The following is a 56762-nucleotide window of genomic DNA, read 5'->3' as shown; positions in this document are numbered from 1 at the left end:
CACCAGCGCCAGATTGTGATGCGCATCGACGAAGTCCGGCTGCAACGCGAGCACCCGCCGGTAGCACGCTTCCGCATCCTGCGGTCGATTCCCGTGCTGCAACAGCCGCCCGAGGTTGTAGCAGGCCAGCACATCGTCCGGCTGACATTGCAGGACGCGCCGATAACAGGCTTCGGCGCCAGCGGCGTCGCCAAGTTCTTCGAGCACGGTACCCAGGTTGTAATGCGCCGGCGCGAAATCCGCGTGGAGCAACACCGCCTGCCGGTAAGCCGCCGCCGACTCAGCCCAGCGCGCCTGAGCCTGCAACACCGCGCCCAGGTTGTAGTGCGTCACCGGATCGCCGGCCTTCAGCGCCAGCGCCTGCCGGTAACTGGTTTCGGCTTCGTCCAGCCGCCCGGCATCCTTCAACGCATTGCCCAGGTTGTTACGCGCTTCGGCGTCATACGGCAGCAAGGCGACGGCCTTCTGCAGCGCGTCCAGCCCGTCTTTTTTCTGCGCATTGAGCGCGACGCCGAGCACCTGCCACAGGAAACCGACCTCCGGGTAGCGCGCCAGCAACCCTCTCGACTCGGCTTCGAGACCGATAAAATCCCCGCTCGAGTACAAACCCGCCAAACTTCCCAATTCTTCCGCTGTCGGTTGCGTCATCTTCACTGGCCGTTCCTCTCTGTATTCTTGTATTTCTGCCACATAGCCCAGCAGGCGGCCTCGAGATTCCGGGCGAAGCGGGGGGCATCGATCAGCGGCGAGCCGCCGACCCGCCCCCGCAGTTCGGCCCGCAAGGCCGCCAGGCCGGCCAGATCGTCGGCCTGGGCGATAGCCTTGGCGACATACGCGTCGGCCGTGGCCGCCACCCAGCCCGGCAGCCCGGCAGCCGTCAGCAGACTGGCCCCTTGCCGGGCCAATAGCCCGTCACCGGCCAGCGTCAGCGTCGGCACCCCCATCCACAAGGCTTCGCAGGTCGTCGTCCCACCCGGGTAGGGGAAGGTGTCGAGCAGGCAATCGACGTCGCCGTGCGCCGCCAGGTATTCGGCCCGCGATACCGGCTCGAGCAGTGCCACCCGGCTTGGCTCGATGCCTTGCTGGCGCAGCCGTTGCTGCAGTTGCTCGCGTACCACGGCATCGCCGAGTTGCCGGTTCTGCAGGCGCAGTCGCGCCGTCGGCAGGGCCGACAGGATGCGGCTCCAGACGGCGAGTACCGGATCGGTGATCTTGGTCAGGTTCTGGAAACAGCCGAAGGTGACGTAGCCATTGGCCAGACCGGGCGATGGGGCGACGGCCGGGGCCCGGTCGGGCGGCGTGAAGCACAGCCGGGTGTCGGGCAGATAGACGATTTCTTCGGTGAATTGGCCACGTTGGTCGGCCGGCACCCCGACCGCATCGGCCAGCAGATAGTCGATGGCGGCAACGCCGGTCGTGGCGAAGTAGCCGAGCCAACTGGCCTGGACCGGCGCCGGCTTCCAGGCGAAGACCGGCAGCCGGTTGTGTGCCGTGTGGCCGGCCAGATCGATCAGGAGATGGAGTCCGTCGTCATGGATCAGCCGGGCGGCGGCTTCGTCGCTCAGGCCGTGCAGCGGTTTCCAGGCGGCAAAGCAGGGCTGGATGCGGCGGGTCAGAGGGCTGACTTCGTGATGCGTCGGGTAGGCGATCAACTCGATACGCTCGCTATCCAGGGCCTTGACCACGCTTTCGAGAAAATGCCCGACCGGGTGGTCGCGCAGATCTCCGGAGACCAGGCCGACCCGCAAACGGGTCGGCGTCGACGGGCACGACCAGGCGACATACGGCCGGGCCTTGCCGGCGACCAGCGCGCCGTAACGCTGCGCTTCTGCCAGGCACCGCTCCGGACCGTACAGATGACTGTAGTTGTAGGCAAACAGCAGATTGCTGAACGCGTCCGAGAACCCCGGGTCAAGTTCCAGGGCATGCTGAAAGGCCGCCACGGCCTCGGCAACGCGACCACTGACGATGCAGACAAGGCCCAGATTATTGTGCGCTTCGACCAGTCGCGGATTGATGGCCAGCGCCTTCCGGCAAGCCGCTTCCGCCTCTTCCAGGCGGCCTTTTCCCTGAAGTATCACGGCCAGACAGCTATAGGCTTCGCCATGCCCGGGGTCGAGCCGAATCGCCTGGCGCAGGTTGACTTCAGCTGTATCCAGACGATTTTGTTCATGCAGGACCAAGCCAAGGGCATAGTGCGCCTCGGCGTAATCCGGCCGGGCTTGCAGGGCTTGTCGAAAACAGGTTTCCGCCTCGGCAAAGTGCCCCCGGCCACGGAGCAGGGACCCAAGATTGAGATGGCCCATCGCGTAATCGGAAGAGATGGCGATGGCCGCTCGATACATGCTCTCGGCCTGATCAAGGCAACCGATCTTGTTGAGGGCCAGGCCGAGGTTGTTATGCGCTTCCGCGTCATCGGGCAGTAGCTCCACCGCCCGGCGCATCGCACTCAGGCTATCCTGGCCTTGCGCATCGAGCGCCAGACCGAGTGCTTTCCAGACCGGGCCGGCCGTCGGGTTCTGCCGCAGCAACAGCCGCGCCCGGTTTTCCAGCGGGCGATAGCGGCCGGCAGCGAACAGGCTGGACAGGGCACTGAGTTCGGCCGGATAGAGCGGCGATGCGTCGGCCAGTGGCAGCGCGTCGGGGCGACCGACCGGGGTTGCGTCCTGGCGTTTCTGCCACATGCCCCACAGGGCGTTCTCGAAATCCCGGGCGAAGCCTTGGGTGTCGAGCAGCGGCGAGGCCAGCAGCCGCTCGCGCAGGCCGGTGCGCAGCACTGCCAGGGCCGGCAGATTGCGGCTTTGCGCCCGCGCCTTGGCGACCAGTTCGGCGCCGTCGGCGGCAATCCACTCGGGCAGGCCGGCATGCGTCAGGATACCGACGCCCTGCCGGGCGAGAAAGCGTTCGCCGCTCAGCGTCAGGACCGGCACGCCCATCCACAGCGCTTCCATCGTCGTCGTGACGCCGTTGTACGGGAAGGGGTCGAGTCCGATGTCTACCTGCTGGTAGGCGGCGAGATGCCCGCTGCGCCCTTGAATCGGGCCTTCCAGCAGCAGTCGTTCGGGGCCGATGTCATGCGCCGCGTACTGGGCGAGCACTTGGTCGCGCGTCGAGGCTTCGCCGAGTTGCTTGGCTTTGAGCAGCAGCCGGCTGTCCGGCAGGGCGTGCAGGAGCTGCGCCCAGAGCGCGACGACTTCGCTCGTCATCTTGCTCAGGTTGTTGAACGAGCCGAAGGTGAGGTGGCCGTTGGCCAGCGCCGGCAGGGTATTGACTTCGACCGGCTCGGCCGGCTGCGAGAAGCACAGGTAGCTGGCCGGTAGCCGCCAGATTTGTTCGGTGAAGGCGGCTTCTTGCGCAACCGGCAGGGTTTCGCCGTCGGCGATGTAATAGTCGATTTCGGCGACGCCGGTGCTGGCGCAGTAGCCGAGCCAGCTGGCCTGGACCGGTGCCGGTTTCCAGGCGAAGACCGGCAGCCGGTTGTGCCCGGTGTGGCCGGACAGGTCGACCAGGACGTGCACGCCGTCGGCGTGGATGCGCCGGGCGGCGGCTTCGTCGGAGAGCCCGACCAGCGAATACCAGCCGGCGAAATAGGGTTTGATGCGCACGCTCAGGTCGCTGAATTCCCGGTGCGTCGGGTAGGCCAGCAGTTCGATCCGGGCTGGATCGATTTGCTGCAGGAAGCCTTCGAGGAAATGCCCAACCGAGTGGTCGCGCAGATCCCCCGACACCAGCCCGACCCGCAGCCGCTGCGGCGCCGCCGCGCACTGCCATGCCGTGTAACCACCCTGCGCTTTCGCCGATACCAGCGCACCATAGCGGCGCACATCCTGGCACTGCCCAGTTGCAACCGAGCCCGGACGATAGTTCTCGATGAACAGCAGGCTACCCAGTGCATCAAGGTAGTCGGGCTGTTGCTGCAGCACATGCCGGAATGCCGCCCCTGCAGCGTCGAGATTGCCCATTTCGCGCAACGTCGTGCCCAAGTTGTAATGGGCGTCGATCATCTCGGGCGCCAGGTTGATCGCCTGCCGGTAGCATCGCTCGGCGGCAGCAAGCCGGCCCTGATCTTCGAGCACGGTTCCCAAGTTGTAATACGCTTGGGCGAAGTCAGGCCGCAGCAACACGGCCTGCCGGTAAGCGGCCTCAGCCTCGGCCCAGCGCCCCTGTTCCTGCAACACCACCCCCAAATTGTAGTGGGTCACCGGATCGCCCGCCTTCAGCACCAACGCCTGCCGATAGCTCGCTTCCGCCTCGCCCAGCCGCCCGGCATCCTTCAGCGCATTGCCCAGGTTGTTGTGCGCCTCGGCATCGTACGGCAGCAAGCCTACGGCCTTTTGCAGTGCGGCCAGCCCGTCCTTCTTCTGCGCATTGAGCGCAACGCCCAGCACCTGCCACAAGAAGCCGACGTCTGGGTAGCGCGTCAGCAGCTGCCTGGATTCGGCTTCGAGGCCAATAAAATCGGCGCGCGAATAGAAACCCGCCAAACATCCCAATTCATCCGCTGTCGGTTGCATTCGTTCACTCAGCCGTTGCCGGTTGCCCGCTCACCGGCGCGGCCGGAAGAAGACCTGGACCGACAAGAAAGCACAGCAATCATTGATTGGTCAGGCGGCCAAGATATAAATCCGCCAGTTCCGAACCCGCTTTGCAATCGAGCGCCGACAGCACCAGATGTGCCAGATCGTAGGAATGCAGCAAGTCATGCGCCAGAACGGCATATTTGAGGAGCTTGTCGGCGCTCAGTTCATCGAGGCGCATCCAGTCCCGGACATAAATGGCGTCCGACCACAAGATCTGCCCACCGCCGGCATTGATATCGTTGTTATAGATGAGCGGCTTGAAAGCGCGCGAGGCAAATCCGTCGAAGCGATGGAACTGGAAACCGGACTGACGAAGAAATGCGTCGACATCGGCAAACAAGGGCTGCCCCTTGTACAACTCGACAAACTCGACTTCCGTGCAGATAACCAGTGTTTCAGCCAGCAAGCGCGGCGCGCCGCGAAAAACGGCAAGTTCGGCGCCCTGCACATCGATCTTCAAATAATCGACATCGGCGATTTCTTGCAGATCATCCAGACGAGAGGTCTCAACCGGATGCTCGGCCACCGGCGTAACCACTTCCGCCAGATTCTGGAACTTCTCGAGCAAGGCGGTGTTGGCGGGAAACAAGGACCCCGTAAGCACCCAGTTGGTTTCGTAAAACGTCGCCGGGCCACCGTCGCCGACAAAATGCGGCAGGAAGCGATGCGGCGATCCAAAAGTCTGATTCAGTCGCTCGCACTCAGCCAGATCGGGCTCGAAGCCGATGACTCTGGCCTTCCCGGCATCCACGAACCCTTGGTAGGGGGCTGGCTCACCGGGATTGAACGAAGCGCCAACATCAATGATGTTGAACAGAGTGGACTCGGGCAGAAGTTCAAGCAAAGAAAACATCGCGACTCACTGAATCAATGAAAGACATTTGTGAAGAGCTTGTCGGCAGCCCGCCACAAAGGCGGGCCGAACGACAAAACCCGGATCACGCGGAGAATACTGCACCGAGCACGATAAGCAACGGCCTCAGCAAGCACTTCGAGCGCCGGCCCCGCCAATGATCGGTTTCCGGACGCTCGGCAAAGGAAGGAAAACGAAGTAGTAAAGAGTCGAAATCCGAATCCAGGAGCTGCATTACAACAAGCGAAAATAATTGCTAAAGATTCCTCCCGGCGCGCCGTAATATAACTTGACGGCGACCCAATCGCATCGTGGATGGGCCAGCGGAAAGCCGGAGACGGCAAGTAAGCGCCCCTTTATTCAAGAGGATAGGAGAAACAAAATGGCACAACAAATTAACACCAACCTGTATTCGCTGAACGCCCAACGCAACCTGAACAAGAATGCCCTGGGTTTGTCATCGGCCATTGAACGCTTGTCGTCTGGCCTGCGAATCAACTCGGCAAAAGACGATGCAGCCGGTCTTGCCGTTTCGCTGAACATGGATGCTGAAGCACGTGGCATTTCAGCCAAAATCCGCAACAATTCCGATTTGATTTCCCAGGCGCAAGTCGCCGACGGTGCTCTGCAAGTGGTTGGCGACATTCTGCTGCGCATGTCCGAACTGGAATCCCAAGCAGGCAGCACGACGCTGACCTCAACCGACAAGGGTTACATCAACTCTGAATTTACCGCCCTGTCGGCCTCGATGGCCACCATCCAGACTGCCGCCACGCTGAACGGTCAAACGTCCTTCGCCCAAGGCATCACCAGCGTAGCTTCGGTCTCCACTACGGTGGGCGCTTCGGCGGCGAACATTACCGCCGCACTCGGTTCGGTTGCTGCATCGCGAGCCACTGCCGGTGCCGTGATGAACAATCTGCAGTTCCAGATTCAATCGCAAGAAGCCAACTACGAAAACCAGATGGCTGCGAAGACCCGGATCGTGGCTGCCGACTTTGCTCAGGAAACGGCTAACCTGGCCCGCTCGCAGATCCTCCAGCAAGCAGGTACCGCAATGGTGGCTCAAGCGAATCAGATTCCGCAGAACGTTCTCTCGCTCCTGCGATAAGCAAGCAGACTGGACACCGCGCTTGAATGAGGTGCGAAGGTTTGTATAAGCCTTCGCACCTTTTGTCCTTAGGAGCAAAAAAATGAACGTGCAACCTTTGGTTTCCAGTGACGTATCTCCTGCGAATACCGCGGCACAAAAACAAGTCCGAGCAGCACCACGAGCGGAAAATCAATCAAGTGCTTCCGTCGCAGAAAACAAGGATGTCGGGGTAAACTCTCAAAGCACATCCGACGCCAGCAGCGTTAAGGAAGCAGTAGCCCGTATCGCCGACTTTGTTGCCCAGACTTCAAGTGAAATAAGCTTCAGCATTGATGAGAAGACTGGACTCAATGTCGTCAAAGTAATTGATAGCTCGACCAATGACGTCATCCGGCAATTTCCTTCCGAGGAAGTAATTGCTATTGCCCAGGCGTTGGATAAACTGCAAGGGCTGTTTCTTCGCGACAAAGTTTGATTTAGATTTAAGAGGTAATCGATATGGCAACAACAACCAGCTTGGGGATTGGCACTGGCGTCGACTTGAATTCGATGCTCACCAAACTCATGGCTGCCGAAAGACAGCCGATTGATGCCCTGAACACGAAAGTCGCCGGCACCACGACCAAGTTAACAACATTTGGCGTGCTTAAATCCGCGTTGTCGACACTACAGACGGCCGTGGAAACGCTAAGCAATCCCAGCAAACTGGCAGCCTTGGCCGCCACCTCAAGCGATGCCACGAAAGTGACCGCCTCGACCTCGGTCAGTGCGTCCGCGGGCAGCTACGCAATCAACGTTACTGACCTTGCCGCGGCGCAAAAAAGTTTCTCCGGCGCATTCGCGACCGGCACGACCTTTGGCCAAGGGTCACTTGAATTCAGCATAAACGGAACAACTCAGTCGATTGCGCTCAACGACCAGGCGAGTTATTCGCTGCAGGATATCCGGTCAAAAATCAATGCCGCCAACATCGGCGTCACAGCCTCTGTCATCTCCGGCAGCGACGGCGACCGGCTTGTTTTTGCCGGAACCACCACCGGTGCGGCAGGCGCCTTCTCTCTCGCCGTAACGACAGGGAGCACAACGGCACCGGCCACCAGCCTTTCTGGCCTTGCCGGATTCGACGAGACCACCTCCGGCTTGGCCAGGAGTACGGCAAAGGATGCGAGCCTGACCATTGACGGCGTAACGGTGACATCTGCCAGCAACACCATCACCGACGCCATCAACGGGGTAACCCTCAAGCTGCAGAGCACCGGATCGTCAACCATCTCGATCAAGGGCGACACTGCAGCGATAAATGAGGCAGTAAGCGCTTTTGTCGGTGCATACAACGCCCTGAACACGGTCATCAAGCAAAACAACACTTATGATGCGACCACGAAGACAGCCAAACCGCTGAACGGCGAGTCGTCGGTACGAAGCGTCCAGAGTGCGCTGCACAGTAGCCGGACAACGGTCCCCGCCGAGTTGGCCGGTGCCGCTTATCAGACACTCTCGTCACTGGGCATATCGTTCAAGCAGGACGGCACCTTATCGGTTGATTCGACAAAGCTCTCAAACGCGATTTCCAATTCGTCGGGCGAAGTGCAAAAGACCCTGACCGCCTATGGCTCGGCCATGAAAACCACGATTAGCGGCTTGCTTGATGCGCAAGGCGTAATCGCGGGACGAATGAACGGTTTGAGTTCGTCCGTGAAAAACGACAAGGACAATATAGCGGCGCTCGAAATCCGGGTCGCTGCCGTCCAAAAACGCTACACCGCTCAGTTTACCGCCCTCGATAAGCTGATGAGCCAAATGAACACGACGAGCAGTTACCTTACACAACAGTTGAGCAAAACCAGTTCATAAGCTACGAAACCATGTTTTCAAACCCGATCGCGTCATACAAGCAAATGGACAGTGAAGCAGACATTCGCGGCTCCGATCCCCATCGACTGATCCTTCTACTGTTTGAGGGCGCCAATGTTGCCTTGGATCAGGCCAAGGCGAAGATGGGGATAAATGACTACCCGGGCAAATCGGACGCCATCGTCAAGGCCATCGCCATCATCGCCGATGGATTGTCCGCCAGTCTGAACGTCGAAGCCGGCGGCGAACTGGCGATCAACCTGAAGGCGATTTACGACTACATGATCCAGCGCCTCATCCATGCCAATGTGCACATGGATGTGCCCGCCGTCGATGAAGTGCAAGCCCTGCTCGAAGAAATTGGTGGCGCCTGGCGCGAGATGGGCCAGAACATCAAAAATGGGGGTGGCCAAAATCTCTAGCCTCTCGGCAAGCAAGACTTCCGCACTTGATCAACTTGCTAGCGTACTGAAAAATTTGCAGGATGCTGCAGAGAACGGAAAATGGGAGCAGATCGAAGGGCTGGAGGCGGCATTTCGCACGGCCTCCGAGGCCGTTCAGGAAATGCCCCCGGCTCTCCGATATACCGCGACCTACCGCAATCGAGTCACGGAACTCCTGACGGTACACAAGGTTGTGATGAGTCTATGCAAAGATCGCATGGATCAAATTACCCCGTTGATCAACGCATTCTCGGGCGCCAAACTCCCCTCCGTTAAATCATGATCCCGCCGGATGTCGCCAGTAGTCTGCGACAGATCCTGCCCGACCAGCATTTGGCGACGGGCGGCCAGACGCAGCCCGTCCCGGCGGCCCAACGGATTGCCGATGCGCTCAGCGATCTCGTTCCCGGGCAACGCATCTTTGCCGAAATACTCGCGGTATTGCCGAATGGCACCTATCGGGCCACGGTGGCGCAACGCGACGTTACGCTGGCCCTGCCGTTCGCCGCCAAGCCGGGGGACAGCCTTGAGCTTGAGGTGGCGGAAAGCGATGGCAAAGTCACCCTGGCAGTTGTCGCCAACCGCTCCGACGCGGCTGTCGCCAAAAATACACAGGAATCGGTTACTACCTCCCTGAGTTCAGCCGGCAAAATGATTGGCAATCTGCTGAACGGCCTGGACGGCGAGGGCAAACGAGCCCCCCCGGCGCCCTTGAATGGCAATCAGGCATTGGTCGAAACCATGCCAAAAATGGCGGCAGACCTTGCTCCGGTTCTCAAGCAGGCACTAGCGCAAAGCGGGATGTTCTATGAAGCTCACCAGGCGCGCTGGGTTTCCGGAGATCTCCCCACCGATGCCCTGCGCCAGGAGCCGCAAGGCAAACATTCGACGCCACAGCTTGCAGCAGCCCCAGGGGCTATTATTGGTGAAGCGACAAAAGCGCCATTGAGCGCCGAGTTAGGGTCAGCCGCCCCGCGTTCCGAGCAAGCCACCTTGGCCAATCAGAATATTCAGACCTCCAGTCCGGTCCCCAACGATTTGCGAGCACTCGTACAGCAGCAACTCGACGGCCTGGCGACGCAAAGCTTTGCTTGGCAGGGCCAGGTATGGCCAGGACAGAAAATGTGGTGGGAGATTGCTCAAGCCCCTGAAGATGGCAGATCAAGCGAGGTCAATGCCACCACTCAGTGGCAGACGAGACTAAAACTCTCACTACCGGCCTTGGGCGGTATCGATATCACGCTCGCCTTGCGCCCTGGCGGCAACATCAGCGTTTCGGCGAATACCGAATCGGAAACCAGCGAGTCGCGACTGCGCGACAGCGCCGAACAATTGCGCCAACAGTTTGAAGCTGCCGGACTGAATCTTTCGCAACTACTCGTCCTGCATGGCCAACCAGCAGAATAAGCAAGCTCGCGAAGCGATCGCTCTCGCCTATAGCCAAACCGATGCAGCCCCCCGGGTGGTTGCCAAAGGAAAGGGGTTAATTGCCGAGCAGATCATCGCCCGGGCAAAAGAGCATGGCATCTACGTGCACGAATCACCCGATCTCGTCGCCTTGCTTACCCAAGTTAATATTGACGAACATATTCCGGCAGAACTCTACATGGCGGTTGCTGAGCTGCTCGCCTGGCTGTACCGCATCGAGCATGGTGAAAGTCCGCTGAACGGACCACCGGATAGCAATATTTTGAAACAGCCGCCGAGCAAGGAATGATGGTTTAAGATTGGCGGCTCCACGTCGACGTGAACACGCATGCCGCCAATTTCCGAAGAACTCGCCACACCCGATTTCGAAATCGACCACCGGGAAGTATTTGCCCAGTTTCTTCTCGACAGCCAACAAGAGGTTCTCTTTTACCTCAACCTACTGGCCAAACGGCACAGCATCTTCACGGCCTACATCAACGAGGGCCAGCAATTTTTCCCGACGTCGATAGTGGCGATCGACGAGTCGACCGGCAATATCTTTCTCGACCCGGCCAATGACGACAAAGGTAACGACAGCGCCCAAAGCGCCCGGCAAATCACATTGGTAACCAAGCTGGATCGCGTCAAGATACAAATACGCTTACCCGCTTTAAAGTACACCAAGCATCAAGACCAGAGCGTACTGGCGGCGCCCATTCCCGATGCAATCCTGCGCCTGCAACGGCGGGAGTTCTTTCGCCTCGAACCACCGTTGGCCAACCCGATACATTGCAAACTGGCCGCCCACGGCACGGATGGAATACTGAAGACCTTCGAACTGACCCTATCCGACATCAGCGGTGGCGGCATTTGCCTGGTTGGAGCGACAGCACTTGCCGAGCACTTTCGTCGCGATGCGCTATTTCAGCAATGCCGCCTGGAAATTCCGGAAGAAGGGGTCATTCAGGTAAATTTGCGTGTCCGCAAAACAGTCGAAATGTCTGACCGCAACGGCGAGCACAATTTGCGCATCGGCTGCGAATTTGTCAATTTGCCAGGCATCCGCCTGGCGTTCATCGAACGCTACATTGCGCGCATCGAGCGCGAGCGCAAGGCCAAGGACTCCGGGCTGGCCGACTAGACCTGCATGTTCATCACGTCTTGATAGGCCGTGACGAGTTTGTTACGCACTTGGACCATTTCCTGGAAAGAGATACTGGCCGTCTGCAAGGCAATCATCACTTCATGCAAATTCTGACTGGTATCGCCGGCGGCAAGTTTTTCCGCCATCTGATCAGCCTGTTGCTGGGTCTGGTTAACCTTGTTAATGGAGCTTTGCAGAACCTGGGCAAAGTCGGCAGCGCTAGCCGCTGGCGCGCTTTCCGCAGCCTTGCCGGAGGCCTGTGCGGCGGTCGTCCGCAACACGCTCAACATTTGTTCAATCCCTTGGGTATCCATTTTCAGCTCCTAAAACCTTGGCCAACTACCAGCAATTTTCAGGCCAGAATCAGTCCTTGAAAAATCCTTCATCACGGTACTGCTGCAACTTGTAGCGCAAAGTCCGTTCGGAAATCCCCAATCGTTCAATCGCCATCTTGCGCGAACCACCGACCTCCGTGAGGGTACGCAGGATATGGTCGCGCTCCAAGTCTTTCATATTATCGGCCCTTTTCTCGACTTCCGTTAGCCCGGCTGCAGACCCCACATCGCCAAGCGGCACCTGAATCATCGCAGCCCCCGGCGACGTTTTCGCCACGAGATTCAGATGTTCGGTGCCAATCGTCGGACCAGTCGAGAGAATCAATGCCCGCTGGATGACATTTTCCAGTTCGCGTACATTGCCGGGCCAGTCATGGGCCGTCAGAGCAAGCTCGGCGGCTGGCGAAAGCGAAACCCCGGAACGCCCGAAGCGGCCACCATGTTCGACAACGAAATGTCGGGCGATGGCAACGATATCCCCGCGCCGCTGCCGCAACCCAGGAATCGCCACCGGAAAAACATTGAGGCGGTAGTAGAGATCCTCACGAAAGACGCCTTTGGCAACGGCCTCAGCCATTTCGCGGTTGGAGGTGGCAATGATGCGGATATTCAGCGGCACCGGCTTCTTGCCACCGACCCGCTCCACCTCGCGCTCCTGCAGGACACGCAACAGTTTGGCCTGCAGACTCATCGGCATTTCAGTGACTTCATCGAGCAACAGCGTGCCATCCTGCGCCTGCTCGAATTTGCCCGCCTGAGCTTGCTGCGCACCGGTAAATGCGCCCTTTTCATAACCGAACAGTGTCGCTTCGAGCAGGCTATCGGGAATCGCCGCGCAGTTGATGGCAACGAACGGGCCGTCCTTGCGCGCCGAATTGCGGTGGATAAAACGCGCCACCACCTCCTTGCCAACCCCCGATTCACCGGTCAGCAATACCGTTGCATCAGTTTGCGCGACGCGTTGGGCAATGGCGAACAACTCGCGACTAACCGGATCGATGGCGACGACACCCGCCGACTCGCCAGTTTCCGGCAACTCGTATTTGTTGATGTGCGCCAGCAGGGCTTGTGGCTCAAAGGGCTTGAGCAGGAAGTCGCAGGCGCCGGAACGCATCGCATCGACCGCCTTGTCGACTTCGGCATACGCCGTCATCAGCACCACCGGCAGATGCGGCAAGCGCAAACGAATTTCCTTGAGTAGCGCGATTCCGTCCATCGGCATCATGCGGACGTCGCTGACAACGATGGAAAAAGCCTGCTCTCCCAACACCTTCAACGCGGCAGCCCCGCCGTCAACCGCCACGTATGGGCGCCCGGCCAGTTCCAGGGTATCGCCAATTGCTTCGCGCAGGCTGGGATCGTCTTCGACCACCAGAATCGGCAAGCTATGTTCCGCCATTTTCCTCAATCCCGATCTCTGCCGAACCGAGCGGCAGCGTAACTATGAACTCGGCCCCTTCGCCGGGTTCGGAAAACACCTCAATCGCTCCGCCATGAGCACGTGCCACACCAAGAGCGATGGCCAGACCAAGGCCGGTCCCCTGCCCCTTGGTGGTGAAGAATGGCTCAAAAATACGCGCCTGCGTTTCCCGGGAAATCCCCGGGCCGCTATCGCGCACCCCCAGAGCCAGCAGATCGCCGCGTCGATTGCCGGTGAGGCAAATTTTGCCGCCGGCAGGCGTCGCCTGCATGGCGTTCTCCAGCAGGTTGACCAAGGCGCCGAACAGCGCCTTGCGACTGCCGACCATTTGCGCCCCATCGCAACTGTCGACTAGAGCAAACACCAGGCCATGCTCGCGCATCAAGGGCTCGACGGTTTGAGCGGCCTCGGCAAGCAAGTCGCTGACCGGAATCACGTCGCGACCGATGCTTTCGCCGCGCGCGAACAACAGCACATCCTGAATCAGCCGTTCGAGGCGCCGCAGTTGCCCGCTCGCTTTTTCGGAAAAGCGGACCCGCGCCTCATCGGGCACCCCGGCCTGCCCGAGATTGGCGGTATAAAGCAGGGCCGCCGCCAACGGCGTGCGCAGTTGGTGCGCCAGCGACGCAGCCATTTCGCCCATCGCCGCCAGCCGTTGATTGCGCTCAAGCTCGGTTTTCATCCGGTGCGCAGCGGTTACATCATGAATCAGCAGAATCTTTCCGCCTGCCGACGCGAGCATGCTTTCGGCAATCGAGACACGCCGCTCACCCAGCTGCCATTCACCGACCGTCAATGTCGGCTCGAGACAGGCGCGAACCACGTCACCCCAATGGCGGCCGACCATATCCGTTCCAAAAAGAGACATCGCCGCCGGATTGACAGCAACCACACCGGCCGACGGATCAAGCAACACCACCCCCGCCGGCAACGCATCGAGCAGCGATGAAAGCCGCTCGGACAACGCTTCCTTTTCCTGATACTGCCGCCGTAACTCACCATTAGCGATGGCCAACTCCTCGGTCAGCGAGGTAACGCGGGCCTGCAAAGCTTCATATGCCTGCGTCAACTCGACCGAGACTTGGTTGAACATGGCAAAGGCCCGCTGCAACTCGGCGGTCTTGGCTTCGGAATCTAGAGTGGCGGCAGCAGCCTGCGGGGTGGGCATTGAAAAAGATAGGGGGAATTCAGCGCTGGTAATAGTAGAATATTTCTAGGGTAATTTGGCTTCTCAATTGATTCTTCTTCTGTTTCACCGCAATTTGACCGGGCTTTGATGGCAGCAACAACTGAAACGACGGCAGGAACCGCACCGGGCGCAAACCCGGCCGAGCGTCTGCGCGAGGCGTTTAACCGGCTAGGCGATCAGCAAAAGATCATATTCATGGTGGCGGTGGCTGCCATTGTTGCCGTTATTGTCGGTTCCATACTCTGGAGTCGGCAGCCGGACTGGAAAGTCCTGTTTTCCAACCTGACGGAAAAAGACGGTGGCGCCATCGTCGCCATTCTTGAAACACAGAATGTTCCGCACCGTTACAGCGACAACGGCTCCTTGCTGGTGCCCGCCGAACGCGTTCATGAAGTACGTCTGAAACTGGCCACCCAGGGCTTGCCGCGCGGCGGACTGGTCGGCTTCGAATTGATGGAAAACCAGAAATTCGGCACAAGCCAGTTTGCCGAGCAGGTCAACTACCAGCGCGGCCTTGAAGGCGAACTGGCCCGAACCATTCAATCGATCGGCTCGGTCCAGACGGCACGGGTGCATCTGGCGATTCCCAAGCCCTCGGTTTTTGTTCGCGAAGAACAAAAACCGACTGCCTCGGTCATGCTCAACCTCTACCCCGGCCGGACCTTGGACAATGGGCAGATCGCCGGCATCGCTCACCTGATTTCGTCGAGCGTGCCGCAACTCCCGATGGCCAACGTGACGGTCATCGACCAGAACGGCGCGCTGCTCTCGCAGCTCAAGAGCAAGCTGACCGAAGCCGGACTTGACCCGGTACAAGTCAAATATGTGCGGGAAGTCGAAGACGGCATCATCAAACGCATTGAGGAAATCCTGAAACCCCTGCTGGGCAACGAGAATTTCAAGGTCCAGGTAGCCGCCGACCTCGATTTTTCGCAGAGCGAGCAAACCGCCGAAAGCTTCCGCCCCAACAGCACGCCGGATAGCAGCAGTATCCGTAGCCAGCAAAACAATGAGACCGCCAGCGTCAATCAGGCAGCCGGCGGCGTTCCCGGCGCCTTGACCAACCAGCCCCCGGTACCGGCGACCGCGCCGCTGACGCAGCCGGCCACCGGAACCACGCCCACCCCGCCGACCAAACCGGGCGACGCCCAAGGCAAGATCGATGTCAGCGGCATCACTGCGCCGCTCAATGCCGCCGGCCAGCCAATCAGCACCAGCAAGAACGCGACGATCAACTACGAAGTCGACAAGACCATCCGCTACACCAAGCAGGCGATCGGCAGCATCCGTCGCCTCTCGGCCGCCGTAGTGGTCAATCATCGCAAGGATATCGGCAAAGACGGCAAACCCACGACCAAGGCGTTGGCCGACTCTGAAATGAAACAGATCAACGATCTGGTTCGCGAAGCGATGGGTTTCAGCAAGGAGCGTGGCGACACCATTTCGGTGGCCAACGCGCCATTCACCGCGGACGACAAGAGCGAAACCGGTCTGCCGATCTGGAAAGACCCGGAAAATATCGGCTACGCCAAGGATATTTTCAAATATCTGATTATTGCCGCGATCATTACCTTCCTCTACCTGAAGATCATCCAGCCCACACTGAAAACGATGTTCCCGCCGCCACCGAAGGCGGAAGAAGAAGGCGGTACCGGCATGTTCACCGGGATCGGCGACGTGCTCGGCGAAGAGGGCGAGGAAGGGGCGACCGACGTGCGGATCGACTCCTACGCCGCCAAGGTCCAGAAAGCGCGCGACTTTGCACAGACCGACTCGAAGGCTGTTGCCAACATTATCAAGGACTGGATAGGCGCAAATGGCGGGTAGCCCAGAGGAAGGCCTGGAAAAGAGCGCAACCCTGCTCATCACGCTGGGCGAGGACCATGCGGCCGAAGTACTCAAACACCTCGGCCCGCGGGAGGTGCAAAAGCTCGGTCATGCCATGGCGATGCTCAAATCCGTGCCAAGAACCAAGGTCGAGGCGGTACTCGACGAGTTCCACACGATTGCCGAGGAACATGCGGCGGTACACGTCGATACCGACAACTACATCCGCTCGGTATTGACCAAGGCACTGGGTGACGACAAGGCAGCGAACCTGATTTCACGCATTCTGCAGGGCGGCGAGACCTCAGGTATCGAAGGCCTGAAGTGGATGGATGCGCCAACCGTTGCCGACCTGATCAAAAACGAACACCCGCAGATCATTGCGACGATCCTGGTGCACCTCGAACATGACCAGGCCAGTGAGATCCTCAACCATTTCACCGAACGCCTGCGCAACGATGTCGTGTTGCGTATTGCCACGCTTGAAGGCATCCAGCCGTCCGCCCTGCGCGAACTCAATGAAACGATGATGCGCATCCTCTCCGGTTCGGCCAGCGTCAAACATACGGCCATGGGTGGCGTGCGAACGGTTGCCGAGATTCTCAATTTCATTGGCGCCACCAACGAAACCTCGGTCGTCGATGCGATCCGCGAATACGACCCCGACCTGGCGCAGAAGATTCTCGACGAAATGTTCGTCTTCGAGAACCTGATGGATATTGATGACCGCTCGATCCAGCTTATTCTGCGCGAGATCCAGTCGGACTCGCTGATCCTGGCACTCAAGGGAGCCTCCCCCGATCTTCGGGAAAAAATCTTCAAGAACATGTCGCAGCGCGCTGCCGAAATGCTGCGCGAAGATCTCGAATCCAAGGGCCCGGTACGCCTTTCCGAAGTCGAGGCCGAGCAGAAGGAAATCCTCAAGGTCGTTCGTCGCCTGGCCGACGAAGGTCAAATCGTCCTCGGCGGTGCCGGTGGCGAGCAAATGATCTAAGCCAGGCTGGGCACATCCGTGATCATCCCCAAGGAAGACCTCGTCAGTTTTCAACGCTGGCAAGCCGGTTCGTTCGATAAACGGCCGGCCCCAGCACCGACACCGACGCCTGTCGCAGCAATTGAAGAGCCGATCGTCACGGCCATGGAGCCGCCCGAAGTCGTTCCACCAATCGCCTTGCCAACCGCCGAAGATATCGAACGGGTTTACGAAGAGGCTCGGACCAGCGGCTACCAGGCTGGTCTGGCGGAAGGCAAGGCGGCTGGCGAGCAGGCAACAAATGAAGCACTGGCTTTGCAGGCCGACCGATTCAACACACTGATCGGCAGTCTGCAGACCGCGTTAAATGAATTCGATCAATCGGTTGCCGAGCAAATGCTGGCGCTGGCCATCGAAATCGCAGCGCAACTAGCTCGTGGCGTCTTTGCGGCGCAGAACGACGCATTACTGCCGATCATTCGCGAAGCCCTCGCCGCGCTGCCCCTGCATCGCGCCCATATCGTAATTCGTCTGAATCCGGCTGACGGCGACATAGTTCGCACCCTTCTCGGTGAGGAGTTCGCGCAGACGGGCACACAAATCCTTGACGATAGCGAAATCAGCCCCGGCGGTTGCCTGCTACAGGCCGGCTCCAGCGAGATCGATGCGACCATCGAAACGCGATGGAAAAGAGTACTGGAAGCGATCGGCACCGAGCCCCAGGCATGGCTGAATCCATAACCCCCGAACGACCGGACCACGCCGCGCGCTGGAATAACTTTCTGCATAACTGCGGCATAGCGGCCAGCAATGCCCAGCCGTTGTGGCCGACCGGCAGGCTGACCCGAATCAATGGCCTGGTCATGGAAGCCGCCGGCTTGAAATTGCCGCTTGGTAGTTCCTGCCGAATATTTCCGCCGACCGGAGCCCCGGTCGATGCTGAAGTCGTCGGCTTTTCCGGCGAAAAGCTCTACCTGATGCCATCCGACGACATGTATGGCCTGGCGCCCGGCTCCAAGGTAGTCGCCTTTGAAACCGCCAGCCCCCCGCCGCACATCGACGACCCAACGCCGTTCCGCCGCCGCGCCATCGACCGGGTCAAACAGGCGCCGGTTGGCGACGGCCTGCTCGGCCGCATTCTGGACGGCGTAGGGCGCCCGCTCGACAACAAAGGTCCACTTCAAGTCAGCACTTCGCGCCCTTTGCAGAGCCGGCCGGTGAACCCGATGGCGCGAGCAGCCATCGACCAGCCGCTGGACGTTGGCATCCGCGCCATCAATGCCTTGCTGACTGTCGGGCGGGGCCAGCGCATGGGGCTTTTCGCCGGCTCCGGGGTAGGCAAATCGGTGCTCCTTGGCATGATGGCACGCTACACGGAAGCCGAAGTGATCGTGGTCGGGCTGATTGGCGAGCGCGGTCGAGAGGTCAAGGAGTTCATCGAGCAAATACTCGGCGAAGAAGGCATGCGCCGGGCAGTCGTGGTCGCCGCACCGGCCGATACCGGACCGTTGTTGCGCCTGCAGGGTGCCGCCTACGCGACGACCATCGCCGAATACTTCCGCGACCAGGGCAAGCAGGTCTTGCTGATCATGGATTCGCTGACCCGCTACGCAATGGCCCAGCGGGAAATCGCGCTGGCCATCGGCGAACCACCGGCAACCCGGGGCTACCCGCCTTCAGTCTTTGCCCGCCTGCCACAGTTGGTCGAGCGCGCCGGCAATGGTCAGGAGGGAGGCGGCTCGATCACCGCCTTCTATACCGTTCTGGCTGAAGGCGACGATCAGCAGGACCCGATTGCCGACTCTGCTCGCGCCATCCTTGACGGCCATATCGTGCTGTCGCGAACCCTGGCTGATGCCGGGCACTACCCAGCCATCGACATCGAACAGTCAATCAGCCGCGCCATGGTCAATTTGATTGACATGCCGCATCTTGAGCAGATCCGCAAATTCAAGGTATTGTTTGCCCGTTATCAGCGCTCGCGCGATTTGATATCCGTAGGTGCCTATGTCCCCGGTTCGGACCCAGTGCTTGATCAGGCAATCGGGCTCTACCCGCGGATGGAGAGTTTTCTGCAGCAACAATTTTCGGAACAAGCCGACTTCGCCTCCAGCCTGACAGCCCTCAAACAACTGTTCGTATAACCCATGACCCAAGCCTTTTCCCTGCAGCCATTACTTGAAGTCATGCAGACCCGCGCCGACGAAGCGACGCGCAAATTGGGCCAGTTGATCGCCGCCGAACAAAGCCAGCGCAGCCGCCTGCAGATGCTGGAACAATACCGAGACGAATACGCCCAGCGCATGCTTGAGGCGACGGCCGATGGCATAACCCGGCTGATCCTGCTGAACTACCAGGCCTTCCTCGCCCGGATCGACGAGGCCGTCGCGCAGCAGCGCAATGCCGTCGAAAGCTCGGAACGGAACACCAAGGCCGGCCAGGATCAATGGCAGGACCAAAACAAGAAACTCAAGGCCATCGACACCCTCTCCCTGCGCCACGACGCACGCGAACGTTATCGTGAAAACAAGCAAGAGCAAAAACTGCAGGATGAGTTTTCGAGCCGCAAATACAGTGTGGATATCGCTTCCGAGGAATAAACAATAGCCGGCATGGCCATTGCTTATATCAGGGCAAAACAATGCCCTGCATTCCCGAAGGAGTCACAATGTCAGTAACCGTCATCTCTTCAATGCCCAGTGGAACCAACGCTGCCGTTGCCGCCACCGGCGCAAGCAACGCAACCGGTGGCGACGGTTTGCCGGGAGAATTTGCCGCGCTGCTCTCCGGTGAGCTGAAAAATCTCTTGAGTCAACTTCCCGGCACCTCGGAAAAGAGTTTGGCTGATCTTGAGGCAGGCCAGAGCAAAACCGCATCGGATAGCGCCGACACCATCCCGGACTTGGTAGACCCGGCCCTGATTGCCTCGCTGACCGGCAATGCCCAGTTCCAGCCCGATACTTCAGCCCGTGGGAACACCGTTTTCCAGCCGACCGCTGACCAAACCGAAAAATCGATCGCGGGGGCTGCGCTGGCCACGCTCAATGGCCAAGCCGGCAGCGCATCCTCGGAGCAGGCAACCTCGCGCGCTGCAGAAAAAGCCGCCGCTGGCCTATTTGAGAAGCTGAACCCGACCGGCAACAATGCGGCCAACGCCAACCCCCTACTGCAGAGCGGGCCGGCAAATATTGCCGTCGAAACCCCCGGTTTGGAAACGAGTGCCACAACACTGACCAATAACCTCGCCCCCCTTGCCGCGGGACGACAGGCGCAGGGCACTGAAGCCGCTCCGCCGCAGAACGTCAGCACGCATCTACGTGACGCCTCGTGGCCTCAGCAATTTGGCGACAAGATCGTATGGCTGGCCAAGAACGATCAGCAAACGGCCCAAATCAACATCAATCCTCCGCAACTCGGTCCGGTACAAATCACCATCAATTTGAGCGGAGACCAGGCCACGCTGGCTTTTGCCTCGCCTCACGCAGAAGTTCGTCAAGCAATCGAAAGCGCAATGCCCCAACTGAAGGATCTGCTAGCGTCAGCCGGCATCAATCTGGGACAAGCCAACGTTGGTGCGAACCTGGCGCAACAGAACCCCAACAATCCCTCCCAGTCAGCGAACGAGAACCGCTCAGCAGGCGAAAACGCTATACTCCCGGCCAATGACAATGCGCCCAGCACGGGCGCCAGCACCGTATTGAACAGGGGACGAGGTCTGGTAGACCTGTTTGCCTGACCAGACACGAGATCATCTAGAGAGGAAACGACATGGCAAAGGATGCCAAGCCAGCCGAAGAAGGGACTGAAGTCCCCAAGAAGAAGAGCAAGAAACTGTTGATCATCATCCTGGCTGCCGTACTCGTTTTGGTGTTTGGTGGCGGTGGCGCGGTCTACATGCTGATGAAGAATGCCGACCATGCCAGCGACGATGAAGATGTCGCCGAGGAAGCAGTCAAGCCGAAGAAAAAGGACAAGAAAAAAGAGGCTGAAATCCCGCCCGTTTTTGTCAATCTGGATCCCTTTACGGTAAACCTGGTGCCGGAAACCGGCGACCAGTACCTCCAGGTCGCGCTATCGCTGGAACTTGTCGATCCTCACTCGGAACCGACCCTCAAAGCGCTGATGCCGAAGATCCGCAACAACATCACGCTGCTTCTCTCCTCCAAGAAGGCATCTGAGCTGTTACCCAAGGAAGGCAAGGAGCACCTTGCAGAGGTATTGAAGGAGGAAATCAATAATGCGATTGAACCGCCCGTGAAAAACAAGAAGGGCGAGATCATCCCGTCCGAGGGGCCGGTAAAATCCGTGTTGTTTACTTCCTTCATTATCCAGTAAGGAGCCATGGCAGGCGACTTTCTTTCCCAGGACGAGGTTGACGCCCTACTCAAGGGCGTCACCGGCGAGGCCGACGAGTCCGAGGAAAGCCAGGGCGAAGGCGGCGACATACGTGCGTACAACATCGGTACGCAAGAGCGTATCGTGCGCGGCCGCATGCCGACGCTCGAACTGGTTAACGAACGCTTCGCCCGTTACCTGCGGATCGGCCTGTTCAATTACATGCGCCGGAACGCCGAAATTTCGGTCGGACCGATCCGCGTGCAGAAGTACAGCGAATTCATCCGTAATCTCGTCGTACCAACCAATCTGAATCTGGTTGTCGCAAAACCCTTGCGTGGCACGGCGCTGTTCGTCTTCGACCCCAACCTCGTCTTTCTCGTGGTCGACAACATGTTTGGTGGCGATGGGCGCTTCCATACCCGGGTCGAAGGCCGCGATTTTACGGCGACCGAGCAGCGCATCATTCAGGGCTTGCTCAATGTCGTCTTCACCGAATACAGCAAGTCGTGGAAACCGGTGCATGAAATCAACTTCGAATACGTACGCTCGGAGATGAATTCGCAGTTTGCCAATATCGCAACGCCGTCTGAAATCGTTGTTTCAACAACGTTCACCCTTGAATTTGGCGGGGCAACCGCCGACATGCACATCTGCTTCCCGTATTCGATGCTGGAGCCGATTCGAGACCTTTTGTACAGTACGATGCAGAGCGATCAACTCTCCTCGGACAAGCGCTGGATCGGTACATTGCGGAAACAGCTGCAGGGCGCCGAGGTCGAAATTGTCGCCCATCTGGGAACCGGCAAAATCACGCTCGGCCAGATACTCAAGCTGAAGGCTGGCGACATCATTCCATTCCATATCGCTGAGCATATTGAGGCCTTGGTTGATAATGTGCCCTTGATGGAATGTTCCTATGGTCAGCAAAATGGCCAATACGCATTGAAAGTCGAGCGATTCATCGCATCATCGCCCGACACGCCGGCCGCCGAGCCGGCGATGGGAGAAAAAAATGGCTGACGAAATGGACAATTTGGAAAATCAGGTAACCGAGGACGACGGCCAGATCAACGATGACGACTGGGCGGCCGCGATGGCCGAACAGACGGTCACTGATTCGGCGCTGGCCCATGAAGCGGCGCAACCTGCCGACATCTTCCCGTCATTCGGCGGCAATGCCGGCAACAGCGGGATGATGAACGAACTCGACATGATTCTGGACATTCCGGTCCAGCTTGCCGTAGAACTCGGGCGAACCAAGATCACCATCAAGAATCTTCTCCAGTTGGCGCATGGCTCGGTCGTCGAACTTGACGCAATGGCAGGGGAACCGATGGATGTATTGGTCAATGGCACACTGATCGCCCAAGGCGAAGTCGTCGTGGTCAATGACAAGTTCGGCATCCGACTGACCGACATCATCACGCCGTCCGAGCGGATGCGGAAACTCAATCGCTAAACGCCCCGTCTGGTTTGCTTTAAGATAGCGACCTGTCTATTTGATGCTGCGGGTCGCCTTTCTTGTTACGTTTTATCTTACTGCTCATCCCGTTTGCCGCCAACGCTGCTGAAACAGCCAGTCCAGCGGTTTCGGCAGGAACTTATTTGCAGACAGCGCTGGCCCTGTCACTCATCGTCGCCATTCTGGTCGGCGCGGCATGGCTGGCCCGAAAAGTCTCCGGCGGCAAGAAGTTTGGTCAAGGCGACATGAAAGTTATTGGTGGCGTCGCCTTGGGACCACGCGAACGCATCGTGTTGCTCGAAGTCGGCGATCAATGGCTGGTCATCGGCATTGTTCCGGGGCAAATCCGCACACTGCATCGCATGGCAAAGGGTACGACCATTCCTGCTGACGATTCGCCATCTTCTGCGGAAAAGCCTTTTCGGCAATGGCTGCAGGCCATAAGCGAGCGACGCAATCATGACTAGGCGCCTGTTGATCGCCCTCAGCCTGCTCTTGCCGGCGGGACTCGCCATCGCCCAAGCCAGCGGCGGGTTGCCGGCGGTTACCAGCACACCGGCGGCCGGCGGCGGAACGACTTACTCGTTGACCATTCAGACGCTGTTGCTGATGACGGCCCTGACCTTCATCCCGGCAGCGGTGCTGATGATGACCGGTTTCACCCGCATCATCATCGTGCTCTCCCTGTTGCGGCATGCCCTGGGCACGCAGACCTCGCCGCCCAATCAGGTGATGGTCGGCCTGGCGCTTTTCCTGACTTTTTTCGTAATGAGTCCGGTCCTCGACCAAGTTTACTCGGAAGCCTACCTGCCGCTTTCCGAGAACAAGATCAACATCATGCAGGCGGCCGAACGGGCGGCCATACCGATGCGCGGCTTCATGCTCAGGCAGACCAGGGAGTCCGACCTTGCCCTGTTCGCTGGCATTGCCAAAGTCGACAAGATCGAAAAACCGGAAGACGTACCGCTCCGCATTCTGGTCCCGGCTTTTGTCATCAGCGAGTTGAAAACCGCATTCCAGATCGGCTTTATCCTGTTCATACCTTTTCTGGTCATCGACATGGTCGTTGCCAGCCTGCTGATGTCGATGGGCATGATGATGATGTCGCCGGTCATGGTGGCGCTGCCATTCAAGCTGATGCTATTTGTGCTGGTTGATGGCTGGCACCTGGTTATCGGTTCCCTGATGCAGAGTTTCACGCGATGACGCCGGGAACCGTCATGGAAATCGGCCGGCAGGCGATCGAAGTCACCTTGCTGATGTCGGCACCGGCCCTCATTGCGGCACTGGTTGTCGGCCTGATCATCAGTATTTTCCAGGCGGCAACGCAAATCAATGAATCGACGCTGCAATTTGTCCCGAAGCTGGTGGTCATGTTCGTCGTCCTCCTGCTCGCCGGCCCGTGGATGCTGCAGTACCTGATCGACTACATTCAGCGTCTGTTCGGAAGCATTCCGCAGCTGATCGGCTAGGCATCGTGATCAGCATAGAATCGGCCCAGATCGATGCCTGGATCGTTGCCTATGTCTTTCCGCTCGCCCGCATCCTGGCGTTCATCGCAACGGCACCACTGTGGAGTTCGGTCGGCATTCCGCGGCAGACCCGCTTGATTTTGGGCATTGCCATCACCATCGCCATCGCCCCTGTCCTGCCTGCCATGCCGCAGGTTCAACCTGGCTCACTCGGCGGTTTGTGGATCATGGCCCAGCAAATGCTGATCGGCATCGGCATGGGCTTCTCGGCCCGTATCGTATTTTCCGCCTTCGATCTGGCCGGCGAGTTCATGGGGTTCCAGATGGGCCTCAGTTTCGCCACCTTCTACGATCCGCTGAGCGCGTCACAAACCCCCGTTATTACCGAATTCTTCAGCCTGATCGCATTGCTGCTTTTCCTGTCGATGAATGGCCACCTGCTCTACTTCGCCACCTTGGCTCAGAGCTTTTCGGCCATTCCGGTCAGCGCCACCCCACTTGCCGCAGGCTCCTGGTTGAACGTGGTCGAACTGGCCAGCAAGGTGTTTTCGGCCGGCCTGCTGCTGGCCCTTCCGGTCGTGGTGGCCCTGATGATCACCAACATTGCGCTGGCCGTATTGACCCGCGCCGCACCGCAACTGAATATTTTCGCGCTGGGTTTTCCCATCACGCTGATCGGGGGATTCGTCACCCTGGCGGTTAGCCTCAACTATCTTGCCGGGCCGATTCAGGCGGTCTTTGAATTCGCCATGAGCGCCATGCTCGGCTTCGCCGTACCGGGACGCTAGGGCGGATTCTGCAGGAACGAATCGGCCTGTTGACGCTGTACCAGCTTGATGACGCCCTCGGCCATGCGGCGCGCGCCGATGGTTTGCGAATCGATGCCCTCGGTGTACTCGAGAATCTGGTATCCGGCAAAGCCTTGCTCGTACTGTATCTGGCTGGCCCGACGCTTGAGCGCCTGCATCGATTCGCCAGCCCCCCCGGTATGGTAACGCTTCATCTTCAGCGAAAAACGGTAGGTGTCTTCGTTGAGGCGCGACTCTTCAATTTCCCAGTTGGGTGCCAACGGGTCATACACCAGGTAAATCGCCGCCCCGACGACAGCCGCAGTGGCCAGCGTAGACAGCGACACGGACGTTTTTGCTGTGAGCTGGATCACCTTGTCCGAAACCAGGGGCGTTGCCGAACCGGCACCACCTACCGAGCCACACCCGGCCAAAACTACGCAGGCGGAGATCAATAGCGCACCGCTCTTCATAGAATATTGAACAGGCTCATTTGGCTGGTCTGCTTGAAAGTCAGTTGTGCCGCTTCAAGCTGCATCTGAACGCGCGAGAAATCCGAGATGGCCTTGGTGTAATCGAGATCCTGCAGTTCACTGAGCCGCGTATCGTAGAGAAGACCAACGTCCTCGCCGGACGAGGTAAGGCTATCGAGCGCATTGAGTCGGGCACCCACCGATGCGCGTACCGTGGCAACATGATTCAGCGAGGTGTTGATGTCCTTGAGCGCCTGCGTGTAGTCGGCGGTCGTATAAGGACGCGTACCATCGAGGATTTCCACCATGTTCTGCACGCCATCGAATATGCTTTTCGTGGTCACCACACCTTGCGCGTCCTTTACCTGGACAAACGCATCCAGCCCACTCTCGGACGTTGCCATCGTCTTCGATGCACTAACCTGCAGCTCTGTCTTGCCGGCATCGCCGCTGTAATTGACGTAAGTATTGGCCCCCAGCGAGTGTGCCACCCCTGCGGCTGCCGCAGTGTTGATCTGGAAGGGTTCTGTTGTCGACTGATATCCGGAAAAAATGTAGAGGCCGGTACCATCGCGTGTATTGGCCAGGCCAACCAGGCTCGACATGCGCTGCTTGAGCTCTTCGGCGACCATGCTGCGCTGCGCCGCGCTGTAAGTCGTATTGCCGGCATCGCTTGCCAGTTCAACGATACTCAGCATGTTGTCGGTAACGCTGCCCAGCGTCGTCTCAACGTAATTAAGCTGTGACCTTGCTGTTGCCTGATTATCGAGGAATTGCTGGTTAACTCCTTGCGACTGACTGACCAGAAGCGCTTCCGATGCGCCGATCGGATCGTCCGCCGGCGAAAGAATCCGCCGCCCGGTAGACATCTGGTTCTGCAACTTGTACCAATCGGACTGCAGGTTTTGGATCCCGTTCGTCCCATTGTTGAAAATCATTGATGTCGAAATACGCATGATCCGGACTCCCTACTAGCCCAAAGCCAAGATAGTGTCAAAAAGCTTGTTGCCGATTTCCAATATTTTGGAAGAGGCCATGTAGGCTTGCTGAAACTTGAGCATATTGGCTGCCTCTTCATCAAGATTGACGCCGGAAAGGCCATCTCGCGTCGACTGGGCCTGATCGAGAACCGCCCCTTGGGCATCAAGCTGGATTTTCGCTTCGCGGGTACGAATACCATTGTCCGCCACCAAGCGGGCGTAAGTCGATTGGAAAGTTGCCGTGCCGCCGGCGACGGTGTTTTGCGTTTGCAACTTGGCGAACAACACGGCATTTCTGCCATCCTGGACGCCAACCACCCCGGTAACGGGATTTTTGTTTGTCTGCACGGAAAACTGATCGCCAACCGCCGGACTGCCATTGATGTCGAAGGACATGCCGGAGAATGACAGTTTGCTAAGCGTCGCGGTGCCATTGGCCAGATTGATCTCGCCTCCTGTACCGCTGGCGGTAGTGCCATTCGAATACACCGCCGTCCAGGCGCCGGCGACACCGACCAGAGCCTTTCCGGTAGCCGGCGCGGTGGCCGTTGCGGCGGTCAAGGTCACGGGAAGACCGGAAACGTCATAGCCGACGCCAACCACGCCCTGGGAGACAGTCATTGCTCCGGTATTGGTCGTAACCTGGGTCACCGTCACCGGTGCGGCAGCAGCAACCAGCCTTGGATCAGCGACAACCCGGCTGTCAATCTCGATATTCCGGCCGACTTCGGCTGTTGGCTTGATGACAAAACTATCACCGCTAGTTCCGACGGCCGAGATATTCAGGCTGACCCCATCAAAGCTGACCGTTCCCGGACCCACACCGGGAGTCGCCGGCGGAGTCGCCGTGAGAACAACAGGCTGATTGTCGGTCATCCGGGTAATCGTATAGGTACCCGCTGCACCAAACTTGACCTGGTAATTGCTGTTCGTCAGGTTGGTCGAGAAATTACCGCTGTAATTCGGAGGGGTAGGTGCTGTAGGTGCTTCAAGGGTGGCCGAAAGCACACCTGAGCCAATATTCTTTGAACTGGGTAAAACAGTCGGATCGGGGATCGTAAACAAGTTACCGACAAAACCAGTGTCGCCAGAAATCTTGCCCAGCAGATCCTGCCCAAGCGAATTCTGGGCGTTGAACGTTAGCGCAAGCGAGGCGGCAACACGACCGAGTTCGTTGGCCACCGGCTCAAGCGACTCACTGCGAAAAGTGATCAGGCCGCCAAGCTCGCCGCCATTGATCAGGAACTCGGGGAGCTCTTGTGCCCCCCCCGCGGTTTTCAGACCGACCACAATTTTCGAAGAGTCTGCAGATGAAGTCATCGCCGCCATCTCCGTGACCTGCGTCCCGACGACAAGTTGCTGCCCCGTACCAATAAAGACGTTGTAACTGCCATTCGAATTGGTACTGGTCGTCACTTTGACCAGCTTGTTCAGTTCGGCCACCAGTTGGTCGCGATGATCGAGCAAATCATTGGCCGGCTGGCCGTAAGCGGATTCGGAGATGATGATGCGCTGATTGACATCGGCAATTTGTGCCGCGTATACATTGACCTCAGCCACTGCGCCAACGATGCGATCGTTAACCTGCTGGGACAGGTCGACCAGACGCGTGTCGAGGCTGTGAAAGCGTTCGGCCAGGGTCTGGGCCGACGAAATCATCGACTGACGAGCCGATATCAAGGACGGATTCGAGGCGACTGACTGAACCCCCGAAAAAAAGCTCTGCAGCGCCGGCGACAGGCCGGCATTCGGGTCAGCCAACATATCGTCGATTTGCTTGATCTGGCTGTAGTAAGTATCGAGCTCGCTAACCTGCGTCTGGGCGCTATTGACCTGCTGGGTCAGATAGCTGTCGTACATCCGCTTGACGGTCTGGACGTGCACGCCCTGACCAATTGCACCAGCGCCGGTATTAACCGAGACATTCGTGGCCTGGACCGTGGTTTGGCGGGAGTAGCCCGGCGTACTTGCATTGACGACGTTGTGCTCGGTCGCCAGCAAGGCCATCTGGGCTGCTGCGATACCACTGACACCGATACTGAAAATTCCTGAACTCATCATTCACCTCAGTGAGGTTAACGACCGCTCGACCGTAAAGTTTAGTTCCGATCAACCGATCAGTGCTTGTCGCAGGGTTGGACCATTGATGATGCGCGAGAGTTTGTCGGCGTACATCGGATCGGTGGCATAACCCGCCTGTTGCAAACGTCTCGCAAACTCCGTGCCATCTTGTGAGCCGATGACTGCGCCGTAGCGGGAATTACCGCGTAACAGGTTGGCGTAATCGCGGAAACCTTCCTCGTAGGAAGCATAGGCCCGGAATTTCTCAACCACTTGCTTCGGCTGACCGTCGATGTATTCGGTCGTCGTCGCTTCGACGGTAGCGCCAGTCCAGTTCTTACCGGCCTTGATGCCGAACAGGTTGTAACTGGACGACCCGTCGGCCTTGCGGATTTCATTTTTACCCCAACCGCTTTCCAGCGCGGAATGCGCGATCAGAAATTGAGGCGGCACCCCGGTCGACTTCGAGGCTTCGACCGCATGCGGCCACACCCGATTGACGAAGTCCTTGGCGCTGGCCGGCACTTCCGAACTGCCCGCCGCTGTCGCCGAGGCTGATTGCGCGGCATAGGCGGCCGAGGTCGGCAATGAACTCAGCACCGTCTTGGAGGAAAGGTGGCGACCATCCGAGGCGGCAAGCGGCAAGGCATTGCCGGCAGGGTTTGCCGTTTCGCCCGACACGGTCGCCCCATTCGCTCCCGCCATGGTTCGCCCTAGCTGCTGCTCGATCAGTCGGGCGAATCCCACCCCCTGGCCGGTCGTCGTCAGATTCTGGGCCAATTGCTGATCAAGCATGCCGGTATAGAAGCGGGATTGCTCACTGTCCAGCAAGCCATCCTGCGGCACCGAATCCCGCATGCTTTTCATGACCATTTGCAGGAACAGCGTCTCGAACTGCTGCGCTGCGGCCTTGAGCCCTTCTTGCGGATTTTTGGCTAAATCCGAGCGCAAGTCCTGAGTTGACTTGACGTCGTAGGCCGCCCGATTCGGATGGTTCTGAACCTTGACCGACATGGCGGCGTTAGATAATTTCGAGCTCGGCGCGCAATGCGCCGGATGCTTTCATCGCCTGCAGGATGGCGAGCAGGTCGAGCGGATTCGCCCCCAGGGCATTCAGTGCCTTGACGACATCGGACAGGTTGGCCCCGGCCTTCACATTCATCAGGCTGCCGCTCTCCTGCTTGACCTGGATATCGGCGCCCTGCCCCAACTGCGGCTGCCCCCCATCGACTACTACCGAGAGGCTGCCGTGCGCGACGGCACAGGCTTCGAGAGTCACTTTCTGGTTCATGACCACCGACCCGGTACGCGGATTGACGATCACCTTGGCGATACCGGCCACCGGCTTGACGTCGAGATTCTCGATCCGTCCGAGAAAGGCAACTCGCGCATCCATATTCTCCGGCGCCCGCACGGCGACGCGTCGGCCGTCAATCGCCGACGCCGTTCCCGGCCCCATGCCGCGGTTGATCGCATCGACCACATTCTGGGTCGTACCAAAATCTGTGCTGGCCAATTCGAAATAGACGAACCCGCCCTGTCCCAGCGCCGTCGGCACGGCGCGCTCGACCGTCGCACCGCCGGCAATCCGGCCAGCCGACAGATGGTTCACCGTCACTTTGGAAGCCCCGGAGGAAGCGCCAACCCCGCCGACCAATATGTTGCCCTGAGCCATCGCATAAACTTGCCCGTCAGCCCCCTTGAGCGGGGTCAGCAGCAGGGTTCCGCCGCGCAGACTCTTGGCATTACCCAGCGAAGAAACCGTTACATCGATCTGTTGCCCGGGCCGGGCAAAGGCCGGCAGGGTCGAGGTAATCATCACCGCCGCAACGTTCTTGAGTTGCAGCTTGGTGGCCTGCTCGGCGGTCAGATTGACCCCCATCTGCGACAGCATGTTGCCAATCGCCTGGGTGGTAAACGGCGTCTGTGTCGTTTGATCGCCAGTGTTATCGAGACCGGCGACGATACCGTAGCCGATCAACTGGTTATTGCGCACACCCTGGACCGAGGCAAGATCCTTGATGCGCTCGGCCCATACCGGCTGCGCGCAGAGCGGCAACACGCACGCGGCGACAATTGCCGCTTGCCGGAACCATTTGCCACTATTTGTCTTCATGATGCGCCTCTGGGGAATACGACTAGAATGGCATCACATTAAGAAAGAAACGTGCCAGCCATCCCATGATCTGGCCATCGCTGATCTGACCGGCCGATTTGTATTCGATACGGGCGTCCGCCACCTTCGAGGAATCGATGGTATTGGAGAAGTCCACGAAGCTCGGATTGACCACGCCTGAAATTCTGACGAATTCCTGTTCCTGGCCGATCGCCAACTGCTTCTCGCCGGAGACCAGCAGGTTGCCGTTGGGCAGCACGTCGATGACCGTCACCGTGATGTTCCCGGTGAAGATGTTGTTATTGGCCGCCTCGCCCTTGCCGCTGAAGGCATTCGCGCTGCCGGCGTCGAGATTCAGGCCGAGCAGGCCCTTGCCGGGCAAACCGCTGAGTCCGGTAACCGATGCCGAAGCGGTATTGGTTTTATCCAGCTTGTTATTGGACTTGGTGGACGCCGTGGTGCTTTCGGTAATCTTGATCGTGATCGTGTCACCAACGAAGCGCGCCCGGCGATCTTCAAACAACGGCCGCATCTGCCCCGTCTGAAAAATCGAGCCATTGCCGCCGGCCATCTCGAAACGCTGCATCGGCCGCGCACTCATCGGTTGATGCACATTGGTCGGCGGCACAGTCGAACAACCAGCCGTCACCACCAAGGCAAACAAGACAATACGTTTCACGATGTCACCTCACAATTGCGTCAAGCGGCCAAGCATGGCGTCCGAGGTTGAAACCACCTTGGAGTTCAGCTCGTAGGCACGCTGGGTCTGGATCATCGTCACCAGTTCCTCGGCCACATTGACGTTGGAGGTTTCGACGTAACCCTGATTGACGTTGCCGGCGCCGTTCGTTCCCGGCGTGTTCGGGGTCGGCGTGCCGCTGGCCGCCGTCTCAAGGAACAGATTCTGGCCGATGCTCTGCAGGCCGGCCGGGTTGATGAAGGTCGCCAGTTGGATGCTGCCGATCTGTGTCGCGGCGGCGGTGCCCGGTTGCGTAACGGAAACCGTGCCATCGGTACCGACCGAGACGCTCAGGGCGTCGGCCGGGATGGTAATGGCGGGCTGCAGGGGATAGCCGTCGGAGGTGACGATCTGTCCCTGATTGTCCTTCTGGAACGAACCGTCGCGGGTATAGCCGGTGGTGCCGTCCGGCAACAGTATCTGCAGGAAACCATTGCCTTGCACGGCGATATCGAGCGCGTTGTCGGTCTTCTGGATGTTGCCCTGGGTAAAGATGTGAGCGGTCGACACCGGACGCACACCGGTACCGAGCTGTAACCCGGCGGGGATCTGCGTCTGTTGCGAGGACTGGGCACCAGCCTGGCGCAGGTTCTGATACAGCAGGTCCTCGAAGACCGCCCGCGAACGCTTGAAGCCGTTGGTGCTGACGTTGGCCAGATTGTTGGCGATGACATCGAGTTGGGTCTGCTGGGCATCGAGGCCGGTACGGGCAATCCACAGGGAACGGATCATGATCTAGGTCCTATCAGGCATTGAGCGACAGCAGTTGGTCCGCGCGCTGGGCATTGGTATCAGCGGTCTGCATCATCTTGATTTGCATTTCAAACTGGCGGGACAGACTGATCAGGTTGACCATCGCGTCCGTCACGTTAACGTTGCTGCCTTCAAGCGTTCCCGAGGCAAGCTTGACCGTCTCGTCGGCTGGAGCGACCCCGCCAGCGCGCAACCGGAACAAGCCGTCAGCACCGCGCACCAGGTCGCTATCGGGCGGATTGACCAGCTTGACCCGACCAATCGCATTCGAATTATTTGGCGTGCCAAAGCTGGGAACGATCGACACCGTACCGTCCGGCGCGATCTCGATGTTGTTGTCCGGCGGAATATTGATCGGCCCGCCGTCGCCGGCCACCGTATAACCGCTCTTCGTCTGCAACAGCCCGGTGACATCGACATCCAGACTACCGCCCCGGGTATAGGCTTCGCTGCCATCCGGCAGTTGAACCGCGATCCACCCCTTGCCGCCGACCGCCACGTCGAGATTGCGGCCGGTAAACATCAGCGGCCCTTGATCCATCACGTCACTGACTGAAGCATCGACGACGAAGGCACGCGTCGGCATCCCCTCGCCCAGCACGGGCACGGCACGAAACCGGTGTTCCTGCGCCTTGAAGCCGATGGTGCTGGCGTTAGCCAGATTGTTCGCCGTGCCGGCCTGCTGCATGAAAACATGCTTGGCGCCGGTCATTGCGGTGTAGATCAGGCGATCCATGTCAGTGACTCAGTTCGTCGCTTAGCGCAGGTTGACCAGGGTCTGCATGATCTGATCCTGGGTCTTGATCGATTGGGAGTTGGCTTGGTAATTGCGCTGCTGGGTGATCAGGTTAACCAATTCGGCGGTCAAATCGACATTGGATTCCTCCACGTTCGATGCCGACAACGACCCCAGATTCGAGGTATTCGGCGCACCAACCAGTGGCGGTCCGGATACCGAGGTTTCGCTCCACTGGTTATTACCCAGCGATTGCAAACCGTTCGGATTGGTAAAGTTGGCAAGAACTATCTGACCTTGGGCGAAAGTCTGGCCATTGCTGTAACGCCCCTGGATGATGCCGTCGCTGCCGACCGAGAGGCCGACCAGATGACCCGCCGTGTAGCCATCCTGTTCCAGGCGATTGTTCCCGAAGGCACTGCCAAACTGTGATGAACCGGTGTAATCGACATTGAATGTCATCGTCGGATTCGCATTATTGGTCGAACCCAATGCGGTGGCCACGCTATTCAGATTGATCGTTAGACTGATCGGATTGGATGCGGGGTCAAGCTTGCCATTAGTGTCAAACTTCAATGGACCACCGGTGACGCTAACATACGCATCGCTCGTGCCATCGACGGTGTAGTGCGGTTTCCATTCACCGGCAGTAGCCGTCTTCTCAAGATACATCGTCAACGTGTGGGCATTCCCCAGGCTGTCATAAACTGAGAGCGCAGTGGAGTAGTTGTAGCTCAGCGGATCGGGGGTATAGACCGAGCCTGCAGCGGCAGCAGCTTGCGCCGCTGCCGCTTGAGTTGCAGTACCGCCGGCGCCGGTAACGGCGAGCGCTATAGCACTCGGGGTTCCGCCAAAGGCTCCGGTAATTGCAGCGGAGATCGCCGGAGTAATGCCGGGGACGGCGGCGATGATGCTGGCGGCGGTTGGGACGGTGGCACCCGTCCACGCCAATTTAGGTTCTGTCTGCCGCGAATCGAAATTGAGATTGGCCTTGACGCCCTGATAACCCGCCGTCGTGCTTGTCCCCGTTTCAATCGGCGGCAAGTCGGAAGCCGATATTTGCAGAGGTTTGGGCGTAGACGGAACGATAACCCCTGCCTGCGCAGCAAAACCCGTCAACTTGAGCGACTGATCGTTGATGATGTAACCGTTCTTGTCGAGATGGAACTGGCCATTGCGGGCAAAAGTCGTGGCGCCGTTCTGATCCATCCGGAAGAAACCATTGCCGTTGATCGATATATCCAGCGGATTGTTCGTCGACGTCAGGTTGCCCTGAGTGAATTGCTGCTGAATGCCGGAAAGCGTAACGCCGATACCGATCTGGCTGGCGCCTGCCCCATTCAGCGATGCAGCGTAAACATCCGAAAAATGCGCGGACGAAGACTTGTAACCGACCGTGCTGGAGTTGGCAATATTGTGACTGGTCGCGTCGATAGCCTTGGAGGCGGCGTTAAGACCGCTAAGTGCTTGCTGGAATGCCATTTTTCAACCCCTCTTAAATAACTTCCTGGACGTCCGAGAAAGCAAATTGCCCCATCGAGCCAAGGTCCAGCTTGAAACCAGTTCCTGACCGAACAACAGCAGAAACCGTGCCTACCTGCATGGCAGTCGCTTTCACCGCTTTACCATCAGACGTCTTGGCATCAACCGAAAATGTGTAATCGCCATCGGCCAGAACCTTGCCGGACGAATCCTTGCCGTCCCAGGCAAAATAGGAATTCCCGGCCGCCTGCTCGCCCAACTCGGTGGTCTGAACAATTTTTCCGGTGGAATCTTTGATCGTCAGCGTAACTTTGTCTGCCTTCGATTCAAGCTGGATAGCGCCCACCGCCTGGCTGGAAGCGAGCGGCAATTTATTGCCGGCAACCATGACATTTTTGCCGATCATCCCGGCAGTCTGCATCGCCTGTGTTTCGCTATAGCCGCCAAGCAGCGTCGTCAGCGTGGTATTGAGCTTCTCGATTCCACTTACCGTATTCAATTGTGCCAATTGCGTAGTGACCGCAGCGTTATCCATCGGATTCAGCGGATCCTGATTCTTGATCTGCGTCATCAGCAGGGTCAGAAATTGTTTCTCCTGATCGGCTGCAGCACTGGTCGTCTTGGTTGAACTGGCAGAGCCATTGATCGCGGCATAGACATCGGCTGCAGTATTGCTTTTCGGTACATCATTTACGGTAGCCATGCTCTTCTCCTGAAAAATTAGGACTGACCGATCTGCAGGGTACGCAGCATCATGGTCTTGGCGGTATTCATAACCTCGACGTTCGTTTGATACGAACGCGAGGCCGAAATCATGTTGGTCATTTCTTCAACCACATTGACGTTGGGAAAGGCGACATAGCCCTTTTCATCCGCCGCGGGATTCTTCGGGTCATAGACCAGGCGCGCCGGCGACGCATCCTCGACGATCTGCCGGACGCGAACGCCCTTCGACATTTCGCCGGCATTGCCCATTGGCGTCGCCTCGAATACGACCTGCTTGGCGCGATACGGCTTGCCGTCCGCCGAAACGATGCTGTCGGCGTTGGCCAGGTTGGAGGCCGTGGTATTGAGGCGCATCGACTGCGCCGTCATGGCGCTTGATGAAACCTGGAAGACATTGAAGAGGCTCATTGATCTTTCCCTTAACCGCCGGTGCTGCTCAGTGCGCTACGAATGCCCTTGAACTTGTCACCGATCAACTGACTGACAATCTGGTACTGCAGGGCGTTTTCGGTGATCTGGGTGCGCTCGACATCCATATCGACCGTGTTGCCGTCGACGGCCGATTGGGTATCTGTCCGGAACTTCAGCATTGCCGGGCCGCTCGACGCGTTGCCGCTCATGTGACCCGCCGAGGTCCGCGCCATGTCTACCCCACCGGCCGAGTTCCGCCCGGCCAGCGCATTCTGCATGGCTGACTCAAAGCTGAAATCGCGCGCTTTGTAATTCGGCGTATCGGCATTGGCAATATTCGATGCCAACACCTGATGCCGCTGCGTGCGCAGATTCATCGCCTGACTTAGTACCGATACATGTTGTTCAAGACTGGCCATCATTCGCTCCAAAGATTCGAAGTTTTAAAAGCACAGTCCATGCCATCGACAATAACGGGGCTTTTCGCCCCTTCCGGCAACTCAGGCGCCTCCACCTCGGCAAAAGTTGCCGCAACAACGGCCCCGGATAGCCGTCGATCAGGCAGAATAGTCGGATGTTGCCGCGTCGCTTTCTCCTGATCCTCATCCTGACCTTGTCGAACCAGGCCTTGCCGGCTGAAACCGACATCGTTCTGGATACCGCCGAACGTTATGTTCGCCTGCAAACGCAAGGCCTGCCTGGCAAGGTCACCATCACCATGGGCAAGCTTGACGTCAGTCGGCTCCCCCCCTGCTCGGCTCACGAAGCCTACTCGCCCCCCGGTACGCGCCTGAGCGGGAAGACCCACATCGGCGTGCGCTGCCTCGGCCCGAATATCTGGAGCGCCTTGGTGCCGGTCCAAATTGCCGTCAGCGGCAGCTACGTAACGACCACACGCCCTCTGGCCGCCGGCCAAACCCTGCAGGCAAGCGATCTGACCACCTTATCGGGCGACGTTTCGAGCCTGCCGACCGGTGTGGTGACCGACCCCGAGATGGCGATCGGGAAGACTTTGCGGAATTCTCTGGGCGCCGGCCAAGCACTGCGCAGCGACCAACTGCAGGCGCCGCTGGTCGTTCGCCAGGGCATGTCGGTCCGCCTCATCTCCCGCGGCTCGGGCTTCGCCGTCAGCGCCGAGGGCAAAGCTGTAAATAATGCCGCGGAAGGCCAGATGGTTCAGGTTCGCATGAATTCCGGCCAGACCCTGAGTGGCATTGCACAAGCCGACGGTAGCGTTGAAGTTTCGTATTAAGCTAAAGTTTGCTCCGCGTTAGCCGATAATCAGGACAACTCCTAAAGTTTTGAGAAGATCATCATGAAGATCGACAGTTCATACAAGGCAACGACAGCCACCATAGCCGCCAAGGCACAAACGCCAAAAGCCGCGCCAGCAGCCGAACCAACGGAATCGGTAAGCCTGAGTCAGCTGGGGAGCACCCTTGCGGGAAGCGAAAAGCCCCCGGTGAACTCCGCTCGCATTCAGGAAATCAAGCAAGCCATCTCGGAAGGGCGCTTCAAGATCAATCCGGAGGCAATCGCCGACCGTTTGATCGAATCGGCCCGCGACCTGGTCAGTAGCGGCAGCAAACAGGAAGCCTGATGGCCGAAGTTGCCGCGATTACCGAGCGCGAGATCGAACTGATCTCCCGCTTCGTCGTCCTGCTGAAAGACGAGCAGGATGCGCTCAAGCGGGCTGATCCCTCAGTCCTGCAAGAGATCGGGGCAGAAAAAACAGGGTTGGCCGAGCAACTCAACACCCTCGAGGCCGACCGGCGCTTGGCATTGGGCATTACCGACGACCAGAACACCCGTGAAGCAATGGCAGGATGGCTCGCGCAGCACCCGGAAGAAAGCAACGCTGCGGTCAACTGGGAAAAATTGCTCGAGTTGTCCCGCGAAGCCAAACAGCTGCACGAACTCAACGCCGGTCTTGTCAACATGCATCTGCAACTGGCGTCAGATGCACTGACGATTCTTACCCGGCAAAGCGAACAACACCACGCGCTCTACGGCAGTGACGGCCAAGCCGCCCCGGTCAGCGGCAGCCGGATCGTAGACTCGGCCTGAATCTGTAGGTAGCCCAGCGGGCCGATCAGGCGGTATTAATTGCCAACCCGTCGCTCTTGAATCTCGGTCGGCTCTTCTGGACGGTTGGAGTCGATCAGGATACTGACCCGCCGATTGCGCGCCCGGCCTTCCACCGTCGTATTCGTTTCGAGCGGCCTGGTCTCGCCGTAACCAATTGCAGTCAGACGCTCCGCCCCAACTCCGCCATCGTTGAACAGACGCAGTACAGTGGTCGCCCGCATGGCCGAGAGCTCCCAGTTGGAGGGAAACTGCGGCGTCGCGATCGGCACGTTGTCGGTATGGCCTTCGATGGTGATTGGAAAATCCGAGGCCGCCAACACTTGGGCGATCGCCAGCATGGCACTGATCGATGCCGGCTGGAGCTTCGACTGGCCGGCCGGAAACAAAATGCTGTCATTGATTTCAATGGTCACGCCCCGGCTGGTTTCAAGCAGCCGCACCTTGCCTTGAGCGACCAGCGGCTGCAGAGCCTGCATGATGTCGCCGGCGATATTCTTCATTTTGTTGCGCTGCTCGACTTTTTTCAGTTCGGGCACTTTGTCCGGCTTGGCGATCGGCCGCGGGGGAATCGGCGGCGCGCCCTGCAGCACCGCTATCGGCTGCCCGCCGGCTGCAGCCGTAGTATTCGTGAAGGCATTCGACAGCGAGTTTGAAAGGACCTTGTATTTCCCTTCGTTAACCGAGGAAATCGCATACATCACGACAAAGAACGCGAACAGCAGCGTCAGAAAGTCGGCGTAGGAAACCATCCAACGCTCATGGTTCTCCGGCTCCTCCGGGCGACGCTTGCGAGCCATTAGAGCAGATAGCCCTTCAGACGACCTTCGATAATGCGCGGATTGTCGCCAAGGGCGATGCCAACCAGGCCATCGATCAGCATTTCGCGAGTGGCGACCATTCTGGTGATGTAGTACTTGAGCTTGCCGGCAATCGGCAAGTAAACCAGATTGGCCAGACCAACCCCGTAAATTGTCGCCACAAACGCCACCGCAATGCCCGAACCCAGCTTGGTCGGGTCAGACAGGTTTTCCATCACGTGGATCAGGCCCATCACCGCACCAATGATCCCGATGGTTGGCGAGTAACCGCCGGCTGACTCCCAGACTTTTGCCGACTGCCGCCATTCTTCCTCGAATGTGTCGATCTCGACTTCAAGGAGTTCACGGATACGCTCCGGATCGGCACCATCGACCAGCAACTGCAGTCCCTTTTTGGCGAAGTCATCTTTCAGGGCAGGAATATAGTTTTCCAGTGCCAAGAGGCCCTCGCGGCGAGAAAGCTGACTCCAGGTCAAGACCTGTTCGATCAGACGCTTCTGCTCGATGATCGGCGGCACCCACACCCACTTGGCCATTTTCATGCCGCGCTTGAAGACATGGGCCGGACTTTGCAGAAGAACGGCTCCCAAAGTCCCCCCCAGGACAATAAGCAAAGCCGTTGGCTGAACGAGCGAGCCAACGTGCCCCCCTTCTAGAATCTGGCCACCAATGATGGCGATCAAGCCGATCGCCAGGCCGGCCAGGCTGATTTTATCCAAGCGTTTTCTCCTTGCGCCGCTTTTTTATTGCCGGTATCTGACCGAGGAACTGGCTGCGCAGACGCGCCACCGCCTGGGTATGCAACTGGCAGACGCGGGACTCCGTCACTCCCATGACTTCCCCGATTTCCCGCAAATTCAGTTCCTGTTCGTAATACAACGCCATCATCAGCTTTTCCCGTTCAGGCAGAAGGCCGATGGCCTGAACCAGCATTTCCCTGGTATTCCGGTCTTCGAGGATGTTCGCTGGGTCAGCGTCGTTGTCGGTGAAATGGCGTTCGAGAAAATCCTCATCGCCTTCCCCGGCGAAGTCGTCGAAATACACCAGTTGATGACCCCGTGCATCCTGGAGGGTCTTCTGATAATCCAGCAACGTCATCTCCAGCGCGTCGGCCAGTTCGCTTTCTGATGGTGCGCGACCATGGGCGTGCTCGAGCTGGCTGATTGCCGCTTCGATGCGCCGCAACTCGCGACGCAGACTGCGCGGCAGCCAGTCATTCTCCCGCAGGCCATCCAGCATGGCACCGCGCACCCGCTGCGTCGCATAGGTTTCGAACTGGGCGCCGAAACCTTCCTGATATCGCTCCATCGCGTCGAGCAGGCCGATCATCCCGTTCTGCACCAGATCGTCGAACTGGACGCTGGCCGGCAGACGCGCCAACAAATGATAGGCGACGCGCTTCACCAGCGGCATGAACCGCTGAACCAACAGGTCTCTATCTGGCTGCCCGGCAGCGGTATACATCAGGCTCGTAAAACATTCGGGGTTATGCGTTGGCTCAAGTGTAGCAGTTGCTGCATGAAATGCTCGACCCCGCCTGATTCTCCATCGCCGCGCTGCCAGTACAGCAGATCAGAGGCAATGTCGCGGAAAGCTGCCGCTGACGGGGAATCCGGCGCCTGCAGCAAAACCGGCCGACCGAGCAGGAATGACTGACGCAGAGACTCATCGAGCGGAATGGCGCCGGCATATTCGAGACGAGCGATTCCACGTTGCGCGGCGACCTGCGCGATGTTCTCGTAAATCGACCGGGCATCGGGCTGACTGCGCACCTTATTGACCAGTATCCGGAAATGCTTGCGCGAGAATGCCTGACTCACCTTTTTGATCAGCGAATAGGCTTCGGTAATCGAGGCGGTACTCCCGGACAACACGACAACCGCCTCCTGCGAGGCCAGGCCGAATGGTGAGAAACCATTGGGATGGGACATGCAGGCATCGACCAGGATGACATCGACCGGCCGCTCGAGCCCGGACATCGCGTCAAGCAAGGTTTGCTGCTGCGCCAACGAAAGGCGCCCAAGTTTTTTTACCGCCTTGCTTGCCGGCAACACGCGGAGGCCTCTCATCGGCTGCAATACGACCTGCGCCAGACTCAGCTCGCGCTGAACCACATTGAGCAAGTCGTAGCGGGCAACCAGACCAAAAGACGAAGCGATGTCATCGCGCGAGGCATGCTCGTCAATGATCAGGACTTCCTTGCCGAGCCGAGCCAAGGCCACGCCCAGATTGGCAACCGCGACGCTGCGCCCGACGCCTTCGCAGCCGGCAACAAACGTTACCACCTGCAACTGCTGTCCGCCGCCAAGCAGGCGGCGCAGCCCGGCCGCCTGATCAACCCGGAAATCAGCCACGCCGGGCTCCGACTGAAACCATGCCGGCATTGGCCATCATCAGCGCCGGCTCGACACCGCTATGTTTGTGCGGCGAGGTTTCCGGAACATCCTTGAACGCACGATGCAGTAAATAGCCGCGATTCGGCAGATGCAGATCTTCCGGCACACGCTGGCCGTTCGACACGTAATGCAGTTTCAGCCCATGTCGCATGATCACGTCGAGCGGCGTCGCCAGACTGGCGGCCTCGTCGATCTTGGTCAGGATGCAGCCGGCCAGATTGTCGCCCTCGTAAGCCCGGACCACATCGTCCAGCGTATCGCCACGCGATGTCGACGAGAGCAGCAGCAGACGCTGTACATCACAGCCGGCGAGCATATCGGTCAACTCGGGGACCAACTTGTCCTTCTGGCTCATACCCATGGTATCGATCAGAACCATGTGCTTGTGCTGCAACTCCTTCAGGGTCTGGCGCAGCTCGACCGCATCCTTGACCAGATAGACCGAGACACCGAGGATGCGACCGTAAATGCGCAACTGCTCATGAGCCCCGATCCGATAGCCATCGGTGGTGACCAGCGCGACCTTGCTCGGGCCATGTCGCAGGACACAACGGGCAGCCAGTTTGGCTGTCGTCGTGGTTTTGCCAACCCCGGTCGGGCCGACCAGCGCGTATACACCGCCGCGGTCGACGATGTCACTTTCATTGCCGATGGTGAACAACGACCGGTCGGCAGCCCCTTTGACCCAAGCCATTGCCTCGGTGGCGCCCATCTCGACCGGCAAATCGGTCAACAGATCGCGGGCGAACTGCGGCGAAAAACCGGAATCAAGCATCTGGCGCAAGGCATCGGTTTTCACCGGTTCGGAGCGTGAAGCCTCACCCCAGGCGAAGCCGGCCAGATGCTGCTCGACCATTTTGCGCAAGGAACGGATCTCTTCCATGACCTCCATCGGCACCACCTCCGCTTCGGCGCGGCGCGGCGGCTGGCTCGCCGGTGTCTGCTGGCGTGGTGCCGCGGCCGAATTCTGAGCCGGCGGCGGTACTGCTGCGGCGACGGCTTGAGGACGGCCCATTTCAAGATTACGCAACGAACCGGTTTTGGGTATTCCGGCATTGACCGTACCCACCGAGCGAGCGGCAATACCTGGCTGAACGGTCGGCCGCGGAGCCGCGACAGGCGCAGCCTGCGGAATGGCATGGCGCTGAACCGGCTGTGCAGCCTGCGCCCGCGCCGTAGTCAGCGAAACCCGATAATCATCCTCGAAATCGATTTGGGCCGGGCGACGCTCAGTTGGTGCCCGGTCGGCAACCTGGGTCGGAACGATCATCGCCATGTCACGCGCTGCCACCGCCATGATTTCGACGCCGCCGGGAATACCGCGATTGGAAAGAATGATCGCGTCGTTACCGAGGGTTTCCTTGACTTTTCGCAAGGCATCCCTTGCGTTGGCGGCGATGAATTTTCTGACGTTCATGTTTTACCTCCGATAACCGAGGTCACCTTGATAATTCGATTTTCTGGAACTTCGTTATGAGCCAACACCTTCAACTGCGGTACGGTGCGACGCAAGAAACGGGAAAGAAGTACGCGCAGACTGCCCGGCACAAGCAGCACCGCCGGCAGCCCGAGGCTTTCCTGGCGCTGGGCGGCAGCAGCCGTTTCGCGCACCAGCGTATCGGCCAAACCCGGCTCGAAGCTGGTGTTTTCGGAGCCGCCGCCAATGGCTTGCGAAAGCAGGCGTTCGAGCGTCGGCTCAAGCGACATGACCTGCATTTCGCTATTGCCCGGGAACAACTGCTGGGCGATGGCCCGCCCCAGGGAATTGCGGACCTGGGTAGTGAGTTCGTCGGCATTTTGCGTACGCGTCGCATGATCGGCGACGGTTTCGATGATCGTGCGCATATCGCGGATATGAACGCCTTCGTCGAGCAGGCCATGCAACACCTTCTGCAAGGTACCGAGCGGCAGCACCTTGGGAACAAGATCCTCGACCAGTTTGGGCATTTCCTTGGCCAAATGTTCGAGCAGCTGCTGCACTTCCTGACGACCGAGCAGTTCTGCCGCGTGCGTCAGAATCAAGTGATTGAGATGCGTCGCCACGACAGTTGAGGCATCGACCACCGTGTAGCCATAGGCTTGCGCCTGTTCGCGCTGGCCGGCATCGATCCACGTAGCCGGCAGGCCGAAGGCCGGATCCTTGGTCGTCGCACCGCTCAGGGTGCCGGCTACCCGACCTGGATTGATGGCAAGAAACTGACCGACATATGCCTCACCCTGACCAACCTCGACGCCCTTCAAGAGAATACGGTAGGCATTGGGTTTCAATTCGAGATTGTCGCGAATGTGCACCGGCGAAACGAGGAAACCGACTTCCTGTGCAAATTTCTTGCGAATACCGCGAATTCGCCGCAGCAATTCGCCATCCTGCGACTTGTCCACCAACGGAATCAGACGATAGCCGACTTCCAGGCCAAGGACGTCGAGCGGCGCCACATCGTTCCAGCTGGCTTCCAGTGCCTCGGAGACCGGCGGCGGGGCAACCTTGACCGGGGTTTCGACAATGCGCTTCTCCTTCTGCGCCATCTTCCAGGCAAACCAGCCCAATGTCGAAGCCAGCATCAGGAAGACCATGTTCGGCATTCCCGGGATCATACCGAGCAGCCCGATAATCGCTGCCGTAATTGCGATGGCCTTGCTGTTCCGGAACATCTGACCGACGACCTGCTGGCCGATGTCGCGGTCGTCGGAGACACGGGTTACTACCATACCGGCCGCGATGGAAATGATCAGGCCGGGAATCTGGGCAACCAGACCGTCGCCGATGGCCAGCAAGGTGTAATTCTTTGCCGCCTGCGCCAGCCCCATATCGTGTTGCAGGACGCCAACGATCAAGCCGCCAACCACGTTGAGCAGCGTAATGATGATACCTGCCACCGCATCGCCCCGGACGAACTTCGAGGCACCGTCCATTGAGCCAAAGAACTCGGACTCCCGGGTGACGTCGGAACGACGCTTGCGAGCCTCGTCCTCACCAATCAGGCCAGCGTTGAGGTCGGCATCGATGGCCATCTGCTTGCCGGGCATCGCATCCAGCGTGAAGCGGGCAGCCACCTCAGCGACGCGCCCGGCGCCCTTGGTGATCACGACGAAGTTGATGATCACCAGAATCATGAAGACGAGGATGCCGACGGCGTAGTTGCCACCGACCAGGAAATGGCCAAAGGCCTCAATCACCTTGCCCGCCGCATCCGGACCGTTATGCCCCTCGAGCATGACCACTCGGGTCGAGGCGACGTTGAGCGACAGACGCATCAGGGTGGTGACCAGCAAGACCGTCGGGAAGACCGAGAAATCGAGAGTCTTTTGAGTGTTGACCGCAACCAGCAGGACAAGCACCGAAATGGCGATATTGAAAGTGAAGAACAGATCGAGGACGAAGGCCGGCAATGGCAGGACCATCATCGACAGGATCATCAGAATCAGGATCGGCGCCGCCAGTTGCGTCGAGCTCAGGCGCCCGAGAAGGTTTTGCATGCTGAGGGAAGAGGTTGCCACTTACGCCGCCTCCGGGACAAGCTCAGGCGGCACCGGCAGATCGCGCGGCGGTACCGGATAGACCCCGCCAGCCTGGCGCCAGTTGGCAAGCTGGTAGATATATGCAAGAACCTCCGCGACTGCGTTGTACAGGGCGGAGGGTATTTCGGCATCGAGATTGGCGTGTTTGTAGAGGGCTCGAGCCAGAGGCGGCGCCTCCATGATCGGTACCGCATTTTCGACGGCAATTTCGCGAATTTTCAAGGCGACTGCCCCGGCCCCCTTGGCCACCACCTTGGGGGCATCCATTCCGGTCCGATAGGATAGCGCCACCGCAAAGTGCGTTGGATTGGTGACGATCACATTCGCTTGCGGCACGGCTGCCATCATGCGTTTGCGGGCAGCCTGCATCTGCAGGCTACGGATACGGCCCTTGACATGCGGGTCGCCCATCATTTCCTTCATTTCCTGCTTGACCTCGTCCTTGCTCATCTTCAGCTTGTCGAAGTATTGCCAGAGCTGGAAGGGCACATCGGCAGCAACCACGAGGACCAGCGTGGCGACCAGGATCAAGAAGGAAAAGGTCACCATTTGACCGGCATGCACCAGGCCCGACTCCAGAGGCTCCGTCAGCAGACCGAAAATTTCGTCGCGTTGCTTCCAAATGACGATGACCGCGACACCACCAATCAGGCCAGCCTTGAGAACAGCCTTGCCGAGCTCCATCAGGCTACCCCAGGAAAACATTCGACCGATCCCGGAGAGCGGGTTCAGACGATTCAGATCGGGGACCAGCGCGGTAATCGAAAAAACCCAGGCATTGAGAAAAAATGGGGGAAGAATCGCTGCCAAGACCAGGACGGCCAGCAAGGGCGCGAAGACCAGCAGGGCGTCGCCCGAAATCTCAGCCAAACGGGGCAACATCAATGCCGGCTCGTGCATGAACGCGGGCTCGATCGAGAACGCTTTGTGGGTGATGGCCATCGAGCGCTGCATGAACCAGCCACCCATCGTCCAGAACGCTGCGCCAGCGGCAATCAAAACCAGGAAAGTACCGAGTTCACGGGAATGAGGAACCTGACCCTTTTCGCGGGCCTGCTCGATGCGCCTACCAGTAGGCTCCTCTGTTTTCTCGAGATCGCTCTCTTCCGCCATAGCCGTCTTCAGGAGTTGATGAGGCTATTATAGGAAAAAACCAAAAAAATTAAAGAGGTACGTGTGTTTATTTAGCCTGTTTCTCAGATGCCACGTGCAAGCACATGACAACATGGTAAACCTTCAAAAAAGAAAAGAGGGGGCAAGCCCCCTCTCAACTCGTTGACAGGAAAAGGAAATCAGACGAAGTCGAGCTTCCGCAGGCCAGCCGCCATATCCGGATGCTGTCCGAGATCCGCCAGCAATTCCTTCATGTCGAGAATCAGCACAATCTGACCGTTCGACAGGGTCGTCACCCCGGCCACACCCTTCGGCCGGAAATCTTCAAGCGACTTGATCACCGCGTCATCGCGCCCGGCAAAACTATCGACGCCGAGAATAAAGCTGCGCTCCGCCGTCTGCATGAAGACACCATACTCAGGATATTGCGAGAGCGGCCAACCAAGCATCCTGGCCAGCGAAATAACGGGCAACACTTCGCCGCGCACGACAAGGGTTTCCTTGCCGCCCACCTCCTGAATACGGCTCTGCTCGATCGGCAGAATCTCCCGGACCATCGACAACGGCAAGGCAAATGGCTGATTGCCCAGAAGAACCAGCAACACCGGCAGGATCGCCAGGGTCAGCGGCAAGGAGATGATAAATACCGACCCCTTGCCCAGCTCGGAGCGAATCTCGATGGCTCCGTTGAGCTTCTGGATATTGGTTTTCACAACGTCCATGCCAACCCCCCGACCGGAAACGTCGGAGATTTGCGACTTGGTTGAGAAGCCGGGGAGGAAAATCAGATTCAGACTCTGACGTTCATCCATGGTGTTGGCTTCCTCTTCGGAAACCAGCCCCTTCTCGACCGCCTTGGCCCGGATGCGCTCGGCACTCATGCCCTTGCCATCATCGGCAATGATCAGAACGATATGATCGCCTTCCTGACGCGCCTCCAGGCGAACCAGACTCTTGACCGGCTTGCCGGACATCTGGCGCTCATCCGGCATCTCGACACCATGGTCGACGGCATTACGAATCAGGTGAATCAACGGGTCGGCCAGATCTTCGATCATGGTCTTGTCGACTTCCGTTTCTTCGCCGGCCAGAACCAGCTCGACATCCTTGCCCAACTGGCGCGCCAAGTCGCGCGCAATGCGCGGATATTTCTGGAACAACCGCCCGATCGGCTGCATCCGCGTCTTCATAACCGAGTTCTGCAGATCGGAGACCAGCAGATCAAGCTGGCTCACCGCCTGATCGAGCGCGTGCAAGGTTTCCGAATCGTTCTTGCCGGCAAGAATATCGGCCCGCAAACTCGTCAACCGGTTCTTGGTCAGGCCAATTTCACCCGAGAGATTCAGAACCTGGTCGAGACGCGAGGTATCAACGCGTATCGTATTCTCGCGAACACCCCGCTCCTCTACCCGACGGGCCGATGTGGGCGCCGCCCCCGGCTTGTCGTTCGCCCGGCGACCAAAGGGAGATGGCGTTGCAGCCCCGCCTTCGGCCGGCGACGTGATGACGGCAGACGTTCCGGCACTTGATGCCGCCGCGGTTGCCGTTTCTGCCTTGGTAATCAACTCGCCTTGCGCCGCGACGGGGCCACCGCTGACCGATGCATGCAACGCATCCCAATTCGGCTCACCAGGCGCTGAAGATGTCGCCGGCGAAGTTGCAACAGGGGGCTCTACGACAACCGCTGACGCCGAATTATCTGGCTCGGAGCTCAATACACCCTGCAACGCCGCGATAACATGCGGGTCTGCCGGCTGCGGCAGAACCATCTGCCCCAGTTCGCCAAACATTTCGCGGACGCCTTTGGTCGCCGCCATGATGACGTCCATCAGCTCCGGGTTTAATTCCAATTCACCGTTGCGCAGGCGATCGAACAGATTTTCCGTGAGATGGCATAGCGTTACCAGTTCAGCGGCGTTGAGAAACCCCGCGCCGCCCTTGACTGTGTGAAAGCCGCGAAAGATGTCGTTGAGAAGCACCCGATCATCAGGCGTCTTTTCAAGATCAACCAGTTTGTTGTCCACATCGGACAGCAGGTCGTATGCCTCCTGCAAAAAATCCTGCAGAAGTTCTTCCATTCCGGCAAAGTCGCTCATTTTCGATCCCCCTCAGAAACCGAGGCTATCCAGCAAATCATCGACTTGCTCTTGGTTAACGACAACATCGGTACGGCCCGCCGCATTGACAACAGGGCCATTCATCAGACTGGTCACTTCTACAGTCCGCTTCGTCTCAGGAAGCACTTCGATGAGCACCCCCATCAACCCGGATTCCAGCTCTTGCGCCAGACCTACGATTTTCTTGATTACCTGCCCGGTAAGATCCTGAAAATCCTGGGCCATCATGATTTCAGTCAGCTGCGCATGGGTCGCCTGGGTTTTTTGCGGCAACTGCTCGCTCAGGAAGGCTCGCGTTTCCGTCGCCAACTTCTTGAACTCATCAGTCCCCATCTGATTGGCGAAAACCTGGTCCCAACGCGCGCCGAGCGCGCGAGAGTCATTTTCGACCTCGTTAACCAGCGGACCGGCGATATCGGTGGCGTTCAGAACACGACAGGCAGCCTGTTCCGTCAGATTGGCAATATAGGCCAGGCGGTCCTTGGCATCCGGCAGGGCCGAGACAGTCTTTTCGAGAAACTTGTCATAGCCAAGCTGGCCAAGGGTATCGTGCAAGGCACGCGCCATGTGACCGATACGATTGAAGACGGCTTCCTGCTTTGGCCATTCCTCATTGGAAACATCGTCCGCGTTGGCGGCTTGTGCATCGGCGGCCACGCTATCGAACAAGGCCTGAAGGTCATCGCTGTCAGGACCACTCGGTGCCGAGCTGGCAGCCGGCGCGGCAACAGGCGCCACGACCGCGGCAGGCGCCGGGGCGTAGTCGGAGGCGATTGAATCGAAGAGTGCCTCGAGGTCGTTGGAATCGTTGGTTGTACTCATGACTCCCCCTTAGGCCTGGCCCATTTTCTCGAAAATCTTGTTCAGCTTTTCTGACAAGGTCCCGGCCGTGAACGGCTTGACAATATATCCGCTGGCACCAGCTTGAGCCGCGGCAATAATGTTTTCCTTCTTGGCCTCAGCGGTAATCATCAACACCGGCAAATGCTTGAGATTGGGAGTTGCCCTGATCGATTGCAGCAGGGTCAAGCCATCCATGTTCGGCATGTTCCAGTCGGTAACGACAAACTCGAACCCACCACCCTGCAGCTTCTGCAATGCGATTGCGCCATCTTCGGCTTCATCGACATTGGTAAAGCCCAGTTCCTTGAGAAGATTGCGAACAATTCGACGCATGGTGGAAAAATCATCCACCACCAGGAATCTCATTTTTGGATCAGCTGCCATGCGGTACTCCGGAGTTTTTGCTTGTTATCGTTCAATCAAGGGACGCAATGTATCAGCCAGCGCCTCGGCATCGAATTTTGCGACATAGGCATCAACGCCCACCGATTTGCCCATCGCACGATTGGCTTCGGAGGACAGAGACGAGTGCATGACGACCGGCACTCCCTCGAAACGGGCGTCTGATTTGATGTTTTTGGTCAGCACATAGCCGTCCATCTCGGGCATTTCCGCATCAACCAGAATCAGCCGAATCTCGTCGCGAATGTTGCCGCCACTCTGCAGCGAATGGGCCGCGATACCTTGCAGGCGGGTCCATGCCTCCATGCCATTGGTAGCATGCTTATGACGCACGCCCAATTTATCGAGAACTTCGGCAATCTTCCGGCGGGCAACCACCGAATCATCGACAAAAAATACATTGGTATCAGGACTTACCCTGGCCGGCGTGATGTCAACGATCATCGCCTCGCCAAAGGCATTGGCCAAAACCTGCTCGACATCAAGGATCGAAACCAGCCCGCCGCCATCCAGTTCGATCACCGCAGTAATCAGCCCCTGATTGGTAGACAAGACGCTTTCCGGCGCCTTGACCCGCTCCCAGTCCACGCGAATGATGCGATCAACCTCGTGCACCAGGAAACCGAGTGTCCGTTTGGAATATTCGGCAACCATCATCGTCTTGCCCAAGCCCTCCGGAACACCGTCGAGCTGCATGAAGGGGGCCAGCGAGAGAACCGGAATCACATTGCCGCGCAAGGAAATCAAGCCTTCGACACCACGCGGCATATTCGGCGTTTTCGTGATGTGCGGCGTCCGCCCCACTTCACGCACCTTGAAGACATTGATGCCGAATATTTCTCGGGTACCCAGCGTAAAAAGCAGGATTTCCATTTTGTTGGAACCTGCAAGGCGAGTGCGCGCGTCAACGCTGTCGAGCAGATTCTTGTTTTCAACGAGATTCATAACCATCCCCCGCTAATACTCACGCTGCCTTGACCGGCACGTTCTCGACACCCAGGCGGCGAGCCAGGGTTTCCGACAACCGCTGCGGCTCGAACTTGGGCACGTATTCATCGACCCCGACCGACAGGCCGAGCTGCTGGTTCGACATGCCTGACAGGGATGAATGCATGATCACCGGAACCCCGTTGAAGCGCGGGTCGGATTTGATTCTTCTGGTCAGGATGTAACCATCCATTTCCGGCATCTCGATATCGGTCAACACCAAGCTGACAATCGACGAAACCGGTTTATCAATAGTCTGCGCATAGGTCGCCACACGCTCAAGCTCTTCCCACATCATGCGGCCATTCACCGCACTGATGCCCTTGACCCCCATCACCGACAAGGTTCGCTCGATCTGTTTGCGCGCCACACTGGAGTCGTCGCAATAGAAAACCGTGGCATCCGGCCGATCCAGGGGCACGACGCCGCGGAACATTATTTCGTTGTCGATACCGGTCGTTTCGGAAAGCACCTTTTCGACATCCATCATCATCACCAGCCGACCATCTTCGAGCTCGGTCACGGCGGTTACCAAACCACCGGTCTGGGCCGTCAGCATTTCCGGCGGGACACGCATCTTGCTCCAGTCAAGGCGCAGAATCGTATCGACCCCCTCGACCAGAAAGCCTTGCGTATGGCCGTTATATTCGGTCACGATCATGATCTCGCGCGGCGTTTCAGCCGAAATTCCCGAATACTTGGCCAAGTCGATGACAGGGACCAGCGCGCCACGCAGACTAACCATTCCCTCGACTGAAGCCGGCATCTCGGGAGCCGCGGTAATAAGCGGAGTCCGCATCACCTCGCGCACCTTGAAAACATTGATGCCATAGGTTTCCCGGCGGCCTGTTCGGTGGTCCACGCCAAGAAAGAACAACAAAATCTCAAGCTTGTTGGTGCCTGCAAGCTTCGTTCGCGCATCAATATTTTTTAACAACTCTGACATCGTCATTCCCTCGCACGTCTTGCAATCGGCCTAGTGGTCTGCTTATCGACCCAAGCGATATCTAGAATACACGCTTTTCCATGGCCGATAAATCACGGCCCCCTGGCGCATACCACTGCTCCCCACATTCCACAGCAACGACCACAGGAGTCATTATCTTACAAAATTGGGAATAATTTACTAAAATTGGCAATATCTAGCACTTGCTTTACGTTACCACGAACTCCGGCCAGTGCAACCTCCTTGTTGGCTCCCCCCAACTTGTCGCGCAACATCAGCAGCATGCCGAGCGCCGAACTATCGAGGTAGTCGACCCCCGACAGATCAACAACCACGGTGCGAATCGTCGGATCGCCGACCAGTGGTTCATAGGCGCCGCGAAACTCGCGATGGGTGTTGAAGTCGAACCTGCCGGTCAGTTTGATCACTGTTTTTCCAGCTTCCGTGAGAACATTTGCGTGCATTTGATTTCCTATTTTTGTGAAATCTGAATCGATACTTAGTGTAATACTTTGTCCATCAGCGACAAGCCCCAAAAAACTAGCGGCTCGCCGCCTGCAAAACGCGCTTGGAAATGTCGTCAAGCCCGCACTGTTCCTCGACAGCCCCGATCAGAAAAGCTTCGCGCGGCATCCCATATACCACGCAGCTCGCCTCGTCCTGCCCGAAGGTACGAGCGCCGGACTGACGCATGCGCAGCAATCCTTGTGCACCATCCTTGCCCATTCCGGTGAGAATGACGCCGATGGCTTGCCGCCCGACCAGGCTGGCAGCCGAATCGAAAAGCACGTCGACCGAAGGCCGATGCCGGTTCACCGGTTCCGTCGCAAGCAACTCGGTAACATAACCCGACGGCGTGCGGCGGATCCTCAAATGGGAGTGCCCGGGTGCGATATACACTTTCCCCGATTCGACCTTTTCATTTCCTTGGGCTTCCAATACGCGGGGCGCGCAAAGGCCATCAAGACGGCGAGCGAAGGAGGCGGTAAACGCCTCCGGCATATGCTGAACGATCAGAACAGGCGGACAATCGGCGGGAAGCCCGAGGAGAAAATCCTTGATCGCCTCGGTTCCGCCGGTCGACGCGCCGACGAAAAGGATTTTGCCGCTCGGCATGCTGCGCGCCGGCGACGTCGGGGAAGCAGATGACGGGAGCGGCGCCGGAGACGACGCCCCGGCATGCGGCGTCGACAAACGGCGAACCCGGGCCCCCCGGGCGCCGCGAATTTTCTCGGTCAGTTCCTCCGCGTAGTCTTCCATGCGTTTACTGCCGTCGGCTCGCGGTTTGCCGATGAAATCGACCGCCCCCAGCTCAAGCGCTTTCAATGTCGTCTCCGACCCGGCTTCGGTGAAGGATGAAACCATCACCACCGGCATCGGCCGCAGACGCATCAGACGATCGAGAAACTCCACGCCATCCATCTTCGGCATATTGAAATCGAGCGTCAGCACATCAGGATTGAGCGCCTTGATCATTTCACGGGCAACGACAGCATCGGGAGCCATGCCGACAACCTCCAGATCCGGCGTAGCATTGATCATCTCAGCCAGCACGCTGCGCATTGTTGCGGAATCATCAACGATCAATACTCGGGTTTTTTTCGGCATAGATTGGATAAATTGGGTATTTATATCGGGGAAAACATATCAAATGAACAATTCGATATCGCCTTCCACCTTGGCGCTTGACAGACGCTCCTTGTAGTCGCGTTCGCGACTGAACAAGGTTTCATTGTGCACCCGGTGCAACTTCTTTACCAGAACACGCCCAGTTTGCGGAAAGTAATAGACTTTTCGTGGATATGAATCAAGCAAATCCTTGGCCACGACAGGAATTTTTTCTGTCTTCAGGTAATTCAGCACGAACTCGGCATTGCGCACGCCGACATTGCTGCTCGACAGACTCGCCAGAACCGCCCCACCACCGAAAACCTTGGCCTCCAGGCGATTGCGTCGGGCGCCCATTTTGAGCAGATGATTGATCAACACTTCCATGGCATAAGTGCCATAGCGTGCCGAAGAACCGACTGTCTCCCGCCCGCCGTCATCGGGCAACATGAAATGATTCATCCCGCCAACGCCGGCATCGGTATCGCGAATGCAGGCGGCAACACATGAGCCAAGGACCGTTACCAGCAGCATCCCGCTTTCGGAGACGAAGTACTCCCCGGGCAAAATCTTCGCTGCCTCCAGCCCGAAGTTCCGATCATGGTAACGATTGCTGGCCAGATGCTCGTCGTAGGCGTGCGCCACGTCTCCCCTTCTACCTGGGCTTGGCCAGGGCGTAGACCGTCTTGCCCAACGACTTGAACAGATCGGCCGCGTGCAAGAAACTCTCCGAATGCCCAGCCAACATCAAACCATCCGGCTGCAGCATGGGCGCAAATCGGGAAAGTATCTTGTACTGGGTCGGCTTGTCGAAATAGATCATCACATTGCGGCAGAAGATGATGTCGAGCGGCCCTTTGACCGAATAGTGCGCATCCAGCAGATTGACCCGTTGAAACTCGATCATGTCCTTCAACTCGGGCCGGACGGAGACATAGCCTTCCTGGCTACCGGTTCCGCGCATGAAAAACTTGCGCAAACGCTCCGGCGAAAGTTTCTCGACCCGCTCAAGCGGATAGACAGCTTTCCGGGCAGTTGCCAGCACGTTGGTATCAAGATCGGAGGCGACGATCGAGACATGCGAGGTATTGGTACCGAAGGTTTCGGCCACCGTTATGGCGATCGAATAAGGCTCTTCGCCAGTCGATGCCGCCGAACACCAGATACGGATCGGGCGCCGCGTACCGATTTGCCGCAGGTGTTCGGCAAGAATCGGAAAGTGATGCGGTTCGCGGAAAAACGAGGTCAGGTTGGTGGTCAATGAATTGACGAAACGCTCCCATTCATCGCCGCCGTTCTTTTCCAGGGCATCGAGATAATCGACAAAAGTCTGTTTGCCGGTCGCCCGAAGACGGCGGGCCAGCCGCGAATACACCATGTCCTGCTTGACCGGCGACAACGAGATGCCGGCGTGCTGATAAATCAGCTTGCGAACCCGTTCGAAATCAGCGGCGGAAAAAACGAATTCCCGCGCCCCCTGCTCGCGGGGCGGCAAGCCCCCCGTCAAGGAACTAGTTGTTGAGGACGGAGGAAACCCCGGCTTTTTGAGATCTATCATGGTCAAAACTCCTCCCATTCATCGTCCAAAGAGGCCGGAAGCGCCGGCGCCTTCCTGGCGCCCAGCCGCTCCGCCCTGGATTGTTGTTGTCGTCCCGGTGACACCCGGCTCGCCATTTCCCGGACCGGCCCGCTCTCGGTCAGCTGAAATACCGATACGGCCTCGGCCAGGCTGTACACCTGCTCTTCAAGGCTCTCTGCTGCCGCCGCCGCCTGTTCGACCAGCGCCGCGTTCTGCTGCGTCACTTCATCCATCTGAGTCACCGCGAGGCAGACCTGCTCGATGCCTGAACTCTGTTCGCGGCTGGCCGCGGAAATGTCGGCCATGATCGTGGCGACGCGTCTGACGCTGCCCACCACATCTTCCATGGTCTGCCCCGCTTGGTCGACCAGTTTATTGCCGGTTTCGACTTTTTCGACGGAATCGGAGATCAAGCCCTTGATTTCCTTGGCCGCCGCCGCACTACGCTGGGCCAGGTTGCGCACCTCGGTCGCCACGACGGCGAAGCCGCGCCCCTGCTCGCCTGCCCGGGCCGCTTCGACTGCAGCGTTGAGGGCCAGGATATTGGTCTGGAAGGCAATGCCGTCGATGACGCCGATAATTTCGGCGATTTTTCTGCTCGACTGGTGAATGGCACTCATCGTCTGGACAACCTGCCCGACGATTTCGCCGCCCTTGACGGCGACCTGCTGGGCGCTACCGGCCAGTTCATTGGCTTGCCGCGAGTTCTCGGCGTTCTGTTTGACGGTGCTGGTCAGTTGCTCCATGCTCGACGCCGTTTCCTCCAGGCTGCTCGCCTGCTCTTCGGTGCGGCTGGAAAGATCCTGGTTGCCGGCGGCGATTTCCTTGGCCGCAGTATTGATCGCATCCGTCGACTGTTTGATGTGATCGACGATTTCGCGCAAACGGTTTACCGTCAGGTTGGCACCGTCTTTCAGCCGCCCGAAAGTCCCTTCGTAATTGGCCGATATCGTCTTGGTCAGATCGCCGTCGGCCATGGCGCCAAGCACATGGGCGATGTCATCGAGACCTTGCTGGCTGATCGTCAGCAGCTGATTGAGATCGTTGGCCAGGCGCAAAAAGAAGCCGCTTTTACCATCGACCGTAACGCGCCGCGCAAAATCACCGCGCGCCGCCCCGCTGACAATGTCGGCAACCTCCTCCTCGACCGCCACTTCAGCCGTACGATCAAGCCATTCAACGGCGAACCCGACGCGTTGCCGACGCTCATTGATCACCGGCGTCACGGCCAGGGAGAACGTCCGGCCGCCCAGTTCGATCAACGCCCGATGCGTGCCACTTAGCCCGGCCAGCAGGCCGCGCTGATGCGCCGGATGCTTGTGGAAAATATCGATATTGGTGCCGATCAGCGTAGCCCGGGAAAATTGCGGCAAGTCCTTGCGGATATCGCTTTCCGCCGCGGCAAACATCTCGTGTATCGCCCGGTTCATGTAAATGATGTTCAGCGCATCGTCGGCGATCATCACGTTGGTTGCCACGTTATCCAGACCGATCCTGACGCGTAGATTCTCCTCGCCGATCCGATTGGCTTCCGCCACGTCACAGCCGAGCTTGATCTGCATGGCTTGCATGGACTGCAAGACCTGGCCGAGTTCGTCATTACGGTTGAAATCGAACTTGTTGGCGTACTGGCCGGCAGCGATTTTCTGGAAAGTATCGCTGACCGCCCTGAGCGGTTGCAGCACGCCGGCCGCCACCAGGCGCAACAACACGAAACCAATGACTGAGCCGCCCACCGCAATGAGCGGTGCCCCGGCCCCGAGACGATCGCCGGCAAAGCCGAGGATAAACAGCATCGCCGTCATGCATAGGCCGACCAGATTCAGCTTGGTCGAAAGCGCCATGTCGCGCAGCTTGCCGGCCCACCCTTCGCCGCCGGAAACCGCCGCCCCCCTGACAATCTGCAGCCGGCCCTGGCGCTTCTCGCGGAACTGGCGATAAACCTCGTCAACTTGGCGGACAACCGCCGGATCCGCGCGGCGCCGGACCGACATGTAGCCGGTAACCGAAGCGTTTTCCCAGATCGGCGTCACATTGGCTTCAACCCAGTAGTAATCGCCATTCTTGCAGCGATTCTTGACGTACCCCATCCATGGCCGATTTTGCTTCAAGGTATCCCACAGATCGCGAAACGCCTCGACCGGCATGTCCGGGTGACGCACCAGATTGTGTGGCTCGCCTATCAGTTCGGCCTCGGCAAACCCGCTGATTTCGAGAAAATCCCGATTAACGTAGGTAATGATCCCCTTGAGGTCCGTTTTGGAAACGATAAGCGTGTCGGGGCTGAGCACGACTTCCTGGTCCGTTACCGGCAAATTTTTCTTCATTGCCCCGCCCTCCGCTCAATTATCACCACTCAGAACTCGGCCCACTCGTCGTCGAGCGATGCCGGCAAGGCCGCCGGCTTGCGGCGCGCCCTGGCCGCTTCGGGCTGGCTGTCAGCCTCAGCGGGTGCCCCGGCGAGCCGCCGGACACGGTCGCTACCGGCGTTGACCTGGAATATCGCAACCGCCACCGACAACTGGCGCGCCTGGCCTTCCAGGCTTTCGGCCGCCGCAGCGGCCTGTTCGACAAGGGCGGCATTTTGCTGGGTCACCTCGTCCATCTGGCTGACCGCCAGACTGACCTGCTCGATGCCGGAGCTCTGTTCGCGGCTGGCCTCGGAAATATCGGTGACGATCCGGGCAA

The 56762-nt window shown here is 58.7% G+C and carries 60 protein-coding genes (2 of these 60 cut by a window edge); 24 read left to right on the top strand and 36 right to left on the bottom strand.

What is annotated here, in order from left to right; translation table 11 throughout:
* The 3 genes from KI611_RS04770 to KI611_RS04760 form a co-directional block, all read right to left on the bottom strand.
* Nucleotides 1–648, bottom strand: partial view of a tetratricopeptide repeat protein gene (locus KI611_RS04770; RefSeq protein WP_226419874.1) — the 5' portion only. 4026 nt of this gene lie to the left of the window's left edge; the window shows 648 of its 4674 coding nt (coding positions 1–648); it begins with the start codon at nucleotides 646–648; its stop codon lies off the left edge, out of view.
* A gap of 2 nt (nucleotides 649–650) precedes the next feature.
* Complete coding sequence (locus KI611_RS04765) at nucleotides 651–4514, bottom strand: tetratricopeptide repeat protein (RefSeq protein WP_226418684.1); 3864 nt, start codon at nucleotides 4512–4514, stop codon at nucleotides 651–653.
* Nucleotides 4515–4593: 79 nt separating this feature from the next.
* Nucleotides 4594–5433 carry an FkbM family methyltransferase gene (locus tag KI611_RS04760; protein WP_226418683.1) on the bottom strand — a complete coding sequence of 280 codons (840 nt, stop codon included), beginning with the start codon at nucleotides 5431–5433 and terminating at the stop codon, nucleotides 4594–4596.
* A gap of 382 nt (nucleotides 5434–5815) precedes the next feature.
* Here KI611_RS04760 and KI611_RS04755 point away from each other — a divergent pair, with 382 nt between their 5' ends.
* From KI611_RS04755 to KI611_RS04720, 8 genes are all read left to right on the top strand, one after another.
* Nucleotides 5816–6544, top strand: a complete 729-nt coding sequence (locus KI611_RS04755; protein ID WP_226418682.1) for a flagellin — start codon at nucleotides 5816–5818, stop codon at nucleotides 6542–6544.
* Between the two features lie 82 nt (nucleotides 6545–6626).
* On the top strand, nucleotides 6627–7001 hold the full coding sequence (locus tag KI611_RS04750) for a flagellar protein FlaG (protein WP_226418681.1): 375 nt from the start codon (nucleotides 6627–6629) through the stop codon (nucleotides 6999–7001).
* A gap of 23 nt (nucleotides 7002–7024) precedes the next feature.
* Nucleotides 7025–8380 carry a flagellar filament capping protein FliD gene (gene fliD, locus KI611_RS04745; protein ID WP_226418680.1) on the top strand — a complete coding sequence of 452 codons (1356 nt, stop codon included), beginning with the start codon at nucleotides 7025–7027 and terminating at the stop codon, nucleotides 8378–8380.
* Nucleotides 8381–8391: 11 nt separating this feature from the next.
* Nucleotides 8392–8802, top strand: a complete 411-nt coding sequence (gene fliS / locus KI611_RS04740) for a flagellar export chaperone FliS (RefSeq protein ID WP_226418679.1) — start codon at nucleotides 8392–8394, stop codon at nucleotides 8800–8802.
* Nucleotides 8780–9106, top strand: a complete 327-nt coding sequence (locus KI611_RS04735; RefSeq protein WP_226418678.1) for a flagellar protein FliT — start codon at nucleotides 8780–8782, stop codon at nucleotides 9104–9106. The genes fliS and KI611_RS04735 overlap by 23 nt, the downstream gene beginning before the upstream one ends.
* Entirely contained in the window at nucleotides 9103–10230 is a 1128-nt protein-coding gene (locus KI611_RS04730; protein WP_226418677.1) for a flagellar hook-length control protein FliK, read from the top strand. Before KI611_RS04735 ends, KI611_RS04730 begins: the two co-directional genes overlap by 4 nt.
* Nucleotides 10211–10540: an EscU/YscU/HrcU family type III secretion system export apparatus switch protein gene (locus KI611_RS04725; RefSeq protein ID WP_226418676.1), complete on the top strand. Its 330-nt coding sequence runs from the start codon at nucleotides 10211–10213 to the stop codon at nucleotides 10538–10540. The genes KI611_RS04730 and KI611_RS04725 overlap by 20 nt, the downstream gene beginning before the upstream one ends.
* Nucleotides 10541–10579: 39 nt before the next feature.
* Entirely contained in the window at nucleotides 10580–11374 is a 795-nt protein-coding gene (locus KI611_RS04720) for a flagellar brake protein (protein ID WP_226418675.1), read from the top strand.
* Here KI611_RS04720 and fliE read toward each other — a convergent pair.
* The 3 genes from fliE to KI611_RS04705 are packed head-to-tail and all read right to left on the bottom strand — an operon-like array spanning nucleotide 11371 to nucleotide 14300.
* Nucleotides 11371–11691: a flagellar hook-basal body complex protein FliE gene (gene fliE / locus KI611_RS04715; RefSeq protein WP_226418674.1), complete on the bottom strand. Its 321-nt coding sequence runs from the start codon at nucleotides 11689–11691 to the stop codon at nucleotides 11371–11373. The genes KI611_RS04720 and fliE overlap by 4 nt on opposite strands.
* A 49-nt stretch (nucleotides 11692–11740) precedes the next feature.
* Nucleotides 11741–13111: a sigma-54-dependent transcriptional regulator gene (locus KI611_RS04710; RefSeq protein WP_226418673.1), complete on the bottom strand. Its 1371-nt coding sequence runs from the start codon at nucleotides 13109–13111 to the stop codon at nucleotides 11741–11743.
* Entirely contained in the window at nucleotides 13098–14300 is a 1203-nt protein-coding gene (locus KI611_RS04705; protein WP_226418672.1) for an ATP-binding protein, read from the bottom strand. The genes KI611_RS04710 and KI611_RS04705 overlap by 14 nt, the downstream gene beginning before the upstream one ends.
* A gap of 108 nt (nucleotides 14301–14408) precedes the next feature.
* Between KI611_RS04705 and fliF the strand changes: the two genes are divergently transcribed.
* The 13 genes from fliF (at nucleotide 14409) to fliR (ending at nucleotide 25181) form a co-directional block, all read left to right on the top strand.
* A complete protein-coding gene (gene fliF / locus KI611_RS04700; RefSeq protein ID WP_226418671.1) occupies nucleotides 14409–16148 on the top strand; it encodes a flagellar basal-body MS-ring/collar protein FliF in 1740 nt (579 codons plus the stop codon).
* Nucleotides 16138–17142: a flagellar motor switch protein FliG gene (gene fliG / locus KI611_RS04695; protein WP_226418670.1), complete on the top strand. Its 1005-nt coding sequence runs from the start codon at nucleotides 16138–16140 to the stop codon at nucleotides 17140–17142. Before fliF ends, fliG begins: the two co-directional genes overlap by 11 nt.
* A gap of 18 nt (nucleotides 17143–17160) precedes the next feature.
* Nucleotides 17161–17862, top strand: a complete 702-nt coding sequence (locus KI611_RS04690; RefSeq protein WP_226418669.1) for a flagellar assembly protein FliH — start codon at nucleotides 17161–17163, stop codon at nucleotides 17860–17862.
* Entirely contained in the window at nucleotides 17847–19265 is a 1419-nt protein-coding gene (gene fliI, locus KI611_RS04685; protein WP_226418668.1) for a flagellar protein export ATPase FliI, read from the top strand. Before KI611_RS04690 ends, fliI begins: the two co-directional genes overlap by 16 nt.
* A 3-nt stretch (nucleotides 19266–19268) precedes the next feature.
* Complete coding sequence (gene fliJ / locus KI611_RS04680) at nucleotides 19269–19721, top strand: flagellar export protein FliJ (protein WP_226418667.1); 453 nt, start codon at nucleotides 19269–19271, stop codon at nucleotides 19719–19721.
* Nucleotides 19722–19789: 68 nt separating this feature from the next.
* Nucleotides 19790–20857, top strand: a complete 1068-nt coding sequence (locus KI611_RS04675) for a flagellar hook-length control protein FliK (RefSeq protein WP_226418666.1) — start codon at nucleotides 19790–19792, stop codon at nucleotides 20855–20857.
* Nucleotides 20858–20889: 32 nt separating this feature from the next.
* Nucleotides 20890–21456 carry a flagellar basal body-associated protein FliL gene (gene fliL / locus KI611_RS04670; protein WP_226418665.1) on the top strand — a complete coding sequence of 189 codons (567 nt, stop codon included), beginning with the start codon at nucleotides 20890–20892 and terminating at the stop codon, nucleotides 21454–21456.
* Nucleotides 21457–21462: 6 nt separating this feature from the next.
* Complete coding sequence (gene fliM, locus KI611_RS04665; RefSeq protein ID WP_226418664.1) at nucleotides 21463–22479, top strand: flagellar motor switch protein FliM; 1017 nt, start codon at nucleotides 21463–21465, stop codon at nucleotides 22477–22479.
* Nucleotides 22472–22918: a flagellar motor switch protein FliN gene (fliN, locus tag KI611_RS04660; protein ID WP_413463932.1), complete on the top strand. Its 447-nt coding sequence runs from the start codon at nucleotides 22472–22474 to the stop codon at nucleotides 22916–22918. The genes fliM and fliN overlap by 8 nt, the downstream gene beginning before the upstream one ends.
* 62 nt (nucleotides 22919–22980) lie before the next feature.
* The gene (fliO, locus tag KI611_RS04655; RefSeq protein WP_226418663.1) at nucleotides 22981–23388 is read left to right on the top strand and encodes a flagellar biosynthetic protein FliO; all 408 of its coding nucleotides are present in this window, start codon (nucleotides 22981–22983) and stop codon (nucleotides 23386–23388) included.
* Nucleotides 23381–24127: a flagellar type III secretion system pore protein FliP gene (fliP, locus tag KI611_RS04650; RefSeq protein ID WP_226418662.1), complete on the top strand. Its 747-nt coding sequence runs from the start codon at nucleotides 23381–23383 to the stop codon at nucleotides 24125–24127. Before fliO ends, fliP begins: the two co-directional genes overlap by 8 nt.
* Complete coding sequence (gene fliQ, locus KI611_RS04645) at nucleotides 24124–24393, top strand: flagellar biosynthesis protein FliQ (protein WP_226418661.1); 270 nt, start codon at nucleotides 24124–24126, stop codon at nucleotides 24391–24393. Before fliP ends, fliQ begins: the two co-directional genes overlap by 4 nt.
* Before the next feature lie 5 nt (nucleotides 24394–24398).
* The gene (fliR, locus tag KI611_RS04640) at nucleotides 24399–25181 is read left to right on the top strand and encodes a flagellar biosynthetic protein FliR (protein WP_226418660.1); all 783 of its coding nucleotides are present in this window, start codon (nucleotides 24399–24401) and stop codon (nucleotides 25179–25181) included.
* On the opposite strand, the gene KI611_RS04635 is transcribed toward fliR, so the two are convergent.
* The 12 genes from KI611_RS04635 to flgB form a co-directional block, all read right to left on the bottom strand.
* Entirely contained in the window at nucleotides 25178–25528 is a 351-nt protein-coding gene (locus tag KI611_RS04635; RefSeq protein ID WP_226418659.1) for a hypothetical protein, read from the bottom strand. The genes fliR and KI611_RS04635 overlap by 4 nt on opposite strands.
* Before the next feature lie 122 nt (nucleotides 25529–25650).
* Nucleotides 25651–26610, bottom strand: a complete 960-nt coding sequence (flgL, locus tag KI611_RS04630) for a flagellar hook-associated protein FlgL (RefSeq protein WP_226418658.1) — start codon at nucleotides 26608–26610, stop codon at nucleotides 25651–25653.
* Nucleotides 26611–26625: 15 nt separating this feature from the next.
* Nucleotides 26626–28692 carry a flagellar hook-associated protein FlgK gene (gene flgK / locus KI611_RS04625; RefSeq protein ID WP_226418657.1) on the bottom strand — a complete coding sequence of 689 codons (2067 nt, stop codon included), beginning with the start codon at nucleotides 28690–28692 and terminating at the stop codon, nucleotides 26626–26628.
* Between the two features lie 51 nt (nucleotides 28693–28743).
* On the bottom strand, nucleotides 28744–29709 hold the full coding sequence (flgJ, locus tag KI611_RS04620; protein ID WP_226418656.1) for a flagellar assembly peptidoglycan hydrolase FlgJ: 966 nt from the start codon (nucleotides 29707–29709) through the stop codon (nucleotides 28744–28746).
* 7 nt (nucleotides 29710–29716) lie between these two features.
* On the bottom strand, nucleotides 29717–30811 hold the full coding sequence (locus tag KI611_RS04615; protein WP_226418655.1) for a flagellar basal body P-ring protein FlgI: 1095 nt from the start codon (nucleotides 30809–30811) through the stop codon (nucleotides 29717–29719).
* Between the two features lie 22 nt (nucleotides 30812–30833).
* Nucleotides 30834–31490 (bottom strand): flagellar basal body L-ring protein FlgH, encoded by a 657-nt coding sequence (locus tag KI611_RS04610; protein WP_226418654.1) that lies wholly within the window; start codon nucleotides 31488–31490, stop codon nucleotides 30834–30836.
* Between the two features lie 9 nt (nucleotides 31491–31499).
* Nucleotides 31500–32282, bottom strand: coding sequence for a flagellar basal-body rod protein FlgG (gene flgG, locus KI611_RS04605; protein WP_226418653.1), 783 nt, complete (start codon nucleotides 32280–32282; stop codon nucleotides 31500–31502).
* Between the two features lie 13 nt (nucleotides 32283–32295).
* Complete coding sequence (locus KI611_RS04600; RefSeq protein WP_226418652.1) at nucleotides 32296–33039, bottom strand: flagellar basal body rod protein FlgF; 744 nt, start codon at nucleotides 33037–33039, stop codon at nucleotides 32296–32298.
* Between the two features lie 21 nt (nucleotides 33040–33060).
* Nucleotides 33061–34521: a flagellar hook protein FlgE gene (locus KI611_RS04595; protein WP_226418651.1), complete on the bottom strand. Its 1461-nt coding sequence runs from the start codon at nucleotides 34519–34521 to the stop codon at nucleotides 33061–33063.
* A gap of 13 nt (nucleotides 34522–34534) precedes the next feature.
* Nucleotides 34535–35224, bottom strand: coding sequence for a flagellar hook assembly protein FlgD (locus KI611_RS04590; protein WP_226418650.1), 690 nt, complete (start codon nucleotides 35222–35224; stop codon nucleotides 34535–34537).
* Between the two features lie 17 nt (nucleotides 35225–35241).
* Nucleotides 35242–35655 (bottom strand): flagellar basal body rod protein FlgC, encoded by a 414-nt coding sequence (gene flgC, locus KI611_RS04585; protein ID WP_226418649.1) that lies wholly within the window; start codon nucleotides 35653–35655, stop codon nucleotides 35242–35244.
* An 11-nt stretch (nucleotides 35656–35666) separates the two neighbouring features.
* Nucleotides 35667–36077 (bottom strand): flagellar basal body rod protein FlgB, encoded by a 411-nt coding sequence (flgB, locus tag KI611_RS04580; protein ID WP_226418648.1) that lies wholly within the window; start codon nucleotides 36075–36077, stop codon nucleotides 35667–35669.
* 155 nt (nucleotides 36078–36232) lie between these two features.
* Between flgB and flgA the strand changes: the two genes are divergently transcribed.
* The 3 genes from flgA to KI611_RS04565 all read left to right on the top strand — a co-directional run bounded on the left by flgA (nucleotide 36233) and on the right by KI611_RS04565 (nucleotide 37725).
* On the top strand, nucleotides 36233–36910 hold the full coding sequence (gene flgA / locus KI611_RS04575; RefSeq protein ID WP_226418647.1) for a flagellar basal body P-ring formation chaperone FlgA: 678 nt from the start codon (nucleotides 36233–36235) through the stop codon (nucleotides 36908–36910).
* Nucleotides 36911–36973: 63 nt separating this feature from the next.
* Complete coding sequence (gene flgM, locus KI611_RS04570; RefSeq protein ID WP_226418646.1) at nucleotides 36974–37258, top strand: flagellar biosynthesis anti-sigma factor FlgM; 285 nt, start codon at nucleotides 36974–36976, stop codon at nucleotides 37256–37258.
* A complete protein-coding gene (locus tag KI611_RS04565) occupies nucleotides 37258–37725 on the top strand; it encodes a flagella synthesis protein FlgN (protein ID WP_226418645.1) in 468 nt (155 codons plus the stop codon). The genes flgM and KI611_RS04565 overlap by 1 nt, the downstream gene beginning before the upstream one ends.
* A gap of 35 nt (nucleotides 37726–37760) precedes the next feature.
* Here KI611_RS04565 and motD read toward each other — a convergent pair whose 3' ends face one another.
* The 18 genes from motD to KI611_RS22135 form a co-directional block, all read right to left on the bottom strand.
* Nucleotides 37761–38543, bottom strand: coding sequence for a flagellar motor protein MotD (gene motD / locus KI611_RS04560; RefSeq protein WP_226418644.1), 783 nt, complete (start codon nucleotides 38541–38543; stop codon nucleotides 37761–37763).
* Complete coding sequence (locus KI611_RS04555; protein ID WP_226418643.1) at nucleotides 38543–39283, bottom strand: flagellar motor protein; 741 nt, start codon at nucleotides 39281–39283, stop codon at nucleotides 38543–38545. Before KI611_RS04555 ends, motD begins: the two co-directional genes overlap by 1 nt.
* Nucleotides 39276–40028, bottom strand: coding sequence for an RNA polymerase sigma factor FliA (locus KI611_RS04550; RefSeq protein WP_226418642.1), 753 nt, complete (start codon nucleotides 40026–40028; stop codon nucleotides 39276–39278). The genes KI611_RS04555 and KI611_RS04550 overlap by 8 nt, the downstream gene beginning before the upstream one ends.
* Complete coding sequence (locus KI611_RS04545; RefSeq protein WP_226418641.1) at nucleotides 40028–40918, bottom strand: MinD/ParA family protein; 891 nt, start codon at nucleotides 40916–40918, stop codon at nucleotides 40028–40030. The genes KI611_RS04550 and KI611_RS04545 overlap by 1 nt, the downstream gene beginning before the upstream one ends.
* A complete protein-coding gene (gene flhF, locus KI611_RS04540) occupies nucleotides 40911–42377 on the bottom strand; it encodes a flagellar biosynthesis protein FlhF (RefSeq protein WP_226418640.1) in 1467 nt (488 codons plus the stop codon). The genes KI611_RS04545 and flhF overlap by 8 nt, the downstream gene beginning before the upstream one ends.
* Nucleotides 42374–44437: a flagellar biosynthesis protein FlhA gene (gene flhA / locus KI611_RS04535; RefSeq protein ID WP_264180050.1), complete on the bottom strand. Its 2064-nt coding sequence runs from the start codon at nucleotides 44435–44437 to the stop codon at nucleotides 42374–42376. The genes flhF and flhA overlap by 4 nt, the downstream gene beginning before the upstream one ends.
* 21 nt (nucleotides 44438–44458) lie before the next feature.
* Nucleotides 44459–45592, bottom strand: coding sequence for a flagellar biosynthesis protein FlhB (gene flhB / locus KI611_RS04530; RefSeq protein ID WP_226418638.1), 1134 nt, complete (start codon nucleotides 45590–45592; stop codon nucleotides 44459–44461).
* A gap of 179 nt (nucleotides 45593–45771) precedes the next feature.
* Nucleotides 45772–47688: a chemotaxis protein CheA gene (locus KI611_RS04525; RefSeq protein WP_226418637.1), complete on the bottom strand. Its 1917-nt coding sequence runs from the start codon at nucleotides 47686–47688 to the stop codon at nucleotides 45772–45774.
* Between the two features lie 12 nt (nucleotides 47689–47700).
* Complete coding sequence (gene cheZ, locus KI611_RS04520; protein WP_226418636.1) at nucleotides 47701–48531, bottom strand: protein phosphatase CheZ; 831 nt, start codon at nucleotides 48529–48531, stop codon at nucleotides 47701–47703.
* A 9-nt stretch (nucleotides 48532–48540) separates the two neighbouring features.
* Nucleotides 48541–48936 carry a chemotaxis response regulator CheY gene (cheY, locus tag KI611_RS04515; protein WP_226418635.1) on the bottom strand — a complete coding sequence of 132 codons (396 nt, stop codon included), beginning with the start codon at nucleotides 48934–48936 and terminating at the stop codon, nucleotides 48541–48543.
* Between the two features lie 24 nt (nucleotides 48937–48960).
* Complete coding sequence (locus KI611_RS04510) at nucleotides 48961–49899, bottom strand: chemotaxis protein (RefSeq protein WP_226418634.1); 939 nt, start codon at nucleotides 49897–49899, stop codon at nucleotides 48961–48963.
* Between the two features lie 19 nt (nucleotides 49900–49918).
* Nucleotides 49919–50887, bottom strand: a complete 969-nt coding sequence (locus KI611_RS04505) for a chemotaxis protein (protein ID WP_226419872.1) — start codon at nucleotides 50885–50887, stop codon at nucleotides 49919–49921.
* 158 nt (nucleotides 50888–51045) lie between these two features.
* Nucleotides 51046–51351 carry an STAS domain-containing protein gene (locus tag KI611_RS04500; protein WP_226418633.1) on the bottom strand — a complete coding sequence of 102 codons (306 nt, stop codon included), beginning with the start codon at nucleotides 51349–51351 and terminating at the stop codon, nucleotides 51046–51048.
* Between the two features lie 76 nt (nucleotides 51352–51427).
* Nucleotides 51428–52495, bottom strand: a complete 1068-nt coding sequence (locus KI611_RS04495) for a protein-glutamate methylesterase/protein-glutamine glutaminase (RefSeq protein WP_226418632.1) — start codon at nucleotides 52493–52495, stop codon at nucleotides 51428–51430.
* A 39-nt stretch (nucleotides 52496–52534) separates the two neighbouring features.
* Nucleotides 52535–53140 (bottom strand): chemoreceptor glutamine deamidase CheD, encoded by a 606-nt coding sequence (gene cheD, locus KI611_RS04490; RefSeq protein ID WP_226418631.1) that lies wholly within the window; start codon nucleotides 53138–53140, stop codon nucleotides 52535–52537.
* Between the two features lie 10 nt (nucleotides 53141–53150).
* The gene (locus tag KI611_RS04485) at nucleotides 53151–54053 is read right to left on the bottom strand and encodes a CheR family methyltransferase (protein ID WP_226418630.1); all 903 of its coding nucleotides are present in this window, start codon (nucleotides 54051–54053) and stop codon (nucleotides 53151–53153) included.
* Between the two features lie 2 nt (nucleotides 54054–54055).
* Nucleotides 54056–56401 (bottom strand): methyl-accepting chemotaxis protein, encoded by a 2346-nt coding sequence (locus tag KI611_RS22140; protein ID WP_319002328.1) that lies wholly within the window; start codon nucleotides 56399–56401, stop codon nucleotides 54056–54058.
* A 29-nt stretch (nucleotides 56402–56430) separates the two neighbouring features.
* Nucleotides 56431–56762 carry the end of a methyl-accepting chemotaxis protein gene (locus KI611_RS22135; RefSeq protein WP_319002327.1) on the bottom strand. The gene runs 2494 nt beyond the window's last position, so 332 of the gene's 2826 nt are visible here — the last part of the coding sequence; the start codon falls outside the window, past its right edge; the stop codon is at nucleotides 56431–56433.

Origin of the sequence: Dechloromonas denitrificans (assembly GCF_020510685.1) — a bacterium.
GTDB lineage: Bacteria > Pseudomonadota > Gammaproteobacteria > Burkholderiales > Rhodocyclaceae > Azonexus > Azonexus denitrificans_A.
The sequence above is the reverse complement of the archived record's forward strand: the minus strand, read 5'-3'. Positions and strand labels throughout refer to the sequence as shown.

Coding starts and splice junctions, on each gene's coding strand:
- fliM (WP_226418664.1), top strand. CDS start 21,463: ATGGCAGGCGACTTTCTTTCCCAGGACGAGGTTGACGCCCTACTCAAG.
- KI611_RS04565 (WP_226418645.1), top strand. CDS start 37,258: ATGGCCGAAGTTGCCGCGATTACCGAGCGCGAGATCGAACTGATCTCC.
- KI611_RS04525 (WP_226418637.1), bottom strand. CDS start 47,688: ATGAGCGACTTTGCCGGAATGGAAGAACTTCTGCAGGATTTTTTGCAG.
- fliS (WP_226418679.1), top strand. CDS start 8,392: ATGTTTTCAAACCCGATCGCGTCATACAAGCAAATGGACAGTGAAGCA.
- KI611_RS04590 (WP_226418650.1), bottom strand. CDS start 35,224: ATGGCTACCGTAAATGATGTACCGAAAAGCAATACTGCAGCCGATGTC.
- KI611_RS04765 (WP_226418684.1), bottom strand. CDS start 4,514: ATGCAACCGACAGCGGATGAATTGGGATGTTTGGCGGGTTTCTATTCG.
- cheY (WP_226418635.1), bottom strand. CDS start 48,936: ATGGCAGCTGATCCAAAAATGAGATTCCTGGTGGTGGATGATTTTTCC.
- flgM (WP_226418646.1), top strand. CDS start 36,974: ATGAAGATCGACAGTTCATACAAGGCAACGACAGCCACCATAGCCGCC.
- KI611_RS04615 (WP_226418655.1), bottom strand. CDS start 30,811: ATGAAGACAAATAGTGGCAAATGGTTCCGGCAAGCGGCAATTGTCGCC.
- KI611_RS04705 (WP_226418672.1), bottom strand. CDS start 14,300: ATGCCCACCCCGCAGGCTGCTGCCGCCACTCTAGATTCCGAAGCCAAG.
- KI611_RS04725 (WP_226418676.1), top strand. CDS start 10,211: ATGGCCAACCAGCAGAATAAGCAAGCTCGCGAAGCGATCGCTCTCGCC.
- fliE (WP_226418674.1), bottom strand. CDS start 11,691: ATGGATACCCAAGGGATTGAACAAATGTTGAGCGTGTTGCGGACGACC.
- flgG (WP_226418653.1), bottom strand. CDS start 32,282: ATGATCCGTTCCCTGTGGATTGCCCGTACCGGCCTCGATGCCCAGCAG.
- KI611_RS04510 (WP_226418634.1), bottom strand. CDS start 49,899: ATGAATCTCGTTGAAAACAAGAATCTGCTCGACAGCGTTGACGCGCGC.
- fliN (WP_413463932.1), top strand. CDS start 22,472: ATGGCTGACGAAATGGACAATTTGGAAAATCAGGTAACCGAGGACGAC.
- flgB (WP_226418648.1), bottom strand. CDS start 36,077: ATGGCCAGTCTTGAACAACATGTATCGGTACTAAGTCAGGCGATGAAT.
- KI611_RS04505 (WP_226419872.1), bottom strand. CDS start 50,887: ATGTCAGAGTTGTTAAAAAATATTGATGCGCGAACGAAGCTTGCAGGC.
- flhF (WP_226418640.1), bottom strand. CDS start 42,377: ATGAACGTCAGAAAATTCATCGCCGCCAACGCAAGGGATGCCTTGCGA.
- KI611_RS04735 (WP_226418678.1), top strand. CDS start 8,780: ATGGGGGTGGCCAAAATCTCTAGCCTCTCGGCAAGCAAGACTTCCGCA.
- motD (WP_226418644.1), bottom strand. CDS start 38,543: ATGGCTCGCAAGCGTCGCCCGGAGGAGCCGGAGAACCATGAGCGTTGG.
- fliG (WP_226418670.1), top strand. CDS start 16,138: ATGGCGGGTAGCCCAGAGGAAGGCCTGGAAAAGAGCGCAACCCTGCTC.
- fliI (WP_226418668.1), top strand. CDS start 17,847: ATGGCTGAATCCATAACCCCCGAACGACCGGACCACGCCGCGCGCTGG.
- KI611_RS04760 (WP_226418683.1), bottom strand. CDS start 5,433: ATGTTTTCTTTGCTTGAACTTCTGCCCGAGTCCACTCTGTTCAACATC.
- KI611_RS22140 (WP_319002328.1), bottom strand. CDS start 56,401: ATGAAGAAAAATTTGCCGGTAACGGACCAGGAAGTCGTGCTCAGCCCC.
- flgL (WP_226418658.1), bottom strand. CDS start 26,610: ATGCGTATTTCGACATCAATGATTTTCAACAATGGGACGAACGGGATC.
- KI611_RS04675 (WP_226418666.1), top strand. CDS start 19,790: ATGTCAGTAACCGTCATCTCTTCAATGCCCAGTGGAACCAACGCTGCC.
- KI611_RS04710 (WP_226418673.1), bottom strand. CDS start 13,111: ATGGCGGAACATAGCTTGCCGATTCTGGTGGTCGAAGACGATCCCAGC.
- flhA (WP_264180050.1), bottom strand. CDS start 44,437: ATGCAAAACCTTCTCGGGCGCCTGAGCTCGACGCAACTGGCGGCGCCG.
- cheZ (WP_226418636.1), bottom strand. CDS start 48,531: ATGAGTACAACCAACGATTCCAACGACCTCGAGGCACTCTTCGATTCA.
- KI611_RS04720 (WP_226418675.1), top strand. CDS start 10,580: ATGCCGCCAATTTCCGAAGAACTCGCCACACCCGATTTCGAAATCGAC.
- fliJ (WP_226418667.1), top strand. CDS start 19,269: ATGACCCAAGCCTTTTCCCTGCAGCCATTACTTGAAGTCATGCAGACC.
- fliF (WP_226418671.1), top strand. CDS start 14,409: ATGGCAGCAACAACTGAAACGACGGCAGGAACCGCACCGGGCGCAAAC.
- KI611_RS04600 (WP_226418652.1), bottom strand. CDS start 33,039: ATGGATCGCCTGATCTACACCGCAATGACCGGCGCCAAGCATGTTTTC.
- KI611_RS04500 (WP_226418633.1), bottom strand. CDS start 51,351: ATGCACGCAAATGTTCTCACGGAAGCTGGAAAAACAGTGATCAAACTG.
- flgK (WP_226418657.1), bottom strand. CDS start 28,692: ATGAGTTCAGGAATTTTCAGTATCGGTGTCAGTGGTATCGCAGCAGCC.
- KI611_RS04755 (WP_226418682.1), top strand. CDS start 5,816: ATGGCACAACAAATTAACACCAACCTGTATTCGCTGAACGCCCAACGC.
- flgC (WP_226418649.1), bottom strand. CDS start 35,655: ATGAGCCTCTTCAATGTCTTCCAGGTTTCATCAAGCGCCATGACGGCG.
- flhB (WP_226418638.1), bottom strand. CDS start 45,592: ATGGCGGAAGAGAGCGATCTCGAGAAAACAGAGGAGCCTACTGGTAGG.
- KI611_RS04550 (WP_226418642.1), bottom strand. CDS start 40,028: ATGTATACCGCTGCCGGGCAGCCAGATAGAGACCTGTTGGTTCAGCGG.
- fliL (WP_226418665.1), top strand. CDS start 20,890: ATGGCAAAGGATGCCAAGCCAGCCGAAGAAGGGACTGAAGTCCCCAAG.
- flgA (WP_226418647.1), top strand. CDS start 36,233: ATGTTGCCGCGTCGCTTTCTCCTGATCCTCATCCTGACCTTGTCGAAC.
- KI611_RS04495 (WP_226418632.1), bottom strand. CDS start 52,495: ATGCCGAAAAAAACCCGAGTATTGATCGTTGATGATTCCGCAACAATG.
- KI611_RS04595 (WP_226418651.1), bottom strand. CDS start 34,521: ATGGCATTCCAGCAAGCACTTAGCGGTCTTAACGCCGCCTCCAAGGCT.
- flgJ (WP_226418656.1), bottom strand. CDS start 29,709: ATGTCGGTCAAGGTTCAGAACCATCCGAATCGGGCGGCCTACGACGTC.
- KI611_RS04485 (WP_226418630.1), bottom strand. CDS start 54,053: ATGATAGATCTCAAAAAGCCGGGGTTTCCTCCGTCCTCAACAACTAGT.
- KI611_RS04730 (WP_226418677.1), top strand. CDS start 9,103: ATGATCCCGCCGGATGTCGCCAGTAGTCTGCGACAGATCCTGCCCGAC.
- fliD (WP_226418680.1), top strand. CDS start 7,025: ATGGCAACAACAACCAGCTTGGGGATTGGCACTGGCGTCGACTTGAAT.
- fliP (WP_226418662.1), top strand. CDS start 23,381: ATGACTAGGCGCCTGTTGATCGCCCTCAGCCTGCTCTTGCCGGCGGGA.
- fliQ (WP_226418661.1), top strand. CDS start 24,124: ATGACGCCGGGAACCGTCATGGAAATCGGCCGGCAGGCGATCGAAGTC.
- KI611_RS04750 (WP_226418681.1), top strand. CDS start 6,627: ATGAACGTGCAACCTTTGGTTTCCAGTGACGTATCTCCTGCGAATACC.